This window comes from Prevotella sp. TF12-30 (assembly GCF_003436715.1).
Lineage (GTDB): Bacteria > Bacteroidota > Bacteroidia > Bacteroidales > Bacteroidaceae > Prevotella > Prevotella copri_A.
Genome location: NZ_QSQJ01000008.1, coordinates 1 through 57,671 on the forward strand (window position 1 = coordinate 1; position 57,671 = coordinate 57,671).

The window sequence follows — 57,671 nt, forward strand, 5'->3', positions numbered from 1 at the left end:
GTTCCAACTAACGTGTTCTAAGAGGGAGCGAGGTTATGTTTTGGGAATCCCAAAACGCCTCGCTCCACCATGAGGGCGGAGGAATTTTGCTCCCGACGGTCGCAGAAAGTGAGTGTACCAACTGTAAACAGTGTACAGAATGACAAGCATACAGGAATATAGTTACCAAATAGTAGCACTATACAATGCAACAGAATACAGCTAAAATCCACCCAAAATTAGCATTTTCAAACATTTTATATTAAACTGTGTTAAAAGATGCGCAACGTTTTGATAAAAATATTATTTTTGTAGCTTTATAGCAATAAGAACAATTCAATATTAATTTAACAGGGTAGGATCCTAAAACATCAAGTATGGAAGAAAGACATTTTTCTACATTAGTATCCTTATTGGGAGAAGATGTCCTGTCTGACTATTGTTTGGTAGTCGTGACAGGTGGTAATGATGACAAAAATCAGAATCTGAATCAGCAATTTGAAAAGGGAGAGAATTTACCTTGCATACTTAACAAGAAATATGGTAAGGAGAATTATATTATAGAAGATTTTTACAACTTTTTAATAGAAAGTAATAATGAGAAATAGTTTTTGTATATTTTTTCTTCTTTGGGTTACTTTGGATGTTTTTAGTGGGGAAAAATGTCTTTTCACAATAGACTCTGATTTTATAGTAACCGATACAATATCAAAGAGCTTGTCTGATACATCTAGAATCTTTAGCTTGTCAGATGTCGTTGTGAAAGGTTCAAATATCATAACAAAATCAGACCGCTTAATATTAATTCCAACTTCTAATATGCAGAAGGCATCATCATCTGCATGGGATTTGCTGAGCAAAATAAAACTGCCAGGAGTAATCGTTGACCGCCAGAACAAGAATGCAACAACTATTGATGGAAGTAATATACTTTTTAAAATCAACAACATTGATGCCACTATTGCAGATTTTTTGACGATAATCCCAAGCGATGTAAAAAAGATAGAGCTTTTTGATAAATTAGGAGCACGATATAATGACAGCAACATTAGTGCAATCATTAACATTGTAACCAAAAGGCATACTTCTGGTGGACAATTTGGACTCTATGAAGATGCTGCTCTAACAACAATGTCGCTATATAATAGTGCTTATGTCAAATTTAACAAGGCAAACAGTTTGTTTAGCCTAAGCTATAATAGCAAGTACCGAGATTATTCCAATTCATACACAGATACGTATCTAGAAAATGAAGATGTTGAAATATCCAGAAAGGGCATCGAATCGCCATATGGATACTTTCTTCAAAATATAGATGCTGCATATAATTATTATAAGAATAACTTTACATTTAATATAAAATTCAACTATAGTACAAACCGAAACACCAATCAAAATTGCTCACAGGAGATATTTGATAAGAAAAGTTTGATAGGAAATTCATTTAGGTCACCAAAAGACAAAAGTCATTCACCTGCAATAGACTTGTTTTCTGAATATAAAATTTCCTCCAAACAGTCATTGCTCTTTAATATGGTAGGAAAAATATTACAGACAAACTATGATTATTCATATACTGAAAATGTAAACGAAAATAATTCCCATTTTGAGTATGGGGTAGAAGGAAAGCGTAAGTCTCTTATAACAGAAATCATGCATACTTATTCTTTAAAAAATCTTTCATGGGATTCTGGTTTAAGATACAAATATTCTGACACTCACAATTTATATAGTTATGATATTACAAATGATTTTGATTCAAAAGACCAAAATTTATACGCTTATACCCAATTCTCTGGGAATGTTAAAAATATCTACTACATGGGGGGAATAGGTATAAATTGGGTTAGTTTCAAGGAAGGTGGCAATTCTTTTAACAAAGTATTATATCGTCCTTTAGGCAGAATTAAGTATATGCCTTTAGACAATTTTAGTATGTCTTATCAATTTTCAATGCAACCAACAATACCAAGCTTGTCAACATTAAGTGGAATTACAAAAAATTTGAATAGATATGAATTCGAAACAGGCAATTCTGCCTTGCGTCCTTATGACAACATAAAACATAAATTATCTTTATCTTGGAATCCTAACAGATGGTATATTTCACTAAACTACAATATCGAAAGTGCAAAAAATCTTTTTGCGTCTGGTATTTATTGTCAAAATGGGAAATTAGGTTATCAACATATAAATTTTGATTCAAAAACTGTTCGTAAAATAGATTTTTACACAAGCTTTGACATCATAAAGGACATGTTGTTCATTGATGGCTATATTTCATACAACTATTATAAATTTAAAATAGAAGACGAAACTTTCTCTTTAACAGACTATACATATGGTGGGAAGATAGTGTTCTACCTGAAAAACTTTTCTGCAAATATATCTTTCAATCATAATCCAAAGGAATTATTTGGAATGAAAAGTTTTTATGGAGAATCCACAGGCAGCGTTGATTGTTCTTATAAATACAAAAGAATGACTTTCTCACTTGGAGTATGGAATCCGTTTAAAAAATATGTTCAGAGTTCTGGTTTCGAGTATGCTAGAAATGGTTTATATAAAACTGAGTATTTTAGAATAAAGGACAATGCTAATATGATAACTCTAGGTGTTTCCTATGACATAAATTGGGGTAAATCTTATAAGGCAAGAAATAAAAGATTAAATAATTCGGACAACACAGATGGTATTGTAAAATAAAAATGATGAAAAAATTTCAACTTTTCATACAACATGATTCTATGCAATGTGGCATTGCTTGTTTGTGTATGATATGTAAGTTTTTCGGTCGTAGCATTTCCACAGAAACTATGGCAAACTTATGTCATGCTAATAAAGAGGGAGTGTCTTTAATGGGATTAAGTGAGTCTGCTACGATTCTTGGTTTTCATGCTATAGCTGCAAGAACCAGTATCAATAAGTTACAAATTGTTCCTCTTCCTTGCATTTTGCATTGGAATCAAAATCATTTTGTCGTTTTATATAGAAAAAGAACAACAAATACTATATTGCTGACCCAGGAAAAGGTTTGATAACTTATACTCTTGATGAATTCAAGAAACATTGGCTAAGCACAAATACCAATGGTGAAGACAAGGGCATCGCTATGTTCTTGGAAACTACACCTGCCTTTTTTGCTTACAAGATGCAGAAAGAAGAGAACAAAAAAGAAAAGCGGTCTTTTCGTTTTCTCTTGGGGTATGTGAAGAAATATCGTAAGTATTTTGGGCAAATTGTACTAGGTTTGGTTGTTGGAAGCCTTTTACAGTTAGTCTTGCCATTTCTCACCCAATCTATTGTTGATGTTGGCATCAAAAACCAAGACATTGGTTTTGTTTGGCTGATATTATTGGGACAACTTATGCTAACAATTAGCCGAACAGCTATTGACTTTATCCGTAGATGGTTATTGCTTCATATCTCCTTGCGCATTAACATTTCACTATTGAGTGACTTCTTCATTAAATTACTGAAGCTTCCAATGTCTTTCTTTGACACAAAGCTTATGGGAGACTTGATGCAAAGAATGAGTGACCATAGTCGTGTGAATAAATTTCTCACACAGCAGACACTCAACATAACATTTGCGATATTCACTTTTGTTGTGTTTTCTGTGGTGCTGTTCTTATACGATAAATTTGTGTTTGCTATCTTCTTGCTTGGAAGTATTCTCTATGGCGCATGGATGACTTTATTCTTAAGACGGAGGAAAGTACTAGATTATGAGTTATTTGAACAGCAAGCCATCAACAACAACAAAACTTACGAGTTTATCACCTCTATGCAAGAAATCAAATTGCAGGATTGTGAGCAACGCAGAAGATGGGAATGGGAAGATACACAAGCTGATTTGTTTGAAGTACAGATGAAATCGCTCAAACTCCAACAAATGCAAGAAGCAGGGTGCATATTCATCAATGAAACTAAAAATACCATCATTACAGTTATAGCTGCAACAGCGGTAATTCACGGAGACATGACCCTTGGCATGATGCTTGCCATACAGTATATTATTGGTCAATTAAATACACCTGTAGATCAATTGATGAACTTCTTTTATTCCCTGCAAAATGTGAAGATTAGCTTGGAACGTATCAACGAGATTCACCAGATGGATGATGAGAATGGAAAGGAAGGCTTGCTGACTTCTATTGAAGATAAGAATGAGGGCATTGACATCAAGAACATCATATTCAAGTACGACCCACATGCTTTGCGCAAGACCATAGATGATGTGCGCATTCACATTCCGCAAGGTAAGGTAACTGCCATCGTTGGCGCATCTGGCAGTGGAAAGACCACCCTCATCCGTTTGATGCTTGGTTATTATCCTGTCTTGGAGGGACAAATCAACATTGGCAATACCAACATTAACAAGCTCAACAAGAAATGGTGGCGCAGACAATGTGGCGTAGTGATGCAGGATGGCGTTATTTTCTCGGAGAGTATAGCACGAAACATTGCCGTTGACGATGGCGACATAGACAAGGAACGGTTGTTGAAAGCAGCCGAGATAGCTTGTATCAAGGAGTATGTAATGGCTTTGCCTCTGAAGTTCAATACCAAGATTGGACGTGATGGCGTGGGACTAAGCCAAGGACAGAAACAGCGTATCTTGATTGCAAGGGCGGTTTACAAGAATCCTGACTATATATTCCTTGACGAGGCTACAAACTCGCTCGATGCCAATAATGAGAGAAGCATCGTGGAGAACTTGGATAAGTTCTATAAGGGCAAGACCGTTGTGATTGTGGCTCATCGCCTAAGCACGGTGAAGAATGCCGACCAAATCGTGGTCATCGACCATGGAAAGGTGGTTGAGATAGGCAACCATGAGTCTTTGACCGCCAAGCGAGGGGCATATTATAACCTTGTGAAGAATCAGTTGGAATTGGGAAACTAAAATGCTTTTGATATGGAACAGAATGAAAAAGAATCAGATAATATCGAGTTGAGAAGCGAGAAGGTGAGGAACGTGATAGGCAAAGTTCCTCCTCGCCTCGTCAGCTTGGGAACGGTTGTCATTACGATAATAGTCCTCGCCCTCGCAGTTGCTTTCTACAAGATACCTTATCCTATATCCATAGAGGCTAATGGTGAGGTCATCAATCAAAGAACAGTGCAAGTGTTTGTGCCATACAAGTATTTGTATCTTTTCGATGAGCCAAGGACGGCTCATGTATCTTTCGAGGGCAACGATAATGCATCTTATAACTGCGACATCACAAGCCATAAAGCCAGGCTCATACATAGGGAAGATGGTAACTATTTTATGGCTATAGCCACTGTGAGTACACAGGGACAAAAGTCCCCTGTGTTGCAAAAGTACATGAAAGCCGATGTCAGAATCATCGTCAGCAACAAAACGTTATGGCAGCAGGTATTCGGATAAGCTATATCCGAATACTGCTGTTTGTTTTTGGATACATATTGTTGGTAAGCATCAGATTTAACTCAAAAAGTTCTAAATTCCGTAAATTTCTCCTTGCTAGTTATGGGATATTTAGAAAATTGTCGTATCTTTGTCCCCGAATTGAGGCGTTCTTTGCATATTGCAAAATACAGAAACGAGCAGAAGTCCGCTCGTTTCCATATTGTTACCTATATAATATAGGCAAACGCCCAACTTCTTGATTTTCAATCAAAGTCCAATTTTGAGCGAGTTAGGTTTTTTAAGAGATGATGTATAACAAAAAACGGCGGGAATACATTCAGGCTAGGAGGGATGAAGAACTGGATGGAATTGGTAATTTGATGCAGTTATACAAATTTAACGGAAGAGATGTAATGGCTTTGGATAATAATGTGTACTTTTGTACTAGATAATGATGAAATAAAAACATATTGTAAGAATGAAGACGGTTTTTTGCTCTTTTGGACTGCTGATGGCTGCTGTGCCCGTGTTCGCTCAGAACACAGGGAAGGACTCTATTGTCTCTACTAAAGCTTTGGATGATGTGGTGGTATCAGCCTCTAATATCAGTCGTGTGGGTGATCATCTCGTCATCTATCCCAACAGCCAGCAACGAAAATATGCGGTTAATGGATTCGGGGTGTTGGAAAACCTGAATATCCCAGGACTCATCATCGATGCAAAATCGAATCAGGTGGATGTGATGGGACTGCAAGCCACCTTGTATCTGAATGGGCAGGAATGCGACATAAGGGAAATACAGATGCTCCGTCCTCGTGACATCGAGAAGATAGAATATCATGATGCTCCATCTGGAAAATACGCCAAGGATAAGCTTGTCGTCAACTTCATCACCAAACAATACCGATATGGAGGATATGTGCAGGCTGACGGACTGCAGACGATAGGATATGACCATGGCGACTATAACGTTGCCACCAATTATGTAAAAGGTAACAATTCTTATACTGTGTTTGCTGGTGCAAACTATAGTCATGTAGATGGTACTGAGACCTGGAACAATGAGAACTATCAGTTTCCACAATCCCTATTTGATAGGGAGAGCTATAGTAAGAATTCTTACCGGAACCACCAGAAATATATGCAGTTCCGCTATCAGAACCAGAAGGGAAAGAGATATTGGGTGGGCAAGTTTACGCTCGTCAACCTCTCTACTCCAAGAAATGCATCTTCTGGTTTTGCGAAGGAAAGCACAGAGACGGATGTATTCTCAAATATCCGGAAGAAGAGTCTGTCTCCTAAGATTGACCTGAACGCCAACTTGCCATTAAGCAAGAATCAGACGCTTACCTTGGGAGTACATGGCAAGTATTCTGCCAACTCCTATCATCGTCTTTATCAGGAACAGCCTTTCGAGACAATGACCGATGAAGATGAGAATGCGCTGTCGTTCCAGCTGTCTGCCATCTATAATTATTTCTCTCAAAAGCATTCCTTATCCGTGGAACTGTTTCATTACCACGATGTCTGGAATGCCGATTATTCCGGCAATTGCGAACTTTGGCAGCATCTGTGGAAAGGGGAGTCGTTGGCTTTCTTCTCCTATAATTTCCAGGCTAGCAGGCGCTTGAGCCTGAAAACCCGCATCGGATTGGATTGGCTTCAATATCATCTGCATGGAGACAACAGTTTTAGCCAGCTGTCTCCTCGCATCAATACGAATGTGCAATACCAGCTGAATAAGGGAATGCTCTTGTGGTCATTCAACTTTGTGAACTCCAATCATGGTATGGATGTCATCAACCGGGCTATGATTCAGGTCAATTCCCACATGATGGAAAAGGGAATGCCTGAACTGAAGAAATCGCATGACATCAACACCTATTTGTATTATATGGGGCGTTTCAACAGGTTGAGTGTTTCTGCCATCGGACAATTCCGTTACAATCATCATCCTGTAACTGATGATTATTACCTGGATGAGGCAAACGGGAAAATAGTGAAGACTTACTCGAACGGAGGAAATGCTCAGTATTATTCTGCTATCCTCGCCTTGCAGTACAAACTGTGTAAGTTTGCCAATTTGTCGGGAGATATCAGATATAGCCATGCGGAGGTGAAGACTACCTGGTCGAAGCATAACAACAATTTGACGGGTAATCTTGGGTTGAATATGTTCATGGGTGATTTTGCCTTGAAGCCTTACCTGCATTTTGGCAAGAAGTCTTTAGATGAAGCTGCTTTGGTGATAAGCAAGACTCCTATCGACTATGGAATGTCGTGTTCTTACAACAGGGGCAACCTCTATGTAGAACTTCAGGCAGTATCGCCTTTCAAAAAGCAGGAGAAGCGGTATTGGTTGGATTTGCCTATCTACAGTTACAGTAAGAGCATCAAAGACCAGACGGCTTCGCAATATGCCAGCATCAAGGTTGCTTACTCCTTCGACTTTGGCAGGAAGACCCAAAAAGTAGAGAAGGATGTTAATAAGAACATAAACAGCTCTTTGTTAAGAGTGGAGTAGAGTTTTATAAAACAAAAGATATAGGAACGGATGAAAATGTTAGATTTTAAGGTAAAAAGATTTGTTGGTATTATATTTCATTTGATTTTAGCTCAAATCTGTTTAGCTCAGACTGGTATCGCTAACCAAAATTTTGGAAAGGATACTCTGCAATTAAGGGAGGTTGTTGTTAGAGCAACCCGCCCTTTGGCAAAGTTGAACAGCGAAGGGTTTGTGACAGAAGTCAAAGGTACCGTTTTGGAAAAACTTGGTTTTGCAAAAGATGTTATGGGTATGTTGCCTGGTGTACTGAATAATAATGGTTCCATTGAAGTTTTTGGCAAGGGAAAACCAGTCTTCTATATCAATGGACATATTGTCCGCAATAATATAGAAGTTGAGCAATTGAAGGCTAACCAAATAGATAAGATAACAGTTATAACGAATCCAGGTTCACGTTATGCTTCAACCGTAGGTTCCATCATAAAGATAACAACCATTAAAAAGGTTGGGGATGGTTTCTCCTTTGATAACATCGCTACTATTGGTTATCGTAATTATCTGTATGGCAAAGACAATTTGGACTTGAACTATAGAATTGACAATTTGGATGTTTTTGGAACGTTGGGATTTGAGAAAGGCAAGAATACGAACTCTAGCAAAAATGTTCAGAATTCATGGCTCTCGTCACATCATCAGCAGAATACGACTATGAAATCGACACAGCACTCAAAGTTGATTGATGGTAAATGGGGATTTGATTTTTCCTCGTCTCCAAAACTCTCATTTGGCGCATTTTACCAAGTATCTTATGCTCCAACAAAGACCAATTCGAGCATTATGTCATCATTATATTCTGATGATGTAATTGAAAGTGAGACTTCTGCATACAAGGATATCAAATTAAGAGATTTGGAACATTTGTTAGATGGATATTGCCATGGGGTTTGGGGAAAATGGAATTTGGAAATGACTTTTGATTTAATGTGGAAAAAAACACGTGAAAATCAAAATGTTATAGAGCAAACTGGCATCAATCAGGATTTCGGAATAAAAGATGTTGGGCATGCTAGGTTAATGGCAACGGAATTATATGCGTCACACCCATTTCTTAAAGGTAATTTTAGCTTTGGAGTAGATTTCACCAATAGTAGCCGTGAGGAAAATACAGAAAGTGAAAATAGCATTATGGCAGGCGAGAACAATAAAATACAGGAGCTGAATATGGCATATTACGTTGAAACTATGCAGCATCTAGGCAATGTAACATTCCGTATCGGTGGCAGGTATGAGCATGTGAACAGCGAATATTTTATAGGTGGCAGAAAAAATCACGAACAGTCACATGTTTATGATAAGTTTTTCCCGACAGCTTCATTGTCTCTGCCCATTGGAAAAACTATGGTGCAGCTGAGCTATTCTAAGCAATGCTATCGTCCATTGTACTCTCAGTTGAGCAACACGGTTCACTATGTTAACAAATATCTCTATCAAAGTGGAAATCCGTATTTGCAACCATCCTATAGCGACAACATCACTTTGAATTTGAGGTATCGCTGGCTGGCATTAACTGCTAATTATAAAAAGGTGCAAAACCAAATAATAACATCATATACATATTATGATGATTCGAAGACTATTGCTTTGCTCAAAAAGGAAAATTCTAGAAACAGTCTGTCTAACTTACAGATAATGGCTTCTTTTATGCCCGGATTCCTTTGGAAATGCTATTATCCCGTATTGGCATGTGGTGTTGTCTCGCAATTTTACAAGATTGATTACAGAGGAAATATAAAGCACGTGGACAATCCTTTGGTTGTAGTTAAGTTCAATAATATTTTCAAATTCCATAACAACTATATGGCGACAGTAAATTACAGTTGGCGTAGTGAGGGAAATAGTGAGAATATTAAGATGGGGAGTATTGGACAGATAAATCTTTCTTTGGCTAAGGACTTATCAAAAAAATGGAATGTCAAGTTGTCTGCAAATGACATCTTTAATACCGCCCGCAAAAATACTTTTACCATTTTCAGCGGAATGAATGATGTCTATATTGAAAAGGCTGCGTCTGTAAGGGCAGTGGAATGTATCGTAAGATATAAGTTTAATACAGTTAAAACAAAATATAAAGGTAAAGGGGCAGGGAAAAAGGAAATGGATAGATTGTAACTATTTAAACTCTATCCTTTCTGGGATATGCTTATCGATTGTTTGTCGTAGTTCATATACCCTTATAAATACAGCTTTATGCTTCAATTTAACAGGATTTTTCCCTCTGTTTCTTTGCCATTTCCATCTTTTTCCTTAATTTTGCAGCGGAAAGTCTATAATAGATATATGTAATAGCAATAAGAATGAAGAAGATGAAACAGAAGAAGATGAAACAGAAAAGGATGAGAAAGATAGGCATCGCTTCGGCTTTGGGCTTGGTGGTGCTTGTGGTGCTGGGACTGTATGGCGCCAGCAACTATATGCTCAATTATTCGCTCAACTATCCGAAGGAGGAGAGAATGACGGCTGAGCATTGGAAGAACAGAATGAAGAACGAGTGCCCCTGGATGGTTGGCTGGATGGATTCCGTGTATCAGCACCATTGCGTGAAGGATACCTTTGTCACGATGCCATCGGGCTACAAGGCCCATGCCATCTATCTCTATGCACCGAAGACTACGGAAAAGACTGCCGTGGTGGTACATGGCTATCAGGTGCGCTCCGAGGGAATGCTGCACATCGCCTATCTCTATAATCACGATATGGGGTATAATGTGCTCCTGCCAGATCTGTATGGACATGGAGAGAGTGAGGGCGACCATATCCAGATGGGATGGAAGGATAGATGGGATGTGATCAAATGGTCGGAAATCGCCAATGAGATTTTTAAAGTGAAGAGTGAAGAACAAAGAGTGAAGAATACCCGTCAGGTGATTCACGGCATTTCGATGGGTGCGGCAACCACGATGGCAGTATCGGGAGAGAAGACTCCCGATTACGTGAAGTGCTTTGTGGAGGACTGCGGCTATACCAGCGTGTGGGATGAGTTTTCCGCTCAGCTCAAAGACCAGTTTGGCTTGCCTGCCTTCCCGCTGATGAATACCACTTCTGCTCTTTGCCAGTATCGCTACAGCTGGTCGTTTGACGAGGCGCAGCAGATAGAGCAGGTTCGCAAGAGCACCAAACCGATGCTCTTTATCCATGGCGATAAGGATGCCTTCGTGCCCTACGCCATGCTTCATCCGCTTTATGAGGCAAAGACGAAGGGCAGAAAAGCCATCTTCATCGCTAAAGGCTCCGTTCATGCCATGGCATATCGCGACCATCACGAGGAATACACCCGCATCGTGAAAGATTTTGTTTCTAAAGAAGAATAGGCTATTCTCCTATGTGTTGTCCCACCACATATCCCGTGGTCCAGGCAGCCTGCAGATTGAAGCCGCCGGTGATGGCATCGATGTCGAGCACCTCGCCGGCAAAGAAGAGGTGAGGGCACACCTTGCTCTCCAGGGTATGCAGGTCGATGTTGTTGAGGCTGATGCCGCCGCAGGTAACAAACTCTTCTTTGAAGGCTCCCTTGCCGTTCACCTGATAGAGGTCGTTGGTGAGGGTTTCTATCAGCAGGTTGCAACCCTTCTTTCCCATTTCGCTCCATTTCTTTTCGGGTGCACATCCCATCTTCTGAATCAGGAAGAGCCAGAGGCGGGATGGGAGATTGTAGGGGCGGATGCTTGCCAGCTGCTTCTGTGGGTTGGCGATGATGATGCCCTGGATGTTCTCTTCCACCAGTGAGCGGTTGCTCTCGTGTACCCAGTTTACGGAAATCTTAATCTGATAATTGTTCTCGTGCAGATAGCGGGCAGCATGGGATGAGAGCTTCAGCACGGCAGGACCGCTCATGCCCCAATGGGTGATGAGGAGCGGACCCTCTGCCTTCAGTTTGGTGCCTGGAATGCTGGTATATACAGGCTCTACCACCGTGCCCATCAGGTTCTTGAAAGCCTTGTCGGCAATGTTGAAGGTGAAGAGCGATGGGATAGGCAGCTCTATCGCATGTCCCAGGTCTGAGAGATGCTTGAAGCTCTCCATCTTCGGATGACCGCCCGTGGTGATGGCTACCCGGTGGAAGGCAATCTGCTTGATTTCGGAAACGGGATGAGAGGCAGAAGATGCGCCCGATAGATTTCCCTTTCCTTTTGAAACCTTGAATTCCAGGAGCAGGCGCTCATCCTCCAGTTCGGTGATGGCGGTGAGCTGGTGGTTGCATTGTATCTTCACCCCCAGTCGCTTGGCGGTATTCACCAGACAGTCGATGATGCTGTGCGAATCCTGCGATTGCGGAAACACGCATTGGTCTTCCTGTGTAACCAGTGGCACGCCGTTCTCCTCAAACCAGTCAAAGGCATGCTGGTAGTCGAATCTCTTGAAGAGTCGCTTCATCAGTTTATGTCCGCGAGGGTACGCCTGTTTCAGGTCGGAAATCTCCTCAAAGGAATTGGTAAGATTGCATCTTCCTCCTCCCGTGATTTCCACCTTGGCGAGAACCTTCGAATTCTTCTCGAAAATCGTGATGTCGGCGTGAGGGAAGTTGCGCTTGGCCTCTATCGCCGCAAAGAATCCTGCGGCACCCCCACCAATAATTGCAATATGTAGTGATTGTGGCATATCGTATTTTTGGTTGATTAGGGTGCAAAGGTACTGCTTTTCTTTGATAAAAGAAGAAAAGTTCTCCTTTTTCTTTTGCAGATACGATAGATTTTTGTAACTTTGCGCAAAAATCATAGTATATCAAGAAACCAAATAGATTTATGGCAAAAAGAGAATATGTTGAGGCCAACAAGCGTTGGCTGGAGGAAAAGGCAAAGGAGGAGGGCGTTATGGCGCTGCCTCGTGGTATATATTATAAGGTGTTGAAGCAGGGCGACCCGAAGGGAGCACAGCCTAGCCGACGAAGCATCGTGACGGCTCATTATACCGGTTGGACCATCAACGGCAAGAAGTTTGATTCCAGCCGTGGCGGTACGCCTTTCGCCATGCGATTGAGCGACCTGATTGATGGCTGGATTGTTGCCATGCAGCAGATGCACGTGGGCGACCAGTGGGAACTTTACATCCCAGCCGAGATGGGCTACGGCAAGTTCTCGCAGCCGGGCATCCCAGGCGGTTCTACCCTGATATTCGAAGTAGAACTGCTGGGAGTGGGATAACCCGGATACTTGAAATTATAAAGATCATTAAGATAAGAGAGTTTTGTCCGGCTATAGTCGGTTCAATTCATCTTCCGCACTGTTCATGCCGTTGTATCTTCCCTTGCGCTTGTTGAATTTCCAGGTTACGGTCAACTTGTAGCTCCATAGCTTGTAATCCTCAGTCTGGGAGAAGTCAACGGCATGCTCGTGGATTCGCTCCTTGAAGAGCTGCTGATGGAAGAGGTCGTTGGCACTGAAGGCAACCTGTAATCTGCCGTCCATCCACGATTTGTTGGCACCAAGACTCCAGTTCTGAGTGGGGCTGAACTTCGTTTTGCCCACTTGTCCTCCGTTGTCAAAACTGTAGGAGAGCGACAGCTGATAGTCGTTTGGTAGCGTGAAGTAATTATCAAACGATGCATTCCAAGTTGCTCCGTTGTAACTGATTAGCTCTCCATGATCATTTACGGAGAAGCGCTGGTAAGTGATGCTTGCATGGGCATTCGGACGCCAGCAGCCGAAGACGTGACTCCAGTTGAGATAGGCCATGTATTTCTGCATCTTGTTGAAGTTCATGAATGTACTCACGTATCTTACGGGCTTGTCTTCCGGCACTTCATGCACGTACATGATGGAGTGGTCGATACGGGTGTATCTCAACATTCCCATGAAATCTTTCCACTGCACGGAGTAGGTCAGACGATAGGTGTTGACAGGCTGCAGCTTCGGATTGCTGATCTGATACTGAAAGCGCGAGGTATAGTAGATGTTCCCACTGAGCTGACTGAAAGAAGGTCGGGCGGTGGTAGTGCGGAAGCTGAGCGAGTGATGCCACGACGGTTCTTTGAGAGTGATACCGAACGATGGAAACCACTGGTCGTAATGGCGCTCCATATTGTCGGGAGATTCCTCCGACAGATTGGTGTATCGGGAGGTGAGATGCTCGTATCGGATGCCTGCCCACCAGCTCCATCTGCCAGCTTCACCCTGATATTGCAGGTAAGCAGCCGTCTTGGTATCGTGGTTTTTGTATTCCGTAGTTCCAAGCATATCGGCAGAACTTTCGGTTCTACCCTTGCCTTCCATCAGGCTCCATTCGCCACCATAGTTGATGGAATGTTTATCAGAGATGAGTTGCTTGACTTCGATTCTTCCACTATAGATATCGTAGTTGGAATTAGAGCGGTTGAGGGTTTCCTGCATCTCGCTACCTACTTTCTCCGTGATAGGCTGGCTGTCAGAATTCTTGTTCCTTGCATAGTCCAGATAAATCTGTGATGAGAAATGCTTCGACCATTTAGCCAGATGGAAGAGGTTGAAGTGGTGACTGCGCTGGTGTCCCCATTGCTGGCTCTCCGCATCAAAATACTTCATCTCGCCATCCGCATCAGAAAGCTTCATCTCTCTATTTGTATCTTCTCCTGCTGGGTTAGGATAGCGATAGTACTGCTGCTGTTTCTCGCTTCTGCCGCCATTCAGCCAAAGCCCTTCCCATTGTATTCCCACTTCGTGTTGCTTGCTGAGCAACCAGTCGAAGTTGAGTTCTGTAGCGTTATAATTTGCCTTGTTCTTGCCATGGCGGTCGGTTCCGAAGAGATATTCGCCATCTTTGGCTCTTACGAGCGCTTCCTGTGGCTGATGCACATTGTATCGGTTGTCTGTGTAGCCGTAAAATCCTGTGAGCGAAATCTTCTTCGTTACCCAACCCAGGGTCAATTCCTCGTGGTTGGTGTTCACCTCGCTCAATTCATCATACACCTGCATCTTGCCGAATATACCCTCGTCTGTTCTTCTCGTCAGGATTCTCAGTACGGCTCCCGTCGTTGCATCATATTTTGCACCAGGAGTGGTAATGAGTTCTATTTCATCTATCAGCTTCACATCGAGATGAGAGAGTTCGGCAGAAGTTGCCTTCTTGTCGTTGAGATAGATGATGGGTGCTCCCAGTCCGTTTACTTCCAGAGTTCCATCGGCGGTTTGTTTCATGCCGGGGATGTGCTTCAATACATCTTCCAGCGTTGGCTCCTTTGCCAAGGGAGTGTTGCGGATACGGGTAACCAGGGCATCGTTTCTCATCTTGTACATCGGGCGATGACCTGTTACGGTTACGGCTTGAATCTCGGCTTCCTTATCAGCTTTTGTCTCAGCCTCCTTATCAGCATAGATCTCAGTCTCCTTATCAGCTTTGATCGAATCTTTTTCCGTCTGTATTGAGTCTGCGGAAACTCCGGATGTCGGGAATTTCCCGTTTTGTGCTGTTACACAGGTGGCGATGGCTAGCATCGCGCATAAAACTGTTTCTTTCTTCATTTTCTTCCTTGTTTTTTGTTTTCGTCTGCAAAGGAACAGCTTTTCGGGCTCAAAATCGCAAATAATCATTACTGAAACATTACGCTGGCAAAATAATCTTGCTTCACCTTATTATATATAATGAAATCTTTGTACCTTTGCATCGAAAAAAAAAATGATATGAATAGAAGAATCAAACAAGTCTGGCTGCTCGCCATCCTTTCCTCTTTCCTGCTGATAGGCTTGCAGACCTATTGGCTATACAATAGCGTAACCTATTCGATGGGAGAGATGGGGAAGAAAAACGCCGAAAAGGCGGAACTGGCGATTATTGCTTATCAGACAAATATCGGAGCAACGGTAAAAGAAAAATCACATATCGGTTATGTCGTTACGGCATATTTTTCAGACAGCAAGCTTCCCTGTACTACGATTTGCTCTCCGCTGGATACGGATACAATCATTGGTGGAGTGGTGTATAGCAAGCCGGGATTCGGCAACGTGATGGAGAAGAGAGATACTTTCGATTTGCGTGAGACGGATTCCAACAATTCTTTTGATTGTCTGAATACTTTCATCACTTACCAGCTTACCCGCTTTGACAAGGCGCATTTTGACCGTTTCATCAGTAGGAAACTGGGCAATGATTTCATCGGGGCTGAGATGAAGACGGGCAAGCATCGTCTGTGGCAGACAAGAATCGTGGAACCTCCTACCTTGTTTCATCACGAAATGCTGGTGGAAGTGCCTTTCAATCCTATCCAGTATCAGTCGATGCAAATGAGGATGCAGGTGCCGATGCTGCCCATCCTGAAGGGAATGATGTGGCAGATGATAGGAAGTCTGCTGGTTACCATCATGCTTCTCCTGAGCATAGCTTATCTCATCAAGGTGATGCTCCTGCAGAAGAAGGTGGATAAGATGCGAAGCGACTTCGTGCATACGATGATTCACGAGCTGAAGCGCCCCGTGCAGACGCTGAAGATGTGTGTATCCGTATTCTCTGCTCAAAAGACAGATGAGAAGGATGAGAATGCTCTCATTATGGAGACCGTAAGAGAGGAGAGCGATAACCTGACTGCCTATCTCGCCAAACTCCGTGAAGTAATCAGGGCAGAGGAACATATCCCACTCCAGATAACTTCTTTCGATATCCATGCCGCTTTGCTGAATCTGGTGGCTGTGTATCGAAAGAACAGGCAGAAGGAGGTGAATGTTTCGCTCGATTACCAGCGCACTTCCGATAGGATGATGGGAGATAGAGACCAGCTTCTGAATGTGGTCAGCAATCTGATGGAGAACTCGGTGAAGTATTCCGGCGACATTGTCAATATCCATGTTGCCTGCCGAGATACCGAGAAGGAGGAAGTCATGATTTCTGTATCAGATAATGGTATCGGAATTTCGCCCGACGAGCAGCAGAGAGTCTGGACGAAGTTCTATCGCAGCAATGCTTACCCGGATATGATGCAGCCGGGCATCGGCTTGGGCTTGAGTTTTGTGGATATGATTCTGAAGGCCCATGGGGGCAGAAAAATGATGCTGAGCGAAGTGGGCAAGGGAACCAGGATTTCGATCGTCATCCCGCAGCACTCCTGATGCATCCGGTTTAACGCTATAAACAACAGAAAAAATGATCAAGATATTATTTGCAGACGATGACTTGAAGTATTCTATGTTGCTGAAGAGTTTCCTGCAGCAGCATGGCTACGATGTGACTTATGCCGGAAATGGCATGAAGGCATGGGAGCAGTTCCCGGAGGTGAAGCCCGACCTAGTATTGCTCGACATCAATATGCCGGAGATGGATGGCTATGAGGTGGCTGAGCGCATCAGAGCCATCGACCCGAAGGTGCTTATCTTCTTCCTCACCGACCGTACGGAGAAGAACGATCGACTGAAAGGTTTCTCCCTGAAGGCAAACGATTATCTTGCCAAGCCCTTCTATCCGGAAGAGTTGCTGGCAAGAATAGAGGAGCGGTTCTCCATGAATGAGAGTGAGACGATAGAAGAGGAGGTGTATCATTTCGGAGAAACCACCTTCTGCTATAACAACAATGAGCTTCGTACCCGTTCCTCTCGTGTGCTCATTACCAGCCGACAAGCCGACATCCTCCGTCTGCTGGCGAAGAATATCGGCAATGTAGTAAGCAAGGAGATGATACAGGAGGCGGTGTGGGGTACCGTAAGCTATGCCAACTCCCTGGCTGTGAATGTGCAGATGACGTATCTCCGCCATGCTCTTCAGCATGATGTGACCGTTAAGATTGAGTCGCTGAAGAAAAAGGGATACGTCTTATCTGTTATTTCTCCAGAGTAACGATGATGTAGCTTCTGCCATCCTCCTTCAGACCTCTTTCCTGAATGGCTTTGGTGCCCTCTTTCAAGATCTCGATGGCTCTGATCTTGCTGGGAGAAATCTTGTTGAATTCCTCTTTAGTCAGCTCCTGCTCTCTGCCCTTGATCAGATAGTGAGGGTCTGGCTTGGGGGCAGGAGGTGTGGTAGTGGTGATGATATGAATCTCTATCACATCTCTTTTGGGTGCCGGCAGGACGTTGGTGTTTACCTGGTAATTCTTGATGGTTTTACCGATGAGTTCCTTGCCGGTGAAGTTTGGAATGCGCTCGCCGTCGATGCTGTAGATACGCAGGGTATCTGCCTTGGATGCCATACTGCTGGTTATGCCCAGCAGGGCAAATGCAATGGTGAAAATATACTTTTTCATAAGCGTGAAATGTTTTGTAATTCAGCGTGAAATGTTTTATCATTCGTTTAACTGTGCCAATGGAAGTAGCTGATAACTACCATATTGCGTTTCTGTAATATTGATGGTGTAATGCTGCATGTTGCCTTCGTTGTCCAGGGTTGAGATAACGATGTTATTGCCTTGACGGTTGATGGTCAGCTGCTCGGCAGAAGGCAGGGCGGCAGAGGCTACTTCATAAATCTGATTGAAATCTTCATGAATGCTTCTTTCTGCTTCAGATGAAGTCTTCCCGGCATTGCCGGAAGTCTTTTCATTTTTTCTTGAAGTCTTCCCCGTATTTTCTGAAGTCTTCTCCGTATTGCCAAAAGAGGTCTCTTCTGTATTTTCTGCAGTCTTCCCTGCATGTTTCTCGCTTCTTCCTGCGATATTCTTTCTTTTGGCAAGGGATATCTTGCTTGTCTTCATTTCCTGTGGAGTCACGATATCCTGGGTTGCAGCCAGGAAGAGGGAGTCGGCACGTTCCATCTTTTCGTACGCATTCAGATGCTCGTTTCCATCTTCAGAAGATGGCTGCGAGCGAACCACCTGCTCTGCAGGAACCAGGTTGGCGAAGCCTGGTTGTTGTTCAGAAGAGGATGAGAAATAATCCTTGATAGGGAAGAGCAGGAAGATGAGACCTGCCAGCATCGCTGTAGCGAGAAGAATGGCTGAGAGGCGTACCCATCTTGTTTCGTGCTTCTTAGAAGCTGCAAGGGACATCTCTTTCATTTGCAGCTGTCCATCAGCTCCTTCTTTTCTGTCCAGTTCTTTCATCTCTTCTTTTCCGTCCAATTCTTCCATCATTTCCATTTCTGTTTGATGGAAATTCGGAGTATAGTTCTCCATTCCCAGCATCAGGTTTCTGATGTCGAGATCCTCATCCGTTAAATCCTTATCCTTGCAATGGCGATAGAAATCAGCCAATGCCTGTTCTTCCTCCACACTGGTATCAGCATCGAGGTAGCGTTCTATCAGCTCGTGGCGATAGGTTATATCTTCTAGTTTCTTCATTTCTTTCATTTTTAGAGTTCCTTTTTTAGAATTCAATTTGAAAGAGCTCAATTTGAGCACCAGCCTTTTATGATTTCATCATTTTCAGCAATGATCTTCTTGCTGCAGAAATCATCGTCTTGGTGCTCGTCTTGTTGGCTCCACAGATTTCGGCAATCTCATCAAGGCTCTTTCCCTCGCTTCTCAATAGCAGCATTCTTCTCTGCGTATCCGGAAGCCTGTCCATCGCTTTGTTGAGTCGCCTTTGCGTATCTTCGCCGATGATGGTCTGGTCGGTACGCTCGGTTGCCGTACAGATTTCTGCAGGATGCTTCATCTGTTCCAGCGATGCCGTCTGGGCTTTGTTGCGTCTCAGATGGTCGATGCAGAGATTCCTGGCTATCGTCATACCTAAAGCCTCGATGCTCTGGTATTCAGAGAGCCTTTCGCGCATCTTCCAGAGCTTCACCAGGGTTTCCTGCACGATGTCATCGGCTTCTTCGGCAAGGGTTCCTGCCGAGAGATAGCGTTGACAATGTGCCGTCAACCTGGGGCGCATTTCCTGGGCGATATGTTCAAATTCTGTTTCTTCCATTTGTTCCTTTTTATGTGTATGACGCAAGAAGAGGCGAAAGGTAAACAAAAAAAATGCTACCTTCGCACATTTCTGTGCAAAGATAGCATAAAAACTTGAGATATAGACATATCTTTTATTTTATTTGTGGATGAAGTGGTTTATTCCTCTGTTTTTGCCATCATTACAATGATATTACAGGTGCAGAAAATCAGTGATGTAACAGCTTTGTAATACTTATGTTTTACGGTAGAAATATCTTCTCCTTACCTTTGCAGTCGAAATGAAGAAGATGTCTTTTTGCATCAGTAGGAAAAGATTTCATTCGGAATAAACAAAATCAGATTTACGTGTATATATAATAAGGTAAGAAATGAAGAAGAAAACGTATTTGTTGATGGCACTCACGATGGTGTCGATGGGAATGAATGCCCAGAATTCAGGAAAAAGCTCTGTTGAGAAGGGCATTGAGGAATTCACCAAGTCGATGACCATTGGTGGAACCATCCGCTCAAAGTATGAGTACCAGACCGAAGAGGGGGAGGGACGATTCGAGGTGCGTACTGCCCGCATCAACGTGGCTGGCAACGTAACACCTCAGGTGAGCTATAAGGCAGAGATTGACCTTTGCGATGAGGGCAAAATCAAGATGCTGGATGCTTATACTCGCATCACTCCTTGGAAAACCCTGCAGTTCACCATCGGTCAGGAGCGTGTGCCATTCACCATCGATGCTCACCGTTCTCCTCATCAGCAGTACTTTGCCAACCGTTCGTTCATCGCCAAGCAGGTGGGTAACGTGCGCGACGTGGGTGCTGAAATCGGATACACCTGGAATGTAGGTTTCCCTATCGTGGTGAATGCCGGTATCTTCAACGGTTCTGGCTTGACCAACCAGAAGGATTACTGGACCAAGGGTGTCAACTATTCTGCCAAGGCTCAGTTCCTCTTTCCGAATGTGAACCTGGTGTTGAGTACCCAGAAGATCAAGCCATCTGATATTACGGTAACGATGTATGATGGCGGTATCACCTTCCACAAGGGCGGTTTCATAGCTGAGGCAGAGTATCTTTACAAGCATTACAGCAAGGATGCCTTCCACGATGTGCATGCTTTCGATGGATTCGTATGCTATGATATTCCGGTTCGCAATCAGAAGAGCATCATCCGGAAGGTTTCGCCATTGGCAAGATATGATTTCATGAGCGACCACAGTGATGGTACCCGATATGGTGCTTCTGATACCGAGCTCGGTGCCTTGAAGATCAATGATTACAAGCGCCATCGTGTTACTGGCGGTGTAACCTTGAGCCTTGCCAAGCCATTCATCTCAGATATTCGTATCAACTACGAGAAGTATTTCTATCGCAAGGGTGGCATTGCCAAGACTTCAGAAAAGGATAAGATTGTTGTGGAGTTCATGACAAAGTTTTAATTTTTTAGGCACGGATTACACGGATTTTTTTGACTTGCGCAACTTAAAAAACTCATAGCGCCAGCCTCCGTGTAATCCGTGTAATCCGTGCCTAAAAGTTATAGCATTCCCTTTGAGCTAGGAAGCTCGAAGTGGTAGATGTCTCTCTTCACCGCCATTTTCAGCGAGCGAGCAAGCGCCTTGAAGATGCCTTCTATCTTGTGGTGCTCGTTCTCACCCTCAGCCTTGATGTTGAGGTTCATCTTTGCCGCATCACTCAGACTCTTGAAGAAATGCTTGAACATCTCGGTTGGCATTTCGCCCACCTTCTCTCTGTTGAACTCGGCATCCCAGATCAACCATGGACGACCACCGAAATCCAATGCTACCTGACAGAGACAGTCGTCCATCGGCAGACTATAGCCGTATCTTTCTATTCCGCGCTTATCACCTAAAGCCTGCAGCAGGCATTCGCCCAGAGCAATACCCGTATCTTCAATGGTGTGATGCTCATCCACATAGAGGTCGCCCTTGGTGTGGATGGTGAGGTCCATCATGCCGTGCTTGCCTATCTGTTCCAGCATGTGGTCGAAGAAACCAAGACCGGTAGAAATGTCGCATTTGCCGCTGCCATCGAGATTTACCTTGATGTAGATATCCGTCTCCTTGGTGGTGCGCTTCACCTCGGCAATGCGGTCGCCGGCAAAGAGAATCTCAGCAATCTTATCCCAGTCCATGCCGTCTTTTCCGAGAATCAGACTCTTGCAACCCAGATTTTCTGCAAGCTGGGCATCGGTTTCACGGTCGCCGATTACATAACTGTTTGCCATATCGTAGGCTGGATTGTCGATGTATTCGGTCAGCATGCCCGTGCCTGGCTTTCTCATTGGCGAGTTATCCTCCGGGAAGTGGCGGTCGATGTGCTGCTTGGCGAAGTGGATGCCCTCGCTCTCCAGGGTCTGGATGATGAAGTTGTGTACTGGCCAGAAGGTATCCTCCGGGAAGGAGTCGGTGCCCAGTCCGTCCTGGTTGCTCACCATCACCAGCTCGTAGTCGGTGTGCTGGGCAATGAAGGCGAGGTTGCGGAATACGCCCTTGGTGAATACCAGCTTCTCGAAGCTGTCAATCTGTTCGTCCGCAGGTTCCTGAATCAGGGTTCCGTCGCGGTCGATGAAGAGTAATCTTGTCTGTTTCATGTCTCTTTCTATCTCTTTTATGTTAATATGTTAATATGATTAATACTTCTTGTTTTCCTCTTCTTCTGCAGCCATTTCTGCAGCCATCTGCTCTATGCCGGCTACGGCCATCTGCTGCTGACTCTCCTTCAGTTTTTTCTTTTCCTCATCCTGCACCTTGTAGGATGCATACTGGTAAGCCAGTGCGATGCCGAGCCAGGTGAGGGCATAGATGATGAGCAGGCTGGTGAGGGTGAAGACGAGGAAGAGGAGTGGGGTGAAATAGCTCGGTACGCCGAGCGGATCGCCCTGGAGTGCACCCAACTGTGAGTAGAGCTGGGCGATGATGAGGATGATGGTAGGCACGGCTGCGATAAAGGTGGCGATGCCTACTATCATCATGCCCAGGAAGCAGGTCATGAGGAAGCCTCCGAAGTGGCGGAGGATGCGGACCAGTGATCTGCCCGGCTTGCGCTTTTCGCCCTGAGGGCAGAGCTGCTTGTGGGGCAGGAGATGCCAGAATGATACTGCCGCCATCACAAGGGTGGCTGCGTAGATGATGGTTTGCAGGATGAATGAAGCCATCGGATTCGCTTCTCCCCAATCGTGAAGCGACTTGTTGGGGAGGAGAAAGTAAAGTACGATTGCCAGCAATACTGCGAAAGGCACGTGGGTAACCCATGTCTGCTTCACAAGCGAACGGATATCGCTCGTTACGGTATTGTAGGATGCTTTCATGCAGGCAGTTATGCTGCGTTGCTTAAATAATTCATTTACTTCCATAGTTATATGATTTGATGCTGTTTAACTATTCCGAAAAATCACTTTTGACCTTTTGACCTTTTGACCTTTTTGGTCTTAAAAGTTTCTTCTGAATTCCGAGCAGGTGATGGCTGTAGCGATCGCTACGTTCAGGCTGTCGGCTGTGGCTCTTCCTTCCGGGAAGTTCGGGATGAGCAGTCTTCGGTTCACCTTCTTGGCAAGGGCAGGCGAAATGCCTTTTCCTTCGTTTCCCATCACGATGAGTCCCCGGTTTTCCAGCTGCTGCTGATAGATGTTGTCGCCATCGAGCAGGGTGCCATATACGGGTACATCTGCAGGCAATGACTCTACCAGAGCCAGCAGGTTGCCATATTCCACCTTCACTCTCGCTATGCTGCCCATCGTGGCCTGTACCACCTTCGGGTTATACACGTCGGCAGTATCCTGACTGCAGTAGATGTGGGTGATGCCAAACCAGTCGGCAATGCGGATGATGGTGCCCAGGTTGCCCGGGTCTTGCACGCCATCCAGGGCGAGGCTCAGTTCCTGGGTGTTGATTTTAGAAAAGCCGAAGTTCTTCTCCTCCGCCTCTTCCTGAGAGCTGTTGGAATCCTGCTTATTGCAGCCGGTATCCTGTCTGAAAACAGCCAGCACCTGCTGCGGATGCTGCAGGAAGCTCACCTTCTTCAGCTCCTCTTCGGTCACCTCTATCACTTCTATCTGCGCCGCAAGGTGCTTGCCGTGGAGCCACTCCTGGGTGGCCACAATGAGGTCGGCAGGTTGCAGGGCGAGCAGGTCATCTACTACCTTGAAACCTTCCGCCACGAACTTTCCTTCCTTGTTGCGGTTCTTCTTCAGTTCGAGCGAACGAATGTATTTTATCTTATTCTTGCTAATCATTTGTTGTTGTTTCTAATCTTTAATGGATGCAAAGGTAGCATAAAAAGCAGACAATACAAAATAAAAAGTGCTAAATATTTTGTATTTTCTTCGTTTTACACTATCTTTGCAATCTAAAAGGATTAGATTCGTGAAAATACAGAAGATTTCAGTTCTCGCCCTGCCACTGGTTCTGGCTGGATGTTCTGCCAGCAAGTATGTGCAGGAGGGGGAGTATATATTAAATAAGGTGGAAGTGAAGAGCGACTCTGCAGAATATGATGCAGGGGCGCTCAAGCAGTATGTGCGACAGAAAGAGAAGCCAAAGCTCTTTGCACTCTTTAAAAATCCGTTCAGCAAGAAGCCCGTCATCTATGATTCCATCCAGGCACGACTCACTTGCCAGGACCTGCTCACGGCGATGCAGAACCAGGGATTCCTGCACGCTGGCGTATCCCTCTATACTACCGTTCACGGAGAGGATTGGGCGAAGGGTGGTAACAAGAATGAGATGGATGGCAAGAATGAGAATGCGGATGGCGAGAACGGGAATGCGAAGGGCAGGAAGCGGAAGAAAGCCCCGAAGCTGGATGCCACTTATCTGTTGCATCCCGGTGAGCCGTTCCTCATTGGCAAGGTGGAGTATGACATTGAGGATAAGAACATACAGGATAGATTGCAGCTGGATAATCCTGATAACCAGATGCTGAAACCGGGAATGCGTTTCACGGTAGAGGCGCTGGATAATGAGCGCAAGCGTATTTCCAATCTCCTCATTGATGATGGATACTTCCGCTTCAACAAGGATTTCATCCACTTTTCTGCAGATACCATCACGGGCAGCAAAGACATCGGCGTTACCCTGCATCTGATGAACTACAAGGCTAACAGTAATGCGCCGGAAACCCCGCACTCTCGATATGTTATCAGGAAGATCAACTATCTTAGCAACGACAGCGACCGCATCCACCTGCGCCATCAGGTGCTCCTGAATGCCACTGCCCTGAAGGAGGGAAGTCCCTACAGCGCCTCTGCCCTGCAACGTACGTATAATAATTTCGCACGCCTGCAGGCGGTGAAATATACCAATATCCGATTTGTGGAAGCTCCCGATAGCGGAATGCTCGATTGCAATATCCAGATTAGCACCAACAAGCCTTCTACCATCTCCTTCCAGCCGGAAGGAACCAATACGGCTGGCGATCTGGGTGCTGCGGCTTCGCTCACCTATACCAACAGAAACCTCTTCCGGGGTAGCGAACAGTTGAGTATCGAGCTGCGTGGTGCCTACGAGGCTATCACCGGACTGGAGGGCTATCAGGACCAGAACTATCAGGAGTATTCGATAGAGAGCAAGCTGGTGTTCCCACGCTTCGTAGCACCGCTGCTGTCTAGGAATTTCAGAAGAAGGCAGACTGCCAATACGGAGTATTCGGTGGCCTGGGACCTCCAGAACCGTCCGGAGTTCCATCGTCGCGTCTTCTCCATGGCATGGCGCTACCGCTGGGCTGAACCCCGCCATCATCTCAACTGGCGATTCGACCTGCTCGACCTCAACTATGTGTATATGCCTTGGATTTCAGAGACTTTCAAGCGCGACTATCTGGATGACGTAGATAACAGAAATGCCATCCTGCGCTATAATTACGAGGATATCTTCATCATGAAGATGGGATTCGGATTGACCTATAGCGATGGGATAGATGCCTTCCGACTGAATGTGGAGTCTTCGGGCAATCTGCTCAGCGCTTTCTCCAAGGCGCTGAATTTCAAGATAAATTCTCAGGGACAGCGTACCTTCATCAATATCGCCTATGCCCAGTATGCCAAGGCTGATTTCGACTACACCCATCTGGTGCGCTTCGACGACCGCAATGTGCTGGCGCTGCATGCAGGCATCGGCGTGGCGTATCCTTACGGCAACAGCAAGGTGCTGCCTTTCGAGAAACGGTATTTCTCGGGTGGTGCCAACTCGGTGAGAGGCTGGGGCGTAAGAGAGCTGGGACCTGGCGGATACAAGGGCAATGACGGGCGCATCGACTTCATCAACCAGACGGGTGATATGAAGCTCGACCTGAATGCCGAGTACCGCACTCCTTTGTTCTGGAAATTCGAAGGTGCCCTGTTTGTGGATGCAGGTAATATCTGGACGCTCAGAAAATATGATGAGCAGCCCAACGGACAGTTTAAGTTAGATAAGTTCTACAAGCAGATTGCTGCGGCGTATGGTATGGGTCTGAGGTTGAACTTCGATTATTTCATCCTCCGATTCGATATGGGTATGAAGGCTATCAATCCTGCCTACGAGAGTGGGGATGAGCATTGGGCGATTATTCACCCAAAGCTCAGTCGTGATTTCGCCTTTCACTTCGCGGTAGGTTTACCATTCTAATCTTCCATACCCCGTTCTCGATACGCATCGGCAGGTGGAAGTCGGCCTCTTCTACGAGGTGGGCTTCCTGCCCGATGGTGTCCATCTGCAGAAAATTATATACGGTGATGCTGACGGTGGCGTTCGCTCCGTCGTCGCTGAAGTCGATGTCGTTGATTTCTACCGTGGCATCCTCAGCCTTGGTACGCAGCAGGTCCACATCCGCCTGATGCACGTTGCTGGCAGCATAGCGTAGCCAGGATTCCGAACTCTGGGTGCAGTACTTCAGAGTCTTGGGGAACTGCCAGTTGAAGTAGTAGGTGGCGAATGAATCGATGTCATTCTCCAGCTGATTTTCGTCACCCTGATGAGATTGGCATCCCGTAAGGGTGTAAACGCTTGTCAGTATGGCTGCTACGGCGATAGCCATACAGGATATTGTTTTCCTAATCATGTTTTCGAATTCTTAAAATTTCTATTTATTTGCTTATTTTGGGCACAAAGATAGTAAAAAACTTTGTAATAAGAATCTTTTTTGCTAACTTTGCAGGGAAAATAACAATTAAAATGCTAAAATTTATATCCTTTGGCAGTGGAAGCAGTGGCAACAGCTACTATCTTTACACTGAAACGGATTCGCTATTGATAGACGTAGGAGTAGGTATCAGAACCCTGAAGAAGCACTTCCATAACTATGGATTGCGCTTCGAGGATGTGCATCATATCCTCATTACCCATGACCACGCCGACCATGTAAAGTCGGTGGGGAGCTTGAGTACTGACTATCATCTACCAGTATATGCAACCCGTAAAGTTCATGCAGGTATCGAGCGCAACTACTGCGTCCGAAAGAAAATCGTGCCCAATCATGCGCACATCATAGAGAAAGGTGTGCCGTTCGTGGTGGGCGAGTTCAGGGTTACTCCGTTTGGGGTGCCTCACGACAGTACGGATAATGTGGGCTATTTCGTGGAGCACGAGGGCGTCACTTTCTGTCTGATTACGGATGTGGGACACATCACGGAGGAGATTCAGGAGTTCATCGGCAAGGCGAACTATCTGGTGCTCGAATCGAACTATAGTGTGGAGATGCTTCAGACAGGAAAATATCCTCAGTATCTGAAGGACAGAATCCTGGGTCCGAACGGTCATCTCAGCAATGATGAGTGTGCCCATGCGCTTGCCGACTTCGCCACTCCGAGCCTCCGCCACGTATGGCTCTGCCATCTCAGTGAGGAGAATAATCATCCTGAACTGGCGAGAAAGACCGTGGAGCAGATTCTCAGGAGCAAGGGCATCATTGCCGGAAAGGACTTCGAGCTGGAAGTACTGAAGCGGAAGACGCCTAGTGAGATTTTTAAATTGGTGTAAATAAAAGAGAGAGGAGGGTGTGTCATTGACACACCCTCCTCATTCTTTTATATCTTATTCAATGCCTGCTTGATATCATCCAGGATATCTTCTACATCCTCGATACCTACTGACAATCGGATCAAGTCTGGGGCAACGCCTGCCTCCTTCAACTGCTCGTCTGAAAGCTGGCGGTGGGTATGGCTGGCAGGGTGGAGCACGCAGGTGCGGGCATCTGCCACATGAGTCACGATGTTGATCATATCCAATGAATCCATGAACTTGATGGCTGTCTCACGGTCGCCCTTCAATCCGAAGGCGATGACGCCGCAGGTGCCGTTTGGCATGTACTTCTGGGCAAGGTCGTAATACTCGTCGCCCTTCAGCCCGCTATAGTGAACCCAAGCCACACGCTCATCATTCTGCAGGAACTCAGCCACCTTCTGTGCATTCTCGCAATGCTGGCGCATGCGCAGGTGCAGGCTCTGCAGACCCAGGTTCAGGATGAATGAGTTCATTGGCGCAGGGATGGAACCCAGGTCGCGCATCAGCTGTGCCACGAGCTTGGTGGTGTATCCCATCTTGCCGAAAGCCTTCACGTAGGTGAGTCCGTGGTAGCTTTCATCCGGTGTGCAGAGACCAGGGAATTTTTCGGCATTCGCCATCCAGTCGAAGTTGCCGCTATCCACTACAACGCCGCCTACCTGCGATGCAGTACCGTCCATATACTTGGTGGTAGAGTGGGTAACGATGTCGGCACCCCACTCGAATGGGCGACAGTTGATAGGTGTGGCGAAGGTGTTATCTACGATGAGAGGCACGCCGTTCTTGTGAGCGATGCGGGCGAACTTCTCGATGTCGAGCACGGCACAGCCAGGGTTGCTGATGGTTTCGCCGAACACTACCTTGGTGTTAGGGCGGAAAGCCTTCTGGATTTCCTCCTCGCTGGCGTTAGGGTTTACGAAGGTGCACTCGATGCCGAGCTTCTTCAGGGTAACGCCGAAGAGATTGAAGGTGCCGCCGTAGATTTCGTTGGAGGTAACGATGTGGTCGCCAGCCTCGCAGATGTTGAATACGGCATAGAAGTTGGCAGCCTGACCGCTTGAGGTCAATACGGCGCCCACACCACCTTCGAGCTGAGCGATCTTCTTTGCCACAGCATCATTGGTAGGGTTCTGGAGTCGGGTATAGAAGTAGCCCTCCTTCTTCAGGTCGAAGAGCATCGCCATCTCCTCAGAGTTGTCGTATTTGAATGTAGTACTCTGATAGATAGGCACTTCTATCGGTTCGCCGTTCTTCGGCTCATAGCCTCCCTGCACGCAGAGGGAAGCAACACGTAATTTCTTTTCCATTGTCGGTTATTCTTTTATGTTGTTATAATTGTTCTTCTTTCTTTGTTGTTAACGCCCTGAAAGGGCAGAAGCTCTTAGCCCAGGGCATCGCCCTGGGTATTCAGGACGCAAGCCTGTCGCCCTGTAAGGGCAAAAGCTTTATTATTTCATGAAGACGAAATACACGGCAGCGATGAGGCAGACGAATGCGGCAAAGTGATTCCAATGCAAGCCCTGCCCCTGGAAGAGGAGGTTGGCGATGATGGCGAAGACGATGAGCGACACGCACTCTTGTATCACTTTGAGCTGTACCAGATTGAATGGACCGCCGTTGTCGATGAATCCGATGCGGTTGGCTGGTACCTGGCAGCAGTATTCGAAGAAGGCGATCGCCCAACTGAAGGCGATGACTCCGATGAGTGGCCAGTTGCTGCTGGTGCCCGTCTGCTGGAGTTTGAGATGTCCATACCATGCGAGCGTCATGAAGATGTTGCTCAGCACGAGGAGCAGGATAGTGTATATTCCGTTCATATTCTCTTATGTTTTTGATTTCTTAATTGATAAGATTTCTCTTATATTCTCTTATGTTCTTTGATGCTCTACATATATAATAATGTATAAGTGGCTGCAAAGATACACTTTTTCTCTTGAAAATGTATGGAAAATCAGGAAAATGCGCATGAAAAAGAAAAAAGTTGCCGAAAAATTTGGTGGTGTCAGAAAAAAGCAGTACCTTTGCAACCGCTTTTGAGAAATAACTCAAATGCTAAGCTTGCTGCACCCTTAGCTCAGTTGGTAGAGCAACTGACTCTTAATCAGTGGGTCTAGGGTTCGAATCCCTAAGGGTGTACAAAAAAGCTCCGAAGAAGTTCATCTTTCTTCGGAGCTTTTTTTGTTGTTGTAAAAACAATAGGCATTGCTTTCAGCGATGCCTCTTCTTTTGGAATAGGCATTGCTTTCAGCGAAGCCTCTTCTTTTGGAATAGGCATTGCTTTCAGCGAAGCCTCTTCTTTTGGAATAGGCATTGCTTTCAGCGATGCCTCTTCCTGCACTCAGGGCATTCTCCCTTGATGACGAAGGAGACGGAGTGGGGATAGAATCCTTCCGGCAATTCGAAGCTCGGAATATGGATATCCTCCATGCAGAACGAACGGTGGCATGATTCGCAGTAGAAATGAATATGACCATCATGATGATCACACTCACCTTCCTCCTCACACACTTCGTAGTTCAATATCCCTCTTCCATCCTCGAAGGCATGAACGGCATCATGCTCCAGAAAGAGCGTCAGCGTGCGGAAAATGCTCGACTTATCCACCGACACCATCTTCTGCTCCAAATCCTTCAGACTCAGCGGATTCTGCTCATTCACCAGAGTCTTCATCACCAGTATGCGGTTGGAGGTGGGCTTGATGCCCTTCGCCTCCAGCTTATGAATAATCTCTTCTGTTTCCATTTTTTCTTTCTTTTAAGATAACTTGCTGAACTTGCGAAACTTGCCAATAACTTAGAGTATCTGCATTTTTGCGCCAAACGACAGGCCGAAGACATCCCAGAAACCGGCATTGCCGTTGCGGTAGAACCGCATGAAATAGATATCATTCGTACTCAACTCATAGAAGAGCGTAAGACTCTTTACGCGCTTGCGCCTGTTGTTCGGAATCTGATACGTAAACCGTTCGCCAAATCCCAGATTCGGGCGGATTCGGGTAGAGAAGGGATAGTATCCGCTCTCGTACTTGGTAGGCTGCTTTGTCCAGAAATCGTGACCCAATACCGTGTTCAGGTACAGCGTGCACTCCAGGGGTTCAAACTGCCATCCCTTTCCCCAGTCCTTTCGCCAGGGAATGAAGTTCTCCTTCAGCGTGATTGTCATTTTTACTTCATCCGAATCATATTTCGGAACGATGCCGAAGAGCAGATGCGTCTCCCACTGGCTTCGCTTGCCGTAGTCCCATCCGATACCCAGCGAGATGATACCCATGTTGCCGCAGGTCTGTATCACGCTCTGCGTAGGCATCAGCACATCCCAGTGTTTGCGATAGCGGAGGATGCGCCTGTCGTATCGGGTGAGTGAATCTTCCTCTGAACTCTCCTTTCCTAAACTCTCCTTTCCAAACCCCTCCTCGCCGGCGCTTGCCGTTGTGCTTGCCGATAGCAGGAGGAGCGCCCATATACTGAACTTAAAAATCGATGACTTCAACATGATAATCCTTTGGTGTGATGGTGAAAATGTAATATTGACGGAAGTGTACGCTGCTTGCCATATAGAACAAGGTGCCGTTGTTGTAAAGGTCTTCCTTCCTGGTGTGATGACCGTGACCGTCCAGGCAGAACAGCAGGCGAGGGAACTCGTGGATGTAATAATTGAATACCTTCGCTACGTTGTTGTTAAACTGCTCGGAGTAGGGAGGTGCATGCATGCATACCACGGTGCGGTCGAAGTCGAGCGAATCGGCAGAGCGTTCAGCCTCCATGAAGTCGAAGTTAGGCACCGGACGGGAGTAGTCATACTCGATGGCATTGGTGTTGAGGCAAACGAACTTTACCTTTCCGGCGATGAAGCTGAAGTCGGGATTGCCGTAGATGGCCTCGTAGGTCTGGTTGCCCGTGCCCAGACAGTCGTGGTTGCCCAGCAGCACCACCGAAGGCATCTTGAGTTTCTGCATTCTTTCTCGTGTCCACTTCATTTCGCGGGTAGCGCCGAAGTCGGAGATGTCGCCGCAGTGGATCACGAAGTCGATGCTGTCTTGGCGGCTGTTGATGTCATTAACCGCCTTCTGCAGGTCGTCGTACCACTGATGGCTGTCGCTGATCACGGCAAACCGGATGGTATCCTTGCTCTTCACCGTCTGCTCTATCTTCTGTATGTTCTTGGCATTCAGATTGGTTTCTCCCTTTACGCGAACATCGTAAGGGTGAACATCGAATACGGTATCGCAGCCCGTAAGGAGCAGGGCGGCGATACAGACAAGTAGATAAATTTTGATGTGAGATTTCATATCTTATACCTTATTTTAAATACATTATAGTCTATCTGATATTCTAGCCAGTTTGATATTCCAGGCTATTTGATATTCTAGTCTATTGATTTCGCGTGCAAAGGTACGAAAAAAAACTTGAATAACGAATGAGGTTTTTCCAAAAAGACCACTTTTAAGGAGAAAAAGATAAAAAAAAGAAGGTGCGCCAGATTCACTTCCTTGTTATCTGGCACACCTTGATGTTTTTAGAGATCTCCGTTGTTTTTAGAGATCTGCGTTGTTTTTAGAAATCTACGTTGTCGCCGTTACCATCGCCATCGGTAGAACCGCCACCCTGGCTGGTGTTGCCTCCCTGGCTGGAATCACCTCCCTGGCTGGTACCTCCGCCCTGCGAAGTTCCACCGCCCTGCGAAGTACCTCCGCCCTGGTTGGTGTTATCTTTGTTGTCACCCTCCCCGGTGTCGTTCTTGTCGGCAGAGGTAACCTGCTTCACGATCTTGCCGTTGCGGTCGTAGCAGGTGATGTTGACGCTGGTCTTGGCGAGCTCCTCCTTGATGTCGGCGTTAGGCACGAAGATGATGTAGCGGCGGTTGATGAGTGAGCTGCTCACCTTGTTGACATCCTCCACGGCGGTAGAGTTCAGACCGAATCGGAGGGAGCCGAGTCCCGGTACAGCCACGGAGTGACCCTCGGTGGCCCATGCGGTGATGACTGCTCCGATGGCACCCCAGGCGGCGTTGATCACCTGCTTGGCGAGTCCGCTGCGCACGGCAGCTTCCTCGATAACCTTACTCTGGGTAAGCTGACCGTAGAGGTCTGCCTGCATAACGTATGCCCACTTCTGCTTACCCTTCTCAAAAGCGACGTTGCGCTCGATTGCTTTTACTTTGATACCCATAATTCAAATAGTTTTTAAAGTGAATAATTTAAATTTCAATAAACTCGATTTTAGTGGTTAATTCAGTTCCTGTCTAGCTCGATATCGTGAAAGATTCGAGCACTACATGCAGCTCGTAACTCCGAGTGAAGTACAGAGTGCAGTGAGTACAGTCACGATGACTTGCAGAATCGTCTTCCAAGTTTCCTTTTTCATTTTCTTCATTCCTTTCTTTTTAGTGAATAATCCAGTTTCTGTATCGGGCATCCCCTCCCTGCAGTTCCGCGGTATCCTGCCCGGCAGAGAGCCCCATCAATGAGTTTCATTGACGATGCAAAGATACAACATTTTTGGGCGAAATGCAATAGTTGTCCCGGCATTTGAATCGGCTTGTCCCGGCAGTTGTGAAGTGAGGCATGAAATCCCCTTCGATAGAGCTGCCTTTTCCTGCGTCGCGACGTAGGAAATATTACGTGGCGACGCAGGAATTGCTACGTGGCGACGCAGGAAAAGGGGCGAGGAGGGGAGAGGGAAAAGGTGAATGGGGGTATGGTAAAAGTGAACGAAGTGAACGAGGTGAATGGTGAATTTGGTGAATCTGATGGAAAACGGATACCTGAAAAAAGATTTTTCATTAAGAATATCTTATATAATAATGTACGCGCGTAGCTACTACTATCTCTTTTCAGATGAAATGTATTGATAGAGTTGGAAAAGCGTGTGATTCACCTCGTTCACCATTCACCTCGTTCACTTTTTCTCTTTGTATTATTTTTCTGTTTTTTTGAAAAAAAGAATGGAAATATGATAGATTGTCAACTATTATTAGTACTTTTGCAATAGAATTAACAATTTAAGAAAAAATGGCAACCCCAACAGCAAGAATATTTGTTTATAGGCTTAGCTTTGAATCCTATCTAAAGGATTTGAACGATGAGCCAAGTGTAGAATCAATGAAGGATCTGGCAGATGAACTTTTTGATCTGATAGATGAAAAACTGTCTTTCCAGGATGGCAAAGGTCGTCCTGTAGAGGCTGATAATCTCACGAAGTTTGGTAAGGAGATGCTCTACTTTAGAATGGAGAAGCAGTCGCAAAGAACATTGAATGCAGAAAAGTCGCATAAGGAAAATCATGTCATAGATTTCCCTTACTTCAGTGTTGTCTTCGATTTTCGCCATTCTGATGATTATATCCTTATGGGCATAGAGCATAAAAGTGCAGCCTTTCAGGACATTGACTATGTGCGAAAGAATATAGAGGTCTGTCTGGATGAACTTTTCAGGAAGAAGCAGCCTTACAATGTGAGGATTCGGCCTATTTCCATAAAGGATGAGTTCTGGAAAAAAGTGAGATTGTTGTGTAGTAATGGAAAAGACCGCCTTCAGTCTATAGGTCTGCAGATACCAAATATCAAGACCTCGTTCCCTCTGAGTGTAAACGAGCGAGAGCGTATGATGCTTGAAGAGTTCTTAAAATATGGAATGGGAATTCGGGCTACTTATGCCAATTTTGACTATGGCTTACCAGAAGATGCGAGCGTATCTGAAGTGGAGGAATATTTTGATATGATGTCGCACATAGCTTGCAAGAATGGCTACGAAATAAAAGCTACGCTGGACAGTGGCAGAGTGATTTCCTCGGCTAAAGATTCGGCGGCTAGCTATCCTTTGGACAAGAGCATCATAGCAGATGTGAATGATGAGGTGGAGGAAAAACTGCCATTTCAAGAGCAGAGGAAAAAGCTTGCTGCATGGTTTGATGAAATCTATCCCGATTTGAAACTTATTGAACAGGAGGAGCAAAATGCTGGAAAGAATAAACGTCATATCAAGAAATGAGATAGATCGTGCTTACAAGGATCATGTCTTCTTTAAGCTAATCAGAATCTTATGCCAGCCATACGTGGTGAGTTTGAAGAATTTTCATCTATTGCCCGAAGAGGTGTTTCAGGAAGTTATGGCATGGCTGGATTTCATCAGTAGAACCGAGGCTGATGAGGATGTCCTGGTGGTTTATTCTTCTGTGCGTAGCCGGATATGGGGGGATATGCGCCTATTGGCTGTGCCCCAATGCCCTGATGAGGAAATTGACAAGTCGGCAGATCTGATTATGGGTATTTTATTTACCTGTCTGATGAAACTGAGTGATGATTTTGTAGATGGATATGGTTTCTATAAGACTTTGGCATTTAGTTTGTTTGAACAAATTACTAGGGAAACAAAAGATAGGGATCATGTAATAAGCTCAATTATCAGTAATTCTTATTATGAAGCGCATAATGAAGAACTTAATGATTGGCTTATTGGGTATATGCTGTATAGCGATAATACTCTAACGGATCACGAAGGCAGACTTAAAACCACGTTGGCGAGAAATGGAAGTCCTAAGGGAAGAAAGCCTTCTCTTTTATTCACTAACGCTGATAAGGAAAAAGATGTAGAGGCTACGGAGTATTGGGCCCATGTGTTCAAGGAATATATATCATCCCGTCAGCGTACGGGGCTTATGCTTGATACGAAGCAGGATAATTTTCTTATTCTATCTATTCATGCCTTCAAGCAATATTGGTGTGATGATAAAAAAATGAAGCTTCCCTCTGCGGGTTCCGCATTTTGCAAGTTCCTGATGGAGGATTGTCTTTTTGAATTGGGAGAAGATGAACAGGGAAACAAGATTAAACTTTCAAGTGTAAATGATACGCTGACCAGAGTGTTATCCAAAGACCTGAATGAATACGATGGTGACTATCTGGCAGTGAACCGTTTTATGCAGCACTTTCTGGAGTCACCCTTCTAGCTATATAGGTTGCGCGACTGGACTTTAAAGTCCTTTCGGATTGGTGTCCTTTCGGAAAATACGAAAAATGTATTTTCCGAAAGGATTTTTTTTCCCCCTTTTTTTTCTCCGTATTTTCTGTTGTGTTATGCGGCATTAGGCGTGTTTTAGGCGGATAATGTCTTTCGGAAAATGAATTATCCGACAATATCCGATAGCCTCACACTCGAATTCTCTTTATATCTTTGCAGCGTCAAAAACAATTATTGTATTGATGGAGAATTCAAAACTTCAGTTGCAGGTAGATTCGCAGAAGAAACCAGCAACCCAGCCACAGGTGGCAACTCAGACTGGAAACCAAAAAGAGGTTGCTGACAATATGAACAATGAAGATGTGCCGCAGCCAGATCTCAATCCCCTGATACGTGACAAGGATTATCCGGCTGGAGTGAGAGAATGGATGATGACGGCCCCTGCTGAACTCAAGTTTGCCACCTTGGCTGTAGCCAGTGCCATGCTTGCTGTGTATGCCACCCGTCTGCGTCTGAATTATGTTTACGACAATTCGCTTTCTGCCATCTTGCTGCATGTTCTGGTATGTGGAGAACAGAGCTCGGGAAAGTCGTTTGCCAGATATTTGATGACGTATTTGATGGCTCCTCTGCAGAAGCGTGATGCAGAACAGAGAAGTGTAGAACAGAAGTACGCAGAACTGAAACGAAGACAGGGTAAAAAGGATGGTAAACTGCCTCCGGAGCCAAAGACGGATATAACGCTGCTACACGAGAATCTGTCTCTTTCTATGCTTATCAAGCGAGCCGATGCTCCTGTCAAGCTGTATGGATGTCCAAAAACATTGTTTCAGTTTGCTGATGAGATTGGTGCTATCGTGCAGGCCAGCAAGCGACAGTTTTCTGATATCAAGCAAATCAACAAAACTGGATATGACCTGGGTTCTCTCTTTGGTCAGGATTATCTGAGTGAAACTAGTTATTCGGCTGTGGTTGATTTGATGTTGTGCTATGTATATACAGGTACTCCGGCTGCTATCAATCGATATATGGACAAAGCTGCCATTGAGGGAGGAAGTGTGACTCGAACAATCCTTTGTAATATAGAAAATCGGTTAGGTGATAATCCGCTGATGTTCAAGACTCTGAGTGTGAAGCAAATTGAAAGTCTGGATAATATACTGGAAAAGCTGATGCAGGGCTGTTATGAGGAGAATGGTAAAAAATTATGTAAGGAGCGACTTCTTGATACGCAATGGCTTGATTCCACTGTACAGCGTTGGTGTGAGTTGCAGCGTAAAAGAGTGTTGAAGACGATGTCTAAGGCTTTGGATGTTTTTTACAAAAGAAGTAGTGTCAGTGCCTTTCGTATAGCTTCATTGATGCAATATCTATACCAGCTTGAGGGTGTCAAGGAAGAACAGGAGATACATAAATTGGTAAAGCAAATTTATCTGGCTTGCGCTGATAGAATTCTGCAGAATATGTTGGGAAAATGGGGACATGTTTTTGAGGAAATCAATGCTGAGTCGGAGTTGGTTCCATATAAGACCAACAATTGGTTTGATGAGTTACCACAGCAGTTTTCGCGTGATTTTCTGGCGGAATATCTGAAACGTAATGACTTGAAGACTCCAGTAAAAAACTTTATCTGTAATTGGACTCGTAAGGGCTGGATCAAGAAAATAGAAAAAAATGTGTATTCTAAAACAGGTAAGGAAAATAAGAAAAAACAAAGAAACAATGATCGATAAATACAATATTCAAAAGCTTCGCGAGCTCGACATCTTGCAGGTGGCTGATCTTCTGGGCATGGGGCTCCGCAACAAGCGAGCCCTCTGCATCCACCATGATGATCATCATCCGAGCCTCGCCTTCAATGTAAAGAAGAACACCTGCCACTGCTATAGCTGCGGATTCTCTGCCGATACCATCGGACTGGTGAGAGAGCGACTGAACCTGGGATTCAGCGAGGCATGTCGCTGGCTGGCAGATCATTTTGATGTGTATATCGGCGATGAGCACAGAGATACTCATCGCAAAGATGTGAAAAAGCCGGTTACGGCATCAGACAGAAGAATGGCTTCCCTGAGAGCGCATTTTGCGGAAACCCATGTCTCACATGGACATCTGGCTTATGTTGCCCCATCATCCGTAGATGTGGAGTTTTACCAGCAGATGTTCCGGCAGATGCATCTGTCTGAATCGGGGCAGAGATTTCTCTTCGAGGAGCGGTTGCTCAGCCCGGAGGCATTGAAGGTCTGCCAGATAGTGAGCACGGAGCAAAGTGTATGCATGGCGAGAGTGGGGCGTGGAGTGTTTGACGGACCATCGCTCATCTTTCCCTATTTCGACCAGGAGGGAAGACTGGTTTCCGTGCAGAGCCGCTATCTGGGAAAGCCGAAGTCTGAGTCATCTTCCGATATGGATAAGGTATCTTTTGATGAAGTAAAGCCGAAGGAGATTCCCCGATTCAAGTTTGCACCAGGCAGTCATCGCATGATATATGGGCTCGACCGATTGAAGGATTATCCTTCTGATGAACCGCTGCTCATCACCGAGGGACCCTCTGATTGCTGGACGGCATTGACTCTTGGCTTTCATGCCATAGCCATCCCCAGTGCCACGCTTTTCGACCGCCGTTTTCAAGGGCTTCTTGCCGGAAGAAATCTTCACATCTTCCCAGATCAGGATGAAGCAGGATTGAATCTTTACTTTGAGCTGAAGAAAGCATTGCCCAGTTTGGTTTACCATCAGCTGCCCGAAGGTTGTAAGGATTTGAGTGAGTATTATCTCAAGCTCCGTCGTAGAGAAGGGATGACGCTGGAGGAGGCGAAAGCCAAGACTCAGGGGTGCGTAAGTGTCTGATAATTATGCTTTTTGTTATTATGTTTATTAATTTGCTTTTTAATTTAATTTTAGGTAGATATGGAAATTTATGTGAATCGTCTATTGCGTGAGCGTGGCACCATCATGGGCACACTCAAAGTTGTGAAAGAGGTTGCTGGCGAAGGGATTGAGCTGGTGAAGGTTTGTGGCACCGTGGAGCGTGAGGCAGATTGCCTTCCGGCAGGAAAGTATCGTGTGCGCATTGGCAAGTGCAAGCGTCTCAACCGCAAGATGCCGTATCTGGTTCCGGTGGATGATGCTTACGCCAAGTCGGTTGCGATGATTCAGCCGGGCAACGGTCCGTTTACGATGAGCCGTGGCAGCATCCTGGTGGGTGAGGTCCATGCCCCCGGCTATGTATTGAAGAGCCAGTCGCTTTTCACCACCCTCTACGAGCGCATCAAGAAGGCGGTGTGGCGAGGCAACGTAGTAACGCTGGAGATTAAGGAGGTGTAGGCAGGAGAAGGATGCTTTTGTTATAATACAGTAAGTATTGTAGTAGAATAGCTGGTGATATTGTAAAAGAAAAAGCAGTTGTTGCGGTAAGAGGCAACAACTGCTTTTCTATGGTCCACCTTCTTGTTTTCTGGACCACCTTTCTGGACCACCGTCAGAACGAAAGATGGCTGGCTTTGTATTTTACAAAGACTCTTCCACTTCTTTCCAATCTATCAATCCCTTGCCTGTTTCATCGAGTTCCACGGCCAGGGCGATGACCTTGCGCTTGTCGGCCTTGAAGGGCTCGGTGTAGCTCTTTTCCTTTATCTTGCTCTCGGCAGCAGAAATGCCGCCATTGTTAGATAGCTTCAGCTCCAGGATGTAGATGAAGTTGGTGGTTTCTACCACCATATCAATTCTGCCCGTAGCAATCATCTTTTCTACTTCCACACGGCAACCGATGGCATTGAAGATGGTGCTCATAATCAGGCGGTAACGCTCCTCCATGTCCATGCTGGCAAGCTTCTTGTTGCTGTAGGGCACATCCGCAATGAGCGCCTTCAGGCATTTCATGGCTTCGGGAAGATTGCCAAGCTGAAGGGCTAGAAACAGACCAGATTGGGTAGATTGTATATCACCATTACTTCGCAAGGTAAGTGCCGGTAACACTGTTTCATAAAGTGCTTGCCTTACCTCAGAATTAGGAAATCCTAAAATATAAACTCCCATCTGGTAATCCTTAATGGTAAGATAACCAGACTGATAGAGGAACAGTTCTGCTCCTCCGCCTGTGACATCCGATGTCTCTATGGTTTGGCGAAGAATGGTGCACGGATCAAAATTACCCAATTTGAGTTCCATGTCATCCACAAACTTAGGCAACAGAGAGGTTGCACCCGATGAAGCCCAGTAGTTCTTCAGATCTGAATCTGCCAAGGCATTGATGAGACTGAACGGATTGAATACATCCACCATATTGCGGCGACTGAAATGATAGCCGTCATAATATGCCGTCAGTTGTGCTACAGCTTCATCGAATGTCCAGTCTTCGTATTCTGCCAATTTGTTGATTTCAGGCTTGAAATCGCGCAGCACCTCTTCTTTCGTAATACCACAGATGGCTGCATATTCCGGCTCAAAGCTGATGTTGCTCAGATTATTGAGCACAGAGAAGAGAGAGATTTGCGTAAACTTGGTGATGCCGGTGATGAAGACAAACTTCTCGTATTTATCCTGAGATTTTAATACGGCAAATACTTCTCTATAAATAGCGGTACATGCTTCGTGCTGGGGAGTCTTCCAGGAATGCTGCAATGGAGAGTCGTATTCGTCGATGAGAATGGCAACCTGTAAACCTGTTTTGTTATAAGCAGTTTTTATAATTTCTATCAGACGAGTTGCTAAGGGAGAGTTACCCCTCGATTCTATCTCATATAAAGATTCATATTCTTGAAAGGTATAGTCCAGATAACCTTTCAGACTTTCCGGTTCAGCGCCAGCCTGGCTCATATCCAGTCTGATGACAGGTCGCTTCACCCATTCCGTCTCCATCTGCATAATCTTCAAACCCTCGAAGAGTTCCTTCTTACCCATGAAGTAGGCTTCGAGCGTATCAACCAGCACTGATTTACCAAAGCGGCGTGGGCGGCTCAGGTAATTATACGTTTTATTTCTGTTGGCAAGTTGCCAGATGATATCTGTTTTGTCAACATATAGGTATCCACCCTTTCTGATTTTTTCAAAAGACTGGATGCCTACTGGCAATCTTCTATCGTTCATTTCTGTCATAATCTAATCTCCTATGTTTTCAGGATGGCTTTTTATGCCCTATCCATCTTTCTGCAAATTCTTTCTATAAATTCTTTCTGCAAAGATACGACGAATATTTTGATTTCGCAAGAAAAAATGGGGGATAATATAAAAAAGGTGGCGAATCTTTTTGTTATCTCTGATTTTTGCAGTATCTTTGCAGAAGCAAAGTTGCACTCGGCAATTTGAAAGCTAGCTTTCATTGCGCTCGTTTGCATTTACTTTGCATTTGGATGGATTCGCCTCAGGGCGATGACGTCTGTCTTTGTGGATGAAATAGATTTCGTATCTAGTTCGATGAAGTTCTAAGTCCAAATAGTCCGACCAGACAATAATACAACAGAACTTCGGAGGATGAGGATGCGCCTAGCTATAGGCGTACCCCTTCCTTTCGTTTCTGTTGTTGGGTAATCTTTGGTCGGACAGCCCGGACTTAGGAATGAATAGGATGTGGGTGCGCCTTTTTCTTTCCACAATATTTAGATAAGACTTTATACGATAAGTCTTTATACGATAAGTCTTTGAAAAACAAGTCTTTCATGTATTATTGATTTTTAAATGTCCGACCAAAACATGATAAATAATCAAGATTCTGATAATGAGAGACAGGTAGTTTCGCGTGAGCGAGTGGCGGAGCATGGAGAAGTTTATACCGCCAAGCGTGAGGTGAATGCTATGCTCGACCTGGTGAAGGAAGAGACGGAGCGTATCGACTCCCGATTCCTGGAACCGGCTTGCGGCAACGGCAATTTCCTCATCGAAATTCAGCGCCGTAAACTCGAGGTGGTGGAGTGCCAGTATGGTAAGAGCAGATACGACTACGAACTGTATGCCGCCCTCGCCATCAGTTCGATGTACGGCGTGGAGCTGCTGCCCGACAATGTGGCTGCCTGTCAGAAGAGGCTCTATGATGATTTCATGGAGCGCTATCAACGTGTGTTTCATCAGGAATGCAGTGCCCCTTATGAGCGTTGCATTCAGTTTCTTTATGCCAAAAACATTCTTTGTGGTGATGCCCTCACCATGGAAACGTCTTCCGGGAAACCTATTGTTTTCTCGGAATGGGGCTTCGTGGGCGGTGGCAAAGTGAAGCGTCGTGACTTCCGTCTTGATGATTTGCTCAAAAACGTGGAGTATGACAAGCCGAAACCGGAGGAGGAGGGTTTGCTCTTTGCCGATACTGGCGAGCCAACCTTCGTGCATGAGCCTATCAAGGAATATCCGTTGACTCATTATCTTAATCTTCCTGACCATGATCAATTATAATCCCGATGTGCTCAGTTGCCTGGCCAATCTGAGCAATGATGAGGTATTCACGCCTCCTGAGATAGCCAACCGTATGCTCGATCTTTTGCCAAAGGAGATTTGGAGCGATAGTAAGGTAAAGTTTCTCGACCCTTTTTGTAAGAGCGGTGTGTTTCTTCGTGAGATAACCAAGCGTCTGCTGGATGGTCTCTCTGAAGAGATTCCCGATATGCAGGAGCGCCTTGACCATATCCTTCATCATCAGGTTTATGGCATGGCGATAACGGAGCTTACTTCTCTGGTGAGCCGCCGTTCGCTCTATTGCAGCAAGGATGCCAGCAGCGAGTATAGCATCAGCCGCTTTGATGAGGCTGCCGGCAACATTGCCTTCCACGAGATTCCGCATACCTGGAATGAATCTACAGGCAAGTGTATCTATTGTGGCGCAAGCCGAGAAGTGTACGAGCGTGGCGAGGATAAGGAAAACCATGCTTATCAGTTTATTCATACAGATAATCCAAAAGAACTATTCAACAATATGAATTTCGATGTAATTATCGGCAATCCGCCGTATCAGTTGAATGATGGTGGGGGTAAGGGAAGTAGTGCAACACCTTTATATCAACTTTTTGTTAATCAATCAAAGAAACTTGCTCCTCATTATTTAATTATGATTATTCCTTCTAGATGGTTTAGTGGTGGAAAGGGATTGGATGTTTTTAGAGAGGATATGTTGACGGACAATAGAATCGAAGTTCTGGTGGATTATTTTAATTCTTCAGATTGTTTCCCAGGAGTTGATTTGTCTGGAGGTGTATGTTATTTTAAATGGAATCGTGATTATAGAGGAGATTGTAAGATTACTAATATCCGAAATAAGCAGACTGTTGAAATGAAACGACCATTGCTGGAGAAGAATTCTTCATCATTTGTGCGCTTTAATCAGGCTATACCTATCTTGCGTAAAGTCCGAAAATTTAAAGAAAAGAGTTTTGAGCAATTAGTAAGTCCTAGAAAACCATTCGGTGATATAAAGCCGTATAAAACTAATGCAAATAATTCTTTGCTAAAAGTCTATGCTTATCCGGAAAATGGTTTTATTAATCAAGAACAAGTCAAGCAAAACGTTAAAGCTATAGAATCTTATAAGGTATTTATAGCTAAAGCTTATGGAGAAAGAGGAGATTTTCCATATTTGGTAATAGGTAAGCCTTTTATTGGTGAAAAGTTTTCTCTTTGTACTGAAACCTATCTTATGATAGGTCCATGTGCATCGGGAGCAGAAACAGAGAATATCATCTCTTATATGCGTACTAAGTTTTTTCGCTTCTTTGTGTTGTTCAAGAAAAATACCCAAAATGCTGCTAGAGGAGTATATTCTTTCGTCCCCCTCCAAGACTTCTCTCATCCTTGGACCGACGAGATGCTCTATCGCAAGTACAAACTCTCATCTGATGAAATCGCCTTTATCGAGTCGATGATTCGTCCGATGGAATAATCTTGAAACAAGATCAGAATAGGGTAAGGGAGCAGGAGAGCATTCTCCTGCTTCCACCTTATTATATATAACAACATAACATCATGGATTATGACGCAGAATTTATTTCCCGAGAAATCGGAGTCGCAGCCTAAAATCTATGCTTACAGAGATAAGCATAACCCCGACTTGAAGGGATTGCTCAAGGTGGGCTATACCACCCAGGATACGATTACCCGAATTCATCAACAATATCAGATAGTGAAGCCAAGCGGCGACCCTGTGAACATCGTCTTCGAAGAATCGGCGATGCGGCAGGATGGTACTGTCTTCACCGACCATGAGGTGCACCGTATGCTGCTCAGAATGGGTTGCCAGAAAGTGGCTGGCGAATGGTTCCGCTGCACCCCGGAGGATGTGAAGAAGGCATGGCTTGCCGTGAGAGACAGAAGCGAAACGATCTACGACCGCACCGAAAATTTCCCGATGCGACCTGAACAGCAGGAAGCCGTGAACAAGACTGCAGAATATTTCAATCGGTTCCAGCATGACCATGAGCACACACCTCATTTCCTCTGGAATTGCAAGATGCGATTCGGCAAGACTTTTACTACCTATCAGTTGGCGCTTCGCATGAAGTGGCGCCGACTGCTGGTGCTTACCTTCAAGCCTGCCGTGGCACAAGCTTGGGAGGAAGACCTGATGCGCCATCAGGATTTCGAGGGTTGGCAATTCATCAATGCCAAAACTCAAACCGATGAGGACATCGACATCAACAAGCCATTCGTCTGTTTCGGTTCCTTCCAGGATTTCCTGGGCAAGAGCAAGAGCGGAGGCATGAAGGCGAAACACGAATGGACGCGAGCCTTCAACTGGGATTGCGTGGTGCTGGATGAATATCATTTTGGTGCATGGCGAGAGGAAGCGCAGGAACTGATTGGCTCCAGGGAAGACATCAAAGTGCAGAAGAAAGCCATGGTTGAATCGGAGAAGGAACTGAGTCTGGAGATAGAAAATCCTGATTATTTTGATGAGGACATGATGCCAATCACGGCTCGTCATTATCTCTATCTTTCGGGCACGCCATTCCGTGCACTTGCTTCGGGCGACTTTATCGAGGATGAAATCTACAACTGGACCTATTCTGATGAACAGCGTGCCAAGGAGGAGTGGGAGAATACTCATCCCAAGATTTCTCATTCGCAATCTTCTCATCCGCAGACATTATCCTTGCAAGGTTATGCTGCTGAGGATACGTCGCAACCCGAGAGAATGAATCCCTATGCCTCGCTCCCGAGAATGGTGCTGATGACCTATCAGTTGCCGCCTTCCATTGCTGCCGTGGCGAATGATGGGGAGTTTGATGAATTCGACCTCAATACATTCTTCCTGGCAGATGGAGAAGGCGAGAAGGCTTGCTTCCGTTTTCATGATGATGTGCAGAAATGGCTCGACTTGTTGCGTGGCAACTATCTGCCTGCATCTATCGACCATTTGAAGCAAAACAACAGGAAACCGCCTCTTCCATTTTATGATTCAAGACTTTACGGTGTACTGGCACATACGCTGTGGTTTCTTCCCAACGTGGCATCCTGCTATGCTATGAGGAATCTGCTGGCAGAATCGCAGAACACTTTCTATCATGAATATCAGGTGATAGTTTGTGCTGGAACCAAGGCTGGAATCGGACTTGATGCCCTTGCGCCTGTAGAGCGGGCGATGGAGAATCCCGACCCTCTGCATTGCAAATCCATCACTTTGAGTTGTGGCAAACTGACCACGGGGGTAACCGTGAAACCATGGACTGGCATCTTTATGCTTCGTGATACGTCGAGTCCGGAAACCTACTTCCAGGCCGCTTTCCGGGTTCAGTCGCCATGGACCATTACCAATCGTGATGGATTGCATCCCAACCAGACGGAGATTTTGAAGCAGGAGTGTTACGTTTTCGATTTCTCGCCAAACAGGGCTTTGAGAAAGTTGGCGGAATATAGCAGTCAGCTGAATGTGGATGCCGACAAGACTCCGGAGCAGAAGGTGGATGATCTGATTCATTTCTTGCCCGTAATCTGCTATCAGGATGGAGCGATGAAGGCTTTGAACGCAGGTGAAGTGCTTGATATGGCAACGAGCAATACTTCTGCCACCTTGCTGGCCAGGAGATGGGAGAGTGCCACGCTGGTGAATGTGACGAATGGTGTGCTGGAAAAGCTTTTGAACAACGAGCAGGCGATGCAAGCCCTGATGAACATCGAGGGATTCAGAAGCTTGAATGAGGATATTCAGACCATCATTACCAAGACCGACCACATCAAGAAGACCAAGAAAGCGGCTTCGGAATCGGAGGATGGTCTTTCGAAAAAGGAGAAGAAGGAATTAAGCGAAGAGGAGAAGGAGGTGAAGAGTAAGCGCAAGATGATACAGGAGAAACTCATCAAGTTTGCCACTCGCATACCTATCTTCATGTATCTTACGGATTATCGTGAGCGCAGTCTTCGGGATGTCATCATGCAGTTGGAGCCTGGTCTTTTTGCCAAGGTTACGGGTTTGACCAAGAAGGATTTTGAGTTGCTGGTGAACCTGGGAGTATTTAATGAGGCGTTGATGAACGATGCCGTCTTCAAGTTCAAGCGCTACGAGGACAGCAGTCTTACCTATACGGGTATCAACCGCCATGAGGAGGATGAGAAAGTGGGCTTGTGGAGCACCACGATATCCAGGGAAGAGCTTTATAGTGAGTGAATCTAGATGATAAAGAAAGCCAGCCTTCTCCTGCGAAAAGGCTGGCTTTGAATCTGTTTTATGGTTCTTCTATATTTTATAACCATCCCCAGTCGCTCCAATCGGCTTTGGAGGCAATGCTGGTGGTTTTCCACCACGAACCGAGAAGGAAGGCTGTGAATGATACCCCAAAGATGGCTGCACAGATATAACTGGCTTCTCCGTTGCCGATAAAGGCTAGGATGAGTCCGATAATAAGACAGAAAATGCTGACCACCAGGCAGAAAAGCACGCTGAAGGCATAGAAACTACTTATCTTATTCTCGTTCTCGTTCTCTTTTTCTTTCTCCTTCTTCTTCTGTCTTTCGGGGCTTCCTGCTTTTGGCAGAGCACCATATATTCCGCAAAGTAAGATGCCAAACAGGCAGAGGAATATCCCCACCAATGGGTGGCTGAGACTGTCCATAAAGCACAGTATCAGCAAGAGTGAGATCGTAAACCCCACCAAACCTATTACAGCAGTCTTATCCCAATATACTTTCATAACGATCGGTTTTAATCAGAACGACATTTTCTTCTATGTGTGCAAAGATATAAAATATTCCTGAGAAAAGCTTCTTTTTTGATGCAGAAAAAGCTATTTTCTTGTAGATTTTCTTGCGAGTTCCAATCTTTCTTCGTATTTTTGCACCAATAAGTAACGTGGAACTTTAAAAACGAAAGAAAATATGGAGGAAAAGAAATATCATATCGAGGAATCGAAGATAGCAGGGGATAAGGTCTGTGAGCCATCACCTGCTTATCGTTCGGCAGCATCATCTGCATTATCAGTATCATGGGATGAGGCTTACGCCACCGATTCCTATCCAATGGGGCGCTCGCTGGAGCAGGTGATGGAGCATTGTGCTGAGGTTGAGAAATACTTGGATGATCCAGACCATTGGATTTCCATAGATGAATTTGAAGCGCAGATGCGAAAGGCAATACCGGGATGGAAATAGTGGAAATTAAAGTTGAAAGGCTTTTTCTTGTAGAATTTCGAAAGTGTGTGGCATATGCATTCTCTGAATTTGGAAGGAAAACGGTGAAGAATTGGAATGCTGAGTATGAGAAAATTAGGCATCGCTTGGAAATGATGCCTACCGGCTATCCTTTTGTTCCTGAATTGCAGAAATGGCAAAAGTATCGTGGTGCTATCATCATGAAGAACTTCAAGATTATCTATTTCTATGATGAAGATTCAAATCTTGTTAGAATTGTGGATCTCTGGGATTTGCGCCAAAACCCTCGTAAGCTGAACCTGCGAGCCTGGAGGATAGAAAGAAAGGATTATCATTAGGATTAGATAAAAAACGTCAGGCGTCCTGTCGGAACGGAAATCCGTCGGGACGTCTGACGTTTTTTCCCTCGTTTAGAGGACATGTTATTTCTTCGCCAGCCATCTGCGCACTGGCAGGTCGTAGAACTTCAGACAGAGCCAGGCGGCTGCTATCGAAACTGCACAGGTGATGAGCGCCTCGGGCCAGGTTTCACCAAGCGTGAAGAGCTGCTTCTTGATGAGCCACGAATAGAAGTAATACATAAACGGATAGTGCACGATATAGAGCGGGAAGGAGATGTCGCCCAGGAACGTGCAGACGCGGGTACTGAAACGGTCGGTTGTTGTTCCGCTCGCTCCCAGCCATACTATCGCCGGGAATATCAGAAGGATGCACACTGCTTCGAAAACACCATTCAGCGTGATGCCATCAGCGCCGCCCACATTACTGCCGTTCACAATACTGCCGCCAACCATACTCTCTATATAAGGTACGTGGAAGAGCAGGAGAAGAATGATGGAACTGATCCAGAACGCACCCCTTACCTTGAACTGGATGCGATGGAAAACACGGGACAGCAGCATTCCTATCGTAAACGGGCAGAGCATGCGCAGAAGTCCACCCCAGAAGTTGAGACCATCGAGCGTCCAGCCCACACCAAACATGCCATATCCGCAAACATCCGTAGCCGTGAACCAAAGCAGCAGGATGGATAGGATTCCGGCGAGAATAGCCAGAGCCCTGGTGGAGAGCCTCCGGATGAAAAGGGCATAGAGGATGTTGCCGATGTACTCGAAGAAGAGCGACCAGGCGGGGCCGTTGAGCGGAAACATTTCGCCATTGCCTCTTACCTCGTATCCGCCACCTGGCAGGGCGGGAATCATCAGCATGCCGCAGAGCAGGGCTATCATCATCGCAGGTACCGAAGCCGGTGTGCCGTTCCAGGTTACTGCCCCCTGAAGGATGAACATTACGAGTCCTATCAAGGCACCCATCACTACCATCGGATGCAGGCGGATGAGGCGGCGCTTGAAGAATTTTCCCAGTGTCAATGTCTTTCCCCAACGGTCATCGTATGCGTAACCGATGACGAAACCGGAAAGGATGAAGAAGAAGTCAACCGCCAGATAGCCGTGGTTGATTTCCTGGATGATGGCTGAGCCGGATGCAAACTGGTAGCCTTCGAACACATGATACCACACCACGAGCAATGCTGCCACGCCTCGCAATCCGTCGAGCAGGGCATAATGGGGTTTGGTATCTGCAAAATGAGTTGCTGATTGTTGTAAGTTAGTCATAAATTATGATTGTTAATATTATTATTATTATGATGATGATTTATTTGATTTCTTATTTCCTATATTTTGATTTCAACTGCAAATATACAAAATATTTTTCGTTTTACTTTTATTCTTGCCGTAAAAAAAAGAAAAATGCTGCAATAATAATAAAAAGGTGGCTCTTCTCTTTGCCGGACAAGAATATTTCCTTACCTTTGCATAGCATTTAAAGCATGTGGAGATTACCGACGAAAGTTTAAAAAGAGAAAATATAAAAGAGAGACGAAAATGAAAATGAAATTGAGATTCTTGAAATTGATGCTGCTGCTCTTCATTCTGCCTTTGCAGATGCTGGCGGCAGAACTGGGAGAGGCGGGCAAGCTGTTGGCGGCGCTGCCTGGAGTGAGTGATGTGGAAACGCTGAAAAGTACGCATTTCCCGGAAAAATATGTGTTCTTCATCAAGCAGCAACTGGATGCCAAGGATGCTTCCAAGGGCAGTTTTGAGCAGCGAGTGATACTCTGCCACAGAGGATTCGACCGTCCTACCGTGCTCGTAACAGAAGGCTACAATGCCAAGTATGCATTGCGCGAGGGATACATCGAGGAACTTTCCAAGCTCTTCGATACCAACATCATCACCGTGGAGTACCGATATTTCGACAAGTCGATGCCTAGTCCTTGCAACTGGGATTACCTCACCGTGGAGAACTCGCTCTACGATCTGCACCACGTAAACCAGACTCTGCATGCGATGTACAAGGGCAAGTGGATTGCCACGGGCATCAGCAAGGGCGGACAGACTACGATGTTCTACCGCGCCTACTTCCCGAATGAAGTGGACATCTCCGTGCCATACGTTGCACCGCTGAACAAGGGCGTGGAGGATGGCAGACACGAGAAGTTCCTGCAGGAGGAGGTTTCTACCAAGGAGAACCGACAGAAGGTGCTCAACTTCCAGCTGCTGCTCTTCAAGCGCAAGGCTGCGCTGCTGCCGATGTTCGAGAAGTACTGCAGCGAGAAGCAGTATCGCTTCAATGCGCCTATCGCCGAGATTTTTGATTACTCGGTGTTTGAGTATGCCTTCGCCTTCTGGCAGTGGGGTGAGGACATCAAGAAGATTCCTACGAATGATACCACCGACGACCAGGTGTTCAAATACTGGATCAACATGTGTGAACCGGAGTATTTCACCAACTACAACGCCACTGCATCTTTCGATGTACAGGCTGCCAAAGAGTTGGGATATTACGGATATTACACCAAGCCATTCAAGAGATACCTGAGCATCAAGTCGGCAAAGGGTTATCTGAAGAAGCTGATGGTGCCGAAGGGTGCCGAGAACGTGGAGTTCTCGCCAAAGCTTTACAATTATACCGTGGATTTCCTGACCAAGAATGATCCGAAGATGGTGTATATTTATGGTGATATCGACCCATGGGGTGCATCGGGCATCTATGGTCTGCCTTTCACCAAGAACAAGAAGAACCTGCATGTCTATATGTGTCATGGCGGTTCACATCTCACCCGCATCCTGTCGTTCCCTGAGCCTACCAGACAGGAAATCATCGACTTGATAGGTGGATGGCTGAAGGAATAAGTCTTTTAAAAACAGATATAAAAAAAGCGTCTTGAAATCATTCAAGGCGCTTTTTTATATCTATATGTTTATCTTATCCGTTTGCGATATTTCCGAAGAAATCGAATGAGGCATCCCAATCCTTCCATACTGGCTCTCTGCCCAATTCCTTCAATCTCGCATTGATTACCTTGGCGGTACGCTCATCGCTCACGGTGAACTGCTCCAATGCCTGAGGATAAGTATGGTAACCACCAGGATTTACCTTTGATTCTGCCGACATGGTGGTGACACCCAGTGTTGCCATGTTGTCACGGATGTAGGCTGGCTCACGGGTAGAGTAGGAGATATCTACATCGTGGTCGAAGATACGCATGGCGAAAGTAGCCTGTGCCAACTGCTTGTCTGTCATGAAGCAGTTTGGCTGGAAACCTTCGTTCTGTGCAGGGCGCATACGAGGGAAGTTCACGCTGTACTTGGTCTTCCAGTAATGCTTCTGAAGGTAGCGCAGATGATGAGCCATCATCACTACATCCGTGCGCCACTCCTTCTCCAGTCCGATGAGCACACCCATACCGATGGAGTGTACGCCTGCCATACCCATGCGGTCGAAACCATCGCAGCGCCACTCAAACTTGCTCTTCATGCCACGTGGGTGGTAGAGCTTGTAGTGCTCGTGGTTGTAGGTTTCCTGGAAACAGATGACGCCGTTCATACCATGGTCGGCGAGGGTCTTGTAATCCTCTGTAGAGAGTGGCATCACTTCAATCTTCACGTTGGAGAAATACTTCTTGGCAATGTCGATGGCCTTGGCAAGATAAGGGGTACCAGCCTTTGCCGGGTTCTCGCCCGTTACGAGAAGGATGTTCTCGAATGGAGCCAACTGCTTGATGGCCTTGTACTCGTTCTCAATCTGCTCTGGGGTGAGGATGGTGCGGGCCATCGGATTCTCACGATGGAAACCGCAATACACGCAGGAGTTTGAGCATGAATTGGTGATGTAGAGAGGAATGAACATCGACATGGTCTTGCCGAAGCGCTCCTCGGTATATTTGCGGGAAAGACGCGCCATTACCTCCAGGTATGGCTCGGCTGCCGGTGAAATCAGCGCCATGAAGTCGTTCACATCGCAATGGTCCTTGGCAAGGGCACGACGCACATCGTTATCGGTCATTCGAGCAATGCGCTCCGTGGTCTCCTCCCAACTGATATTCTTTAATTCGTCTGAAAACATTTTCTTACTTTTTAAACTTTCTCAAATCGTGTGTCAACTTGGCTGCGCAGAAGTTTGGACCACACATGGTGCAGTACTCTCCGTCTGTATGACCTGCCTCCTCGAAATACTTCAAGGCGAGCTCTGGGTCGAGAGAGAGGTGGAACTGGTCTCTCCAGCGGAACTCGAAACGGGCCTTGGAGAGGGCGTTGTCGCGGATGGTTGCGCCTGGATGACCCTTTGCCAAGTCGGCTGCATGAGCGGCAATCTTATAGGTTACCACACCTGTGCGCACATCTTCCTTGTTAGGCAAGGCGAGGTGCTCCTTTGGTGTTACATAGCAGAGCATGGCGGTGCCGAGCCATGCTATCTGGGCGCCACCGATGGCTGATGTGATGTGGTCGTAACCTGGGGCGATATCGGTAACCAATGGGCCGAGGGTGTAGAATGGTGCCTCGTGACAGTGGTCGAGCTGGCGCTCCATGTTCTCCTTGATCTTCTGCAATGGCACGTGACCAGGACCCTCGATGAATGCCTGCACGTTCTTGTCCCAGGCACGGGTAACAAGCTCGCCCATGGTATCCAACTCGGCAAACTGGGCTGCATCGTTGGCATCGGCAATACAGCCTGGGCGCAGACCATCGCCCAAAGAGAGTGCTACGTCGTACTGTGCCACGATGTCGCAGATGTCGTCGAAGTGCTCATAGAGGAAGCTCTCCTGGTCGTGGTAGAGACACCACTTGCTCATGATACTACCGCCACGGCTCACGATACCGCAGAGACGGCTATCGGCGAGATGCACGTTGTGACGACGGATGCCGGCATGGATGGTGAAGTAGTCAACACCCTGCTCGCACTGCTCGATGAGGGTATCACGGAATACCTCCCAGTTCAGATCCTCTACCTTGCCGTTTACCTTCTCCAAAGCCTGATAGATAGGCACGGTTCCTACTGGTACAGGGCAGTTGCGTACAATCCATTCACGGGTTTCGTGGATGTTGTCGCCGGTAGAGAGGTCCATCAAGGTGTCGCCTCCCCACTTGCAGGACCATACAGCCTTATCCACCTCTTCCTCGATGCTGGAAGTTGTGGCAGAGTTTCCGATGTTGGTATTGATCTTCACGAGGAAGTTGCGGCCGATGATCATCGGTTCGCTCTCTGGGTGGTTGATGTTGGCAGGAAGAACGGCACGTCCGCGTGCAATCTCATCACGTACATACTCAGGAGTGATATGGGTATCGATGCCCAACTCCTGGCAGTTCATGTTCTCGCGGATAGCCACATACTCCATCTCTGGAGTGATGATGCCCGCCTTGGCGTAAGCCATCTGGGTGATGTGCTTGCCAGCCTGAGCACGGCGAGGCAACTGGATGTGCTCGAAGCGGAGGTGGTCGAGGCTATGGTCTGCAAGACGCTGCTTGCCATACTCGCTGGTAACCTCCTTGAGCTGCTCGGTATCGTTGCGGTCGATAATCCACTGCTCGCGCATTCTTGGCAAGCCCTTCTTCAAATCTACCTGATAGTTAGGGTCGCTGTAAGGACCGCTGGTATCGTAGATGTAAACTGGAGCGTTTGGCTCTGTATGTGGAATGCCGCGCTCATCCTTCACAACAGTAGGAGTGAGGTTTACCTTGGTCATTCCAACCTTGATCTGTGGGAAAAGTTTTCCCTGCATATACGCCTTTTCTCTCTGGGCGTAAGCTTTCTTATCGTTTGGCATATTTTTTTTAAAGGTTTTACTTATATATTATAATTAGTCGTTGAGGAATGCAGTGAGTGGAGAACTTGCCTCGGCACAATCGCTGATGGCTCCGAGACCTGCCTCGTAAGCACGGCGACCGCATACCACTGCCTCCTTGAATGCCTTAGCCATTTCTACAGGATCACCTGCAACGGCGATGGCTGTGTTAACCAGGCAAGCGCTGGCACCCATCTCCATAGCCTCGGCAGCGTGGCTAGGCGCACCGATACCTGCATCTACTACTACAGGAACAGTAGCCTGCTCGATGATGATCTGCAGGAAGTCCTTCATTCTCAATCCCTTGTTGGTACCGATAGGTGCAGCGAGTGGCATCACGGTAGCAGCACCAGCCTCTTCGAGGTGCTTGCAGAGGGTAGGGTCTGCCTGGCAATATGGCAATACCACGAAACCGAGCTTTACCAGTTTCTCGGTAGCCTTCAGAGTCTCGATAGAGTCTGGAAGAAGATAGCGAGGGTCTGGGTGGATTTCGAGCTTGAGCCAGTTGGTTCCGAAAGCCTCGCGAGCCATCTGTGCTGCGAATACAGCCTCCTCAGCGTTGCGTACACCACTGGTGTTAGGAAGGAGCTGGATATTTGGGTTCTGCACGATATGAGAGAGCAGGTCGTCCTGCTTGTCTTCGAGTTCGATACGCTTCATGGCAACGGTTACCATTTCTGTTTCAGAAGCCTTGATGGCTTCTGCCATGAGCTGGTTGTTGTTGAACTTTCCTGTTCCGAGGAAGAGGCGGGAGTTGAACTCTCGTCCTGCAATTACTAATTTTTCCATTTTCTGTTATTCTTATTTTTAAATGTTTACTTATCTGAATTCCCTCATCATTTCCATGATATCATGGGTTTCTGCCGCCGGGTCCTTGGCATTGAGTATGCAGCCGCTGAGGGCGATGCCGTTAACTCCCGTCTTCATGATGTCGGGAATATCCTCCTTGGTGATGCCACCGATGGCAACGATTGGAATATCGATATTTTCTGCCTTCATCTTCTGGATGATTTCTCGGTATCCTTCAAGACCGAGGATAGGGGAGAGCTTCTCCTTGGTAGTGGTGAAGCGGAACGGACCGCAACCGATGTAATCGGCACCAGCTTCATAGTGAGCCTTCACATCCTCGAAGGTATTTGCTGTACCGCCGATGATGAAGTCATCGCCCAGAATCTTGCGGGCTTCGGCAATCGGCATATCGTTTTTGCCCAGATGCACGCCATCGGCGCCCACCTCTTTCACCAGTTCCACACGGTCGTCGATGATGAAGGTAACATTCATGATCTTGCACCATTCCTTCACCTTGTAGGCGATGGGGCGCACTTCATCATCAGAGGCATCCTTCATGCGGAGCTGAACCCATCCGCAGAGTCCCGTTATCGCCTCGTGAATGCCATCGAGATAACTCATCTTCTCATTCTGATGAGAGATGAACTGCAGTTGAAATCTGTCTAATGATATTTTAGCCATAGTCCTCTAAACATTAAACACTAAACATTAAACATTATATCCTATCCTCCGCAGAATGCCTTTACAATCACGATGTCGGCACCCTCCTGAATCACGTGGCTTTCCCACTCGTCACGAGGTACCATCTCGTTACTGATGGCTACAGCGCAACCTGTAGCTGGAAGATCGAGCTCCTGGGCAAGTTCCTTGACGGTCTTTGCCTGAATCTCAGTTTCTTTGCTGTTGATGATAACTTTCATAATCTGTTCCTATGTTTACATTTATAAATTTACAATTGTCAACACGGGGGTATGCCTGATGAAAGCAAAGGGGTTGTAGAGAAGCAAGAGTAGGTTGCATTTATCTCTGCCTGGGTGTAAAACGATCTATCATATTTCCTGCGCCAGCATTACCTGTTTCAGGTTCAATGGGTATAATCTCAGCCGATTGCTCAGCACCCCCGTGATAATTATAGATGCAAAAGTATAGATAATTTCCGAATTATCGTAGAAAAGGCGGATTATTTAATCTATATTAACGCAGAAGGCAACGAAAAAAGCGTGCCGGTAAGTAAATACCAGCACGCTTCCTTTATATTTCAAGTGATTATGCGCAAGCACAACCACGACCTTTGCAAATAGCTTCGCCATAAAGTGACATTGCATTCAGATAGTTTGCAATGAATGTCTTCATGACCTTCTTGATTTCTTTCAACATTGTTTTCATAATCGTTATCCTTTCTTTCTTTTTCGTTAATACTTGAGCCTCACCGGGCTCTTCTTTCATTCTCTTTCCTACAAGGGGATGGAGTAATTACTTACCCATCTCGATGTGGTTGTTAACATTGATTGCCTTAGCAATCATAATTGCTACTACTGCGAGTGCCATTACTGTTGTCATCATAATTTGTTTCCTTTCTCAATCTTTGTGGAGCCGTCGCATTTTCGGTCTCCTGTTCTACATGTTATCCTTTTACAATCTCTCTTACCTGAAACCTTCCATCTCCTGTACTTGAGATTTCTCATCTTTTTTATATATATAAGACTTCTCATCTCGCATACTCAAGATCTCTTGTTTCATCTTTACGAGTGCAAAGGTAATGCCTTTTTTTTGAATTCGGGTAACAAATGGGTGACAAAATGATGAAAGAAAGCGATTTTTTGATACAAGTCAAATACTGGCAGTCAGCCTCTTGACGCAGGTCAACTACTGTCAGTCTCTTACTTTACATACTTCAGAATCTCCTTGCTTTTTCTGCCTTTTTTGGCAGGAAGTGGCATAAATCCCTCGGTAAGTCCCGTTTTGTCGGTCATCGCCTGGAATACGGAGGCGGCATAGCTGTCGAGTTTCAGCTTCTTCAGTTCCTCGTTGATAGCATCCTCATCATAATCGTCTGCATATAATAAGGTATGCAGGTCGTCGAGATACTTCTGTGGGATGTTCTTATGCGGCATTCTGCTCTGAATCTGCATAATCTGGGCGATGATGGCATGCTGGGTCTTCTGGGCGATGGCTTCTGCCTTTCTGTGCTCGAAGTCGGCGAGGGTAGAGGCATCCGTCTCCTGCCAGTCTTCCATCGTACCTTCTTCGGTGATGAGATGACTGTAGCCGAAGTATCTGATGAGGGTGATGTGCTTGTTCCATCCGAGTTTCTCCAGATAGGCTTTCTCCAATGGGGTGGTGGCGATGATGAGGTCTGAGTGCCTGTACATCGCCTTCTGGTACATCAGGGTCTGCAGACTGCGCTTGAAATGCGGATTCCGGCAGTTGCGCTCTGAGAGATCGCCGAGTGGGCAAACGATGTAGGGGATGCCCATCTTGCGAGACATTCTGGCGAGCTGGGCACCTTGTCTTGTCCATGCTCCCAGTATCATCACGATATCGGCATCTACCAGGTTACTGGTGATGTCGAACTTCTGCTGCAGCGCTTCGATGTAAGGAAGATACATCTTCAGCGTCTTCTTATGTTTGGAAATGAACAAATATACTTTCATCGTTATTTTAAGTTTGCTTGTTGATTCTAAAGTCCTACAGTTTATGACTGGTGAAGTCGTTCTTGTCTGCACGCCAGTATCTTATCTTGTTGGCAAGATTTCTCCAGATGATGCCATACTCATAGAATGGCAGCTTCAGGATCGAGATGTCATCGTCGAAATGCTTGATAGCCTTGTGGGCGATGACGGTGCGGAGAATCAGGAGTAGAAGCAGGGCGAAACCTGCAATGCCTGTCAGAATCCAGTCTTGCATCAGGATGGCGTATGCCAGGGTGGCCAGCGAGGCGATGAGGCTGAGGTGAGGGAAGAGATGATCCATTGCCATCAGCGACATCATCGACTTGGATCTGGTCAGACTCTTGCGGGATGCCTGGAGGTAAAGGTGGGCATTGTGCCATGCCTTGTCGGTTGGTTCATCATGGATGAGCCATGCATCGCAGTCGAGTTCTACGGCAGTATCTCCGTAGGCAGCATACTTGTTGACCAGGAAGTCATATTCTCCGCGCACATACTCCAGGTTGCCCTGATAGCCCTGCTCGCGCATGAAATCGCTCTTGCGGAAGGCTACGTTTGGCATGTGGGTGCGGTAGCCGTAGCTATGCTGGGCACGGCGGAGCAGATAGAATGCCTTGCGGATGCTGTCGAATCGGCGAACACCCTTGGTTGCTTCGTCTAAAGCTACATAGCCCAGAACCAGATGGTTAGGCTCCTGGCAGTTGCGGGTCATCGTATAGAGCCACTTGTCGTTGGATGGGGTGCAGGTAGGTTCGGTGAGGATGATCCACTCATACTTGGCAGCCTTCACGCCCAGTGTAATCTGCAGCTTCTTTCTGCTCATATAGCGGGAGCTCTCCGGGATATATGTATAATATAGGTGAGAATTCTCGGCTGCCATGCGCTTCAGATAATCCTGGGTCTCACCATCAGTGCTCTGACAAACCACG

Annotated in this window: 52 protein-coding genes, 1 tRNA gene, 1 pseudogene and 1 riboswitch (1 of these 55 running past the window's edge); of the genes and pseudogenes, 25 read left to right on the forward strand and 29 right to left on the reverse strand. The window is 45.9% G+C overall.

What is annotated here, in order from left to right:
- Positions 1 to 356: 356 nt before the first annotated feature.
- The 7 genes and pseudogenes from DXD25_RS04770 to DXD25_RS04800 all read left to right on the forward strand — a co-directional run bounded on the left by DXD25_RS04770 (position 357) and on the right by DXD25_RS04800 (position 11,233).
- Positions 357 to 587 (forward strand): hypothetical protein, encoded by a 231-nt coding sequence (locus tag DXD25_RS04770; protein ID WP_147327850.1) that lies wholly within the window; start codon positions 357 to 359, stop codon positions 585 to 587.
- Entirely contained in the window at positions 577 to 2,685 is a 2,109-nt protein-coding gene (locus tag DXD25_RS04775) for a hypothetical protein (RefSeq protein ID WP_117662019.1), read from the forward strand. Before DXD25_RS04770 ends, DXD25_RS04775 begins: the two co-directional genes overlap by 11 nt.
- 5 nt (positions 2,686 to 2,690) lie before the next feature.
- A pseudogene (locus DXD25_RS04780) lies at positions 2,691 to 4,888 on the forward strand (peptidase domain-containing ABC transporter).
- A gap of 12 nt (positions 4,889 to 4,900) precedes the next feature.
- The gene (locus tag DXD25_RS17100; RefSeq protein ID WP_233522190.1) at positions 4,901 to 5,377 is read left to right on the forward strand and encodes a hypothetical protein; all 477 of its coding nucleotides are present in this window, start codon (positions 4,901 to 4,903) and stop codon (positions 5,375 to 5,377) included.
- Between the two features lie 460 nt (positions 5,378 to 5,837).
- Positions 5,838 to 7,883, forward strand: a complete 2,046-nt coding sequence (locus tag DXD25_RS04790; protein WP_117662020.1) for a hypothetical protein — start codon at positions 5,838 to 5,840, stop codon at positions 7,881 to 7,883.
- Between the two features lie 36 nt (positions 7,884 to 7,919).
- Positions 7,920 to 10,034, forward strand: a complete 2,115-nt coding sequence (locus DXD25_RS04795; RefSeq protein ID WP_158556291.1) for an outer membrane beta-barrel family protein — start codon at positions 7,920 to 7,922, stop codon at positions 10,032 to 10,034.
- Between the two features lie 194 nt (positions 10,035 to 10,228).
- Positions 10,229 to 11,233 carry an alpha/beta hydrolase gene (locus tag DXD25_RS04800; RefSeq protein ID WP_117662087.1) on the forward strand — a complete coding sequence of 335 codons (1,005 nt, stop codon included), beginning with the start codon at positions 10,229 to 10,231 and terminating at the stop codon, positions 11,231 to 11,233.
- A 1-nt stretch (position 11,234) separates the two neighbouring features.
- On the opposite strand, the gene DXD25_RS04805 is transcribed toward DXD25_RS04800, so the two are convergent.
- The gene (locus DXD25_RS04805; protein WP_117662022.1) at positions 11,235 to 12,521 is read right to left on the reverse strand and encodes an NAD(P)/FAD-dependent oxidoreductase; all 1,287 of its coding nucleotides are present in this window, start codon (positions 12,519 to 12,521) and stop codon (positions 11,235 to 11,237) included.
- A gap of 143 nt (positions 12,522 to 12,664) precedes the next feature.
- On the opposite strand from DXD25_RS04805, the gene DXD25_RS04810 reads away from it, so the two are divergent.
- Entirely contained in the window at positions 12,665 to 13,063 is a 399-nt protein-coding gene (locus DXD25_RS04810; RefSeq protein ID WP_022121977.1) for an FKBP-type peptidyl-prolyl cis-trans isomerase, read from the forward strand.
- A gap of 51 nt (positions 13,064 to 13,114) precedes the next feature.
- Here the strand turns inward: DXD25_RS04810 and DXD25_RS04815 are convergent, their stop codons facing one another.
- Positions 13,115 to 15,355: an outer membrane beta-barrel protein gene (locus tag DXD25_RS04815; RefSeq protein WP_158556292.1), complete on the reverse strand. Its 2,241-nt coding sequence runs from the start codon at positions 15,353 to 15,355 to the stop codon at positions 13,115 to 13,117.
- Positions 15,356 to 15,514: 159 nt separating this feature from the next.
- Between DXD25_RS04815 and DXD25_RS04820 the strand changes: the two genes are divergently transcribed.
- On the forward strand, positions 15,515 to 16,933 hold the full coding sequence (locus tag DXD25_RS04820) for a sensor histidine kinase KdpD (protein WP_158556293.1): 1,419 nt from the start codon (positions 15,515 to 15,517) through the stop codon (positions 16,931 to 16,933).
- Positions 16,934 to 16,967: 34 nt separating this feature from the next.
- Positions 16,968 to 17,654 (forward strand): response regulator transcription factor, encoded by a 687-nt coding sequence (locus tag DXD25_RS04825; RefSeq protein ID WP_117662025.1) that lies wholly within the window; start codon positions 16,968 to 16,970, stop codon positions 17,652 to 17,654.
- Here the strand turns inward: DXD25_RS04825 and DXD25_RS04830 are convergent.
- The 3 genes from DXD25_RS04830 to DXD25_RS04840 form a co-directional block, all read right to left on the reverse strand.
- Complete coding sequence (locus DXD25_RS04830; RefSeq protein WP_117662026.1) at positions 17,638 to 18,060, reverse strand: hypothetical protein; 423 nt, start codon at positions 18,058 to 18,060, stop codon at positions 17,638 to 17,640. The genes DXD25_RS04825 and DXD25_RS04830 overlap by 17 nt on opposite strands.
- Before the next feature lie 39 nt (positions 18,061 to 18,099).
- Positions 18,100 to 19,092 (reverse strand): hypothetical protein, encoded by a 993-nt coding sequence (locus DXD25_RS04835; protein ID WP_147327851.1) that lies wholly within the window; start codon positions 19,090 to 19,092, stop codon positions 18,100 to 18,102.
- A gap of 67 nt (positions 19,093 to 19,159) precedes the next feature.
- Positions 19,160 to 19,666: an RNA polymerase sigma factor gene (locus DXD25_RS04840; protein WP_117662028.1), complete on the reverse strand. Its 507-nt coding sequence runs from the start codon at positions 19,664 to 19,666 to the stop codon at positions 19,160 to 19,162.
- 352 nt (positions 19,667 to 20,018) lie between these two features.
- Here DXD25_RS04840 and DXD25_RS04845 point away from each other — a divergent pair, with 352 nt between their 5' ends.
- A complete protein-coding gene (locus tag DXD25_RS04845; protein WP_117662029.1) occupies positions 20,019 to 21,080 on the forward strand; it encodes a porin in 1,062 nt (353 codons plus the stop codon).
- Between the two features lie 98 nt (positions 21,081 to 21,178).
- Here DXD25_RS04845 and hisB read toward each other — a convergent pair whose 3' ends face one another.
- From hisB to DXD25_RS04860, 3 genes are all read right to left on the reverse strand, one after another.
- Positions 21,179 to 22,255, reverse strand: coding sequence for a bifunctional histidinol-phosphatase/imidazoleglycerol-phosphate dehydratase HisB (gene hisB / locus DXD25_RS04850; protein WP_117662030.1), 1,077 nt, complete (start codon positions 22,253 to 22,255; stop codon positions 21,179 to 21,181).
- 39 nt (positions 22,256 to 22,294) lie between these two features.
- Complete coding sequence (locus DXD25_RS04855) at positions 22,295 to 23,017, reverse strand: hypothetical protein (protein WP_147327852.1); 723 nt, start codon at positions 23,015 to 23,017, stop codon at positions 22,295 to 22,297.
- A 75-nt stretch (positions 23,018 to 23,092) separates the two neighbouring features.
- Positions 23,093 to 23,896 (reverse strand): RNA methyltransferase, encoded by an 804-nt coding sequence (locus tag DXD25_RS04860; RefSeq protein ID WP_117662032.1) that lies wholly within the window; start codon positions 23,894 to 23,896, stop codon positions 23,093 to 23,095.
- 130 nt (positions 23,897 to 24,026) lie between these two features.
- On the opposite strand from DXD25_RS04860, the gene DXD25_RS04865 reads away from it, so the two are divergent.
- Complete coding sequence (locus tag DXD25_RS04865; RefSeq protein ID WP_233522191.1) at positions 24,027 to 26,267, forward strand: BamA/TamA family outer membrane protein; 2,241 nt, start codon at positions 24,027 to 24,029, stop codon at positions 26,265 to 26,267.
- Here the strand turns inward: DXD25_RS04865 and DXD25_RS04870 are convergent.
- Complete coding sequence (locus DXD25_RS04870) at positions 26,221 to 26,676, reverse strand: hypothetical protein (protein ID WP_117662033.1); 456 nt, start codon at positions 26,674 to 26,676, stop codon at positions 26,221 to 26,223. The two genes, DXD25_RS04865 and DXD25_RS04870, sit on opposite strands and share 47 nt — an antisense overlap.
- A gap of 137 nt (positions 26,677 to 26,813) precedes the next feature.
- Here DXD25_RS04870 and DXD25_RS04875 point away from each other — a divergent pair, with 137 nt between their 5' ends.
- Entirely contained in the window at positions 26,814 to 27,617 is an 804-nt protein-coding gene (locus tag DXD25_RS04875) for an MBL fold metallo-hydrolase (RefSeq protein ID WP_117662034.1), read from the forward strand.
- Positions 27,618 to 27,664: 47 nt separating this feature from the next.
- Here the strand turns inward: DXD25_RS04875 and DXD25_RS04880 are convergent, their stop codons facing one another.
- Positions 27,665 to 28,948, reverse strand: a complete 1,284-nt coding sequence (locus DXD25_RS04880) for an O-acetylhomoserine aminocarboxypropyltransferase/cysteine synthase family protein (protein ID WP_117662035.1) — start codon at positions 28,946 to 28,948, stop codon at positions 27,665 to 27,667.
- A gap of 141 nt (positions 28,949 to 29,089) precedes the next feature.
- Entirely contained in the window at positions 29,090 to 29,458 is a 369-nt protein-coding gene (locus DXD25_RS04885; RefSeq protein ID WP_089545349.1) for a DMT family protein, read from the reverse strand.
- A 246-nt stretch (positions 29,459 to 29,704) separates the two neighbouring features.
- Between DXD25_RS04885 and DXD25_RS04890 the strand changes: the two genes are divergently transcribed.
- Positions 29,705 to 29,777, forward strand: a tRNA-Lys gene (locus DXD25_RS04890).
- Here DXD25_RS04890 and DXD25_RS04895 read toward each other — a convergent pair.
- The 6 genes from DXD25_RS04895 to DXD25_RS16625 form a co-directional block, all read right to left on the reverse strand.
- Positions 29,767 to 29,952 carry a hypothetical protein gene (locus DXD25_RS04895; protein WP_117662036.1) on the reverse strand — a complete coding sequence of 62 codons (186 nt, stop codon included), beginning with the start codon at positions 29,950 to 29,952 and terminating at the stop codon, positions 29,767 to 29,769. The genes DXD25_RS04890 and DXD25_RS04895 overlap by 11 nt on opposite strands.
- 5 nt (positions 29,953 to 29,957) lie before the next feature.
- Complete coding sequence (locus DXD25_RS04900; protein WP_117662037.1) at positions 29,958 to 30,383, reverse strand: Fur family transcriptional regulator; 426 nt, start codon at positions 30,381 to 30,383, stop codon at positions 29,958 to 29,960.
- Between the two features lie 51 nt (positions 30,384 to 30,434).
- The gene (locus tag DXD25_RS04905; RefSeq protein WP_117662038.1) at positions 30,435 to 31,133 is read right to left on the reverse strand and encodes a hypothetical protein; all 699 of its coding nucleotides are present in this window, start codon (positions 31,131 to 31,133) and stop codon (positions 30,435 to 30,437) included.
- The gene (locus DXD25_RS04910; protein WP_117662039.1) at positions 31,111 to 31,929 is read right to left on the reverse strand and encodes a metallophosphoesterase; all 819 of its coding nucleotides are present in this window, start codon (positions 31,927 to 31,929) and stop codon (positions 31,111 to 31,113) included. The genes DXD25_RS04905 and DXD25_RS04910 overlap by 23 nt, the downstream gene beginning before the upstream one ends.
- 265 nt (positions 31,930 to 32,194) lie before the next feature.
- Positions 32,195 to 32,809 carry a DNA-binding protein gene (locus DXD25_RS04915; RefSeq protein WP_117662040.1) on the reverse strand — a complete coding sequence of 205 codons (615 nt, stop codon included), beginning with the start codon at positions 32,807 to 32,809 and terminating at the stop codon, positions 32,195 to 32,197.
- A gap of 102 nt (positions 32,810 to 32,911) precedes the next feature.
- Entirely contained in the window at positions 32,912 to 33,013 is a 102-nt protein-coding gene (locus tag DXD25_RS16625; RefSeq protein WP_370453400.1) for a smalltalk protein, read from the reverse strand.
- 701 nt (positions 33,014 to 33,714) lie between these two features.
- On the opposite strand from DXD25_RS16625, the gene DXD25_RS04920 reads away from it, so the two are divergent.
- The 5 genes from DXD25_RS04920 (at position 33,715) to DXD25_RS04940 (ending at position 38,922) form a co-directional block, all read left to right on the forward strand.
- On the forward strand, positions 33,715 to 34,629 hold the full coding sequence (locus tag DXD25_RS04920) for a hypothetical protein (protein WP_147327853.1): 915 nt from the start codon (positions 33,715 to 33,717) through the stop codon (positions 34,627 to 34,629).
- Positions 34,630 to 34,747: 118 nt separating this feature from the next.
- Positions 34,748 to 35,587, forward strand: coding sequence for a hypothetical protein (locus DXD25_RS04925; protein ID WP_147327854.1), 840 nt, complete (start codon positions 34,748 to 34,750; stop codon positions 35,585 to 35,587).
- 253 nt (positions 35,588 to 35,840) lie between these two features.
- On the forward strand, positions 35,841 to 37,331 hold the full coding sequence (locus tag DXD25_RS04930) for a DUF3987 domain-containing protein (protein ID WP_117662043.1): 1,491 nt from the start codon (positions 35,841 to 35,843) through the stop codon (positions 37,329 to 37,331).
- On the forward strand, positions 37,321 to 38,445 hold the full coding sequence (locus tag DXD25_RS04935; RefSeq protein ID WP_158556294.1) for a CHC2 zinc finger domain-containing protein: 1,125 nt from the start codon (positions 37,321 to 37,323) through the stop codon (positions 38,443 to 38,445). The genes DXD25_RS04930 and DXD25_RS04935 overlap by 11 nt, the downstream gene beginning before the upstream one ends.
- A 72-nt stretch (positions 38,446 to 38,517) precedes the next feature.
- On the forward strand, positions 38,518 to 38,922 hold the full coding sequence (locus DXD25_RS04940) for a DUF5675 family protein (RefSeq protein ID WP_147327855.1): 405 nt from the start codon (positions 38,518 to 38,520) through the stop codon (positions 38,920 to 38,922).
- A 183-nt stretch (positions 38,923 to 39,105) separates the two neighbouring features.
- Here DXD25_RS04940 and DXD25_RS04945 read toward each other — a convergent pair whose 3' ends face one another.
- Complete coding sequence (locus DXD25_RS04945; protein WP_117662046.1) at positions 39,106 to 40,692, reverse strand: ATP-binding protein; 1,587 nt, start codon at positions 40,690 to 40,692, stop codon at positions 39,106 to 39,108.
- Positions 40,693 to 41,286: 594 nt separating this feature from the next.
- On the opposite strand from DXD25_RS04945, the gene DXD25_RS04955 reads away from it, so the two are divergent.
- The gene (locus tag DXD25_RS04955; protein WP_233522192.1) at positions 41,287 to 41,979 is read left to right on the forward strand and encodes a DNA methyltransferase; all 693 of its coding nucleotides are present in this window, start codon (positions 41,287 to 41,289) and stop codon (positions 41,977 to 41,979) included.
- Here DXD25_RS04955 and DXD25_RS17105 read toward each other — a convergent pair.
- On the reverse strand, positions 41,951 to 42,466 hold the full coding sequence (locus DXD25_RS17105) for a hypothetical protein (protein WP_233522193.1): 516 nt from the start codon (positions 42,464 to 42,466) through the stop codon (positions 41,951 to 41,953). The genes DXD25_RS04955 and DXD25_RS17105 overlap by 29 nt on opposite strands.
- A 30-nt stretch (positions 42,467 to 42,496) precedes the next feature.
- Here DXD25_RS17105 and DXD25_RS17110 point away from each other — a divergent pair, with 30 nt between their 5' ends.
- Positions 42,497 to 43,456, forward strand: coding sequence for an Eco57I restriction-modification methylase domain-containing protein (locus tag DXD25_RS17110; RefSeq protein WP_233522194.1), 960 nt, complete (start codon positions 42,497 to 42,499; stop codon positions 43,454 to 43,456).
- Positions 43,457 to 43,546: 90 nt separating this feature from the next.
- The gene (locus tag DXD25_RS04965) at positions 43,547 to 46,177 is read left to right on the forward strand and encodes a GIY-YIG nuclease family protein (RefSeq protein WP_117662050.1); all 2,631 of its coding nucleotides are present in this window, start codon (positions 43,547 to 43,549) and stop codon (positions 46,175 to 46,177) included.
- 76 nt (positions 46,178 to 46,253) lie between these two features.
- Here DXD25_RS04965 and DXD25_RS04970 read toward each other — a convergent pair whose 3' ends face one another.
- The gene (locus DXD25_RS04970) at positions 46,254 to 46,700 is read right to left on the reverse strand and encodes a hypothetical protein (protein ID WP_117662051.1); all 447 of its coding nucleotides are present in this window, start codon (positions 46,698 to 46,700) and stop codon (positions 46,254 to 46,256) included.
- Between the two features lie 184 nt (positions 46,701 to 46,884).
- On the opposite strand from DXD25_RS04970, the gene DXD25_RS04975 reads away from it, so the two are divergent.
- Entirely contained in the window at positions 46,885 to 47,157 is a 273-nt protein-coding gene (locus DXD25_RS04975) for a hypothetical protein (protein ID WP_117662052.1), read from the forward strand.
- A gap of 83 nt (positions 47,158 to 47,240) precedes the next feature.
- Positions 47,241 to 47,495 (forward strand): hypothetical protein, encoded by a 255-nt coding sequence (locus tag DXD25_RS04980; RefSeq protein ID WP_147327856.1) that lies wholly within the window; start codon positions 47,241 to 47,243, stop codon positions 47,493 to 47,495.
- A gap of 84 nt (positions 47,496 to 47,579) precedes the next feature.
- Here the strand turns inward: DXD25_RS04980 and DXD25_RS04985 are convergent, their stop codons facing one another.
- Positions 47,580 to 48,773, reverse strand: coding sequence for an acyltransferase (locus DXD25_RS04985; protein ID WP_117662054.1), 1,194 nt, complete (start codon positions 48,771 to 48,773; stop codon positions 47,580 to 47,582).
- 270 nt (positions 48,774 to 49,043) lie between these two features.
- On the opposite strand from DXD25_RS04985, the gene DXD25_RS04995 reads away from it, so the two are divergent.
- A complete protein-coding gene (locus DXD25_RS04995; protein ID WP_117662056.1) occupies positions 49,044 to 50,354 on the forward strand; it encodes a S28 family serine protease in 1,311 nt (436 codons plus the stop codon).
- 73 nt (positions 50,355 to 50,427) lie between these two features.
- Here DXD25_RS04995 and thiH read toward each other — a convergent pair whose 3' ends face one another.
- The 8 genes from thiH to DXD25_RS05035 form a co-directional block, all read right to left on the reverse strand.
- Positions 50,428 to 51,567: a 2-iminoacetate synthase ThiH gene (thiH, locus tag DXD25_RS05000; protein ID WP_006848700.1), complete on the reverse strand. Its 1,140-nt coding sequence runs from the start codon at positions 51,565 to 51,567 to the stop codon at positions 50,428 to 50,430.
- 4 nt (positions 51,568 to 51,571) lie between these two features.
- The gene (thiC, locus tag DXD25_RS05005; protein ID WP_089542781.1) at positions 51,572 to 53,266 is read right to left on the reverse strand and encodes a phosphomethylpyrimidine synthase ThiC; all 1,695 of its coding nucleotides are present in this window, start codon (positions 53,264 to 53,266) and stop codon (positions 51,572 to 51,574) included.
- A gap of 33 nt (positions 53,267 to 53,299) precedes the next feature.
- Complete coding sequence (locus DXD25_RS05010) at positions 53,300 to 54,073, reverse strand: thiazole synthase (RefSeq protein WP_089542780.1); 774 nt, start codon at positions 54,071 to 54,073, stop codon at positions 53,300 to 53,302.
- Positions 54,074 to 54,103: 30 nt separating this feature from the next.
- Positions 54,104 to 54,754 (reverse strand): thiamine phosphate synthase, encoded by a 651-nt coding sequence (locus tag DXD25_RS05015; protein WP_117662057.1) that lies wholly within the window; start codon positions 54,752 to 54,754, stop codon positions 54,104 to 54,106.
- Positions 54,755 to 54,795: 41 nt separating this feature from the next.
- Entirely contained in the window at positions 54,796 to 54,993 is a 198-nt protein-coding gene (thiS, locus tag DXD25_RS05020; protein ID WP_089542778.1) for a sulfur carrier protein ThiS, read from the reverse strand.
- Between the two features lie 118 nt (positions 54,994 to 55,111).
- Positions 55,112 to 55,205, reverse strand: a riboswitch (TPP riboswitch).
- A 134-nt stretch (positions 55,206 to 55,339) separates the two neighbouring features.
- The gene (locus DXD25_RS05025; RefSeq protein ID WP_117662058.1) at positions 55,340 to 55,519 is read right to left on the reverse strand and encodes a hypothetical protein; all 180 of its coding nucleotides are present in this window, start codon (positions 55,517 to 55,519) and stop codon (positions 55,340 to 55,342) included.
- Between the two features lie 434 nt (positions 55,520 to 55,953).
- A complete protein-coding gene (locus tag DXD25_RS05030; RefSeq protein WP_117662059.1) occupies positions 55,954 to 56,727 on the reverse strand; it encodes a glycosyltransferase in 774 nt (257 codons plus the stop codon).
- Between the two features lie 34 nt (positions 56,728 to 56,761).
- A protein-coding gene (locus tag DXD25_RS05035) for a glycosyl transferase family 2 (protein ID WP_117662060.1) crosses the window boundary here: on the reverse strand, positions 56,762 to 57,671 show its 3' portion. It continues 236 nt past the right edge of the window; 910 of the gene's 1,146 nt are visible here — the last part of the coding sequence; its start codon lies beyond the right edge, outside the window — the gene reads right to left on this strand; it ends in the stop codon at positions 56,762 to 56,764.

Coding starts and splice junctions, on each gene's coding strand:
- DXD25_RS04770 (WP_147327850.1), top strand. CDS start 357: ATGGAAGAAAGACATTTTTCTACATTAGTATCCTTATTGGGAGAAGAT.
- DXD25_RS04775 (WP_117662019.1), top strand. CDS start 577: ATGAGAAATAGTTTTTGTATATTTTTTCTTCTTTGGGTTACTTTGGAT.
- DXD25_RS17100 (WP_233522190.1), top strand. CDS start 4,901: ATGGAACAGAATGAAAAAGAATCAGATAATATCGAGTTGAGAAGCGAG.
- DXD25_RS04790 (WP_117662020.1), top strand. CDS start 5,838: ATGAAGACGGTTTTTTGCTCTTTTGGACTGCTGATGGCTGCTGTGCCC.
- DXD25_RS04795 (WP_158556291.1), top strand. CDS start 7,920: ATGTTAGATTTTAAGGTAAAAAGATTTGTTGGTATTATATTTCATTTG.
- DXD25_RS04800 (WP_117662087.1), top strand. CDS start 10,229: ATGAAACAGAAGAAGATGAAACAGAAAAGGATGAGAAAGATAGGCATC.
- DXD25_RS04805 (WP_117662022.1), bottom strand. CDS start 12,521: ATGCCACAATCACTACATATTGCAATTATTGGTGGGGGTGCCGCAGGA.
- DXD25_RS04810 (WP_022121977.1), top strand. CDS start 12,665: ATGGCAAAAAGAGAATATGTTGAGGCCAACAAGCGTTGGCTGGAGGAA.
- DXD25_RS04815 (WP_158556292.1), bottom strand. CDS start 15,355: ATGAAGAAAGAAACAGTTTTATGCGCGATGCTAGCCATCGCCACCTGT.
- DXD25_RS04820 (WP_158556293.1), top strand. CDS start 15,515: ATGAATAGAAGAATCAAACAAGTCTGGCTGCTCGCCATCCTTTCCTCT.
- DXD25_RS04825 (WP_117662025.1), top strand. CDS start 16,968: ATGATCAAGATATTATTTGCAGACGATGACTTGAAGTATTCTATGTTG.
- DXD25_RS04830 (WP_117662026.1), bottom strand. CDS start 18,060: ATGAAAAAGTATATTTTCACCATTGCATTTGCCCTGCTGGGCATAACC.
- DXD25_RS04835 (WP_147327851.1), bottom strand. CDS start 19,092: ATGAAGAAACTAGAAGATATAACCTATCGCCACGAGCTGATAGAACGC.
- DXD25_RS04840 (WP_117662028.1), bottom strand. CDS start 19,666: ATGGAAGAAACAGAATTTGAACATATCGCCCAGGAAATGCGCCCCAGG.
- DXD25_RS04845 (WP_117662029.1), top strand. CDS start 20,019: ATGAAGAAGAAAACGTATTTGTTGATGGCACTCACGATGGTGTCGATG.
- hisB (WP_117662030.1), bottom strand. CDS start 22,255: ATGAAACAGACAAGATTACTCTTCATCGACCGCGACGGAACCCTGATT.
- DXD25_RS04855 (WP_147327852.1), bottom strand. CDS start 23,017: ATGGAAGTAAATGAATTATTTAAGCAACGCAGCATAACTGCCTGCATG.
- DXD25_RS04860 (WP_117662032.1), bottom strand. CDS start 23,896: ATGATTAGCAAGAATAAGATAAAATACATTCGTTCGCTCGAACTGAAG.
- DXD25_RS04870 (WP_117662033.1), bottom strand. CDS start 26,676: ATGGCTATCGCCGTAGCAGCCATACTGACAAGCGTTTACACCCTTACG.
- DXD25_RS04875 (WP_117662034.1), top strand. CDS start 26,814: ATGCTAAAATTTATATCCTTTGGCAGTGGAAGCAGTGGCAACAGCTAC.
- DXD25_RS04880 (WP_117662035.1), bottom strand. CDS start 28,948: ATGGAAAAGAAATTACGTGTTGCTTCCCTCTGCGTGCAGGGAGGCTAT.
- DXD25_RS04885 (WP_089545349.1), bottom strand. CDS start 29,458: ATGAACGGAATATACACTATCCTGCTCCTCGTGCTGAGCAACATCTTC.
- DXD25_RS04895 (WP_117662036.1), bottom strand. CDS start 29,952: ATGCCTATTCCAAAAGAAGAGGCTTCGCTGAAAGCAATGCCTATTCCA.
- DXD25_RS04900 (WP_117662037.1), bottom strand. CDS start 30,383: ATGGAAACAGAAGAGATTATTCATAAGCTGGAGGCGAAGGGCATCAAG.
- DXD25_RS04905 (WP_117662038.1), bottom strand. CDS start 31,133: ATGTTGAAGTCATCGATTTTTAAGTTCAGTATATGGGCGCTCCTCCTG.
- DXD25_RS04910 (WP_117662039.1), bottom strand. CDS start 31,929: ATGAAATCTCACATCAAAATTTATCTACTTGTCTGTATCGCCGCCCTG.
- DXD25_RS04915 (WP_117662040.1), bottom strand. CDS start 32,809: ATGGGTATCAAAGTAAAAGCAATCGAGCGCAACGTCGCTTTTGAGAAG.
- DXD25_RS16625 (WP_370453400.1), bottom strand. CDS start 33,013: ATGAAGAAAATGAAAAAGGAAACTTGGAAGACGATTCTGCAAGTCATC.
- DXD25_RS04925 (WP_147327854.1), top strand. CDS start 34,748: ATGGCATGGCTGGATTTCATCAGTAGAACCGAGGCTGATGAGGATGTC.
- DXD25_RS04930 (WP_117662043.1), top strand. CDS start 35,841: ATGGAGAATTCAAAACTTCAGTTGCAGGTAGATTCGCAGAAGAAACCA.
- DXD25_RS04935 (WP_158556294.1), top strand. CDS start 37,321: ATGATCGATAAATACAATATTCAAAAGCTTCGCGAGCTCGACATCTTG.
- DXD25_RS04945 (WP_117662046.1), bottom strand. CDS start 40,692: ATGACAGAAATGAACGATAGAAGATTGCCAGTAGGCATCCAGTCTTTT.
- DXD25_RS04955 (WP_233522192.1), top strand. CDS start 41,287: ATGATAAATAATCAAGATTCTGATAATGAGAGACAGGTAGTTTCGCGT.
- DXD25_RS17105 (WP_233522193.1), bottom strand. CDS start 42,466: ATGAATAAACTGATAAGCATGGTTTTCCTTATCCTCGCCACGCTCGTA.
- DXD25_RS17110 (WP_233522194.1), top strand. CDS start 42,497: ATGAATTTCGATGTAATTATCGGCAATCCGCCGTATCAGTTGAATGAT.
- DXD25_RS04965 (WP_117662050.1), top strand. CDS start 43,547: ATGACGCAGAATTTATTTCCCGAGAAATCGGAGTCGCAGCCTAAAATC.
- DXD25_RS04970 (WP_117662051.1), bottom strand. CDS start 46,700: ATGAAAGTATATTGGGATAAGACTGCTGTAATAGGTTTGGTGGGGTTT.
- DXD25_RS04975 (WP_117662052.1), top strand. CDS start 46,885: ATGGAGGAAAAGAAATATCATATCGAGGAATCGAAGATAGCAGGGGAT.
- DXD25_RS04985 (WP_117662054.1), bottom strand. CDS start 48,773: ATGACTAACTTACAACAATCAGCAACTCATTTTGCAGATACCAAACCC.
- DXD25_RS04995 (WP_117662056.1), top strand. CDS start 49,044: ATGAAAATGAAATTGAGATTCTTGAAATTGATGCTGCTGCTCTTCATT.
- thiH (WP_006848700.1), bottom strand. CDS start 51,567: ATGTTTTCAGACGAATTAAAGAATATCAGTTGGGAGGAGACCACGGAG.
- thiC (WP_089542781.1), bottom strand. CDS start 53,266: ATGCCAAACGATAAGAAAGCTTACGCCCAGAGAGAAAAGGCGTATATG.
- DXD25_RS05010 (WP_089542780.1), bottom strand. CDS start 54,073: ATGGAAAAATTAGTAATTGCAGGACGAGAGTTCAACTCCCGCCTCTTC.
- DXD25_RS05015 (WP_117662057.1), bottom strand. CDS start 54,754: ATGGCTAAAATATCATTAGACAGATTTCAACTGCAGTTCATCTCTCAT.
- thiS (WP_089542778.1), bottom strand. CDS start 54,993: ATGAAAGTTATCATCAACAGCAAAGAAACTGAGATTCAGGCAAAGACC.
- DXD25_RS05025 (WP_117662058.1), bottom strand. CDS start 55,519: ATGAAAGAAGAGCCCGGTGAGGCTCAAGTATTAACGAAAAAGAAAGAA.
- DXD25_RS05030 (WP_117662059.1), bottom strand. CDS start 56,727: ATGAAAGTATATTTGTTCATTTCCAAACATAAGAAGACGCTGAAGATG.